This window comes from Aliiroseovarius sp. Z3, assembly GCF_029105185.1.
GTDB lineage: Bacteria > Pseudomonadota > Alphaproteobacteria > Rhodobacterales > Rhodobacteraceae > Aliiroseovarius.
Genome location: NZ_JAFMZK010000009.1, coordinates 114,144 through 170,715, shown reverse-complemented (window position 1 = coordinate 170,715; position 56,572 = coordinate 114,144). Strand labels below are relative to the sequence as shown.

The 56,572-nt window shown below is 60.4% G+C and carries 58 protein-coding genes (1 of these 58 running past the window's edge); 22 read left to right on the top strand and 36 right to left on the bottom strand.

Going from position 1 to position 56,572, the window contains the following annotated elements; translation table 11 throughout:
• Positions 1-2: 2 nt before the first annotated feature.
• Together J3R80_RS15470 and J3R80_RS15465 are read left to right on the top strand one after the other, a co-directional pair.
• Positions 3-446 carry a PaaI family thioesterase gene (locus J3R80_RS15470; RefSeq protein WP_275394693.1) on the top strand — a complete coding sequence of 148 codons (444 nt, stop codon included), beginning with the start codon at positions 3-5 and terminating at the stop codon, positions 444-446.
• Between the two features lie 59 nt (positions 447-505).
• Positions 506-1,300, top strand: a complete 795-nt coding sequence (locus J3R80_RS15465) for a crotonase/enoyl-CoA hydratase family protein (RefSeq protein ID WP_275394692.1) — start codon at positions 506-508, stop codon at positions 1,298-1,300.
• 15 nt (positions 1,301-1,315) lie between these two features.
• Here J3R80_RS15465 and J3R80_RS15460 read toward each other — a convergent pair whose 3' ends face one another.
• The 5 genes from J3R80_RS15460 to J3R80_RS15440 all read right to left on the bottom strand — a co-directional run bounded on the left by J3R80_RS15460 (position 1,316) and on the right by J3R80_RS15440 (position 6,921).
• Complete coding sequence (locus tag J3R80_RS15460; protein ID WP_275394691.1) at positions 1,316-2,368, bottom strand: Hint domain-containing protein; 1,053 nt, start codon at positions 2,366-2,368, stop codon at positions 1,316-1,318.
• Positions 2,369-2,611: 243 nt separating this feature from the next.
• The gene (gene folD / locus J3R80_RS15455) at positions 2,612-3,514 is read right to left on the bottom strand and encodes a bifunctional methylenetetrahydrofolate dehydrogenase/methenyltetrahydrofolate cyclohydrolase FolD (protein ID WP_275394690.1); all 903 of its coding nucleotides are present in this window, start codon (positions 3,512-3,514) and stop codon (positions 2,612-2,614) included.
• A gap of 11 nt (positions 3,515-3,525) precedes the next feature.
• Positions 3,526-4,407: a bifunctional 5,10-methylenetetrahydrofolate dehydrogenase/5,10-methenyltetrahydrofolate cyclohydrolase gene (locus J3R80_RS15450; RefSeq protein ID WP_275394689.1), complete on the bottom strand. Its 882-nt coding sequence runs from the start codon at positions 4,405-4,407 to the stop codon at positions 3,526-3,528.
• 85 nt (positions 4,408-4,492) lie between these two features.
• Positions 4,493-6,169: a formate--tetrahydrofolate ligase gene (locus J3R80_RS15445; protein WP_275394688.1), complete on the bottom strand. Its 1,677-nt coding sequence runs from the start codon at positions 6,167-6,169 to the stop codon at positions 4,493-4,495.
• A gap of 167 nt (positions 6,170-6,336) precedes the next feature.
• Positions 6,337-6,921 (bottom strand): MOSC domain-containing protein, encoded by a 585-nt coding sequence (locus J3R80_RS15440; protein ID WP_275394687.1) that lies wholly within the window; start codon positions 6,919-6,921, stop codon positions 6,337-6,339.
• 322 nt (positions 6,922-7,243) lie between these two features.
• Between J3R80_RS15440 and J3R80_RS15435 the strand changes: the two genes are divergently transcribed.
• Positions 7,244-8,419: a type III PLP-dependent enzyme gene (locus J3R80_RS15435; protein WP_275394686.1), complete on the top strand. Its 1,176-nt coding sequence runs from the start codon at positions 7,244-7,246 to the stop codon at positions 8,417-8,419.
• Between the two features lie 46 nt (positions 8,420-8,465).
• Here J3R80_RS15435 and J3R80_RS15430 read toward each other — a convergent pair whose 3' ends face one another.
• The 16 genes from J3R80_RS15430 to ruvC form a co-directional block, all read right to left on the bottom strand.
• On the bottom strand, positions 8,466-9,077 hold the full coding sequence (locus tag J3R80_RS15430) for a LysE family translocator (protein WP_275394685.1): 612 nt from the start codon (positions 9,075-9,077) through the stop codon (positions 8,466-8,468).
• Between the two features lie 135 nt (positions 9,078-9,212).
• Complete coding sequence (ftsH, locus tag J3R80_RS15425) at positions 9,213-11,129, bottom strand: ATP-dependent zinc metalloprotease FtsH (protein WP_275394684.1); 1,917 nt, start codon at positions 11,127-11,129, stop codon at positions 9,213-9,215.
• A gap of 88 nt (positions 11,130-11,217) precedes the next feature.
• Positions 11,218-12,471 carry a tRNA lysidine(34) synthetase TilS gene (gene tilS / locus J3R80_RS15420; RefSeq protein ID WP_275394683.1) on the bottom strand — a complete coding sequence of 418 codons (1,254 nt, stop codon included), beginning with the start codon at positions 12,469-12,471 and terminating at the stop codon, positions 11,218-11,220.
• On the bottom strand, positions 12,468-13,301 hold the full coding sequence (gene ybgF / locus J3R80_RS15415) for a tol-pal system protein YbgF (RefSeq protein ID WP_275394682.1): 834 nt from the start codon (positions 13,299-13,301) through the stop codon (positions 12,468-12,470). The genes tilS and ybgF overlap by 4 nt, the downstream gene beginning before the upstream one ends.
• Before the next feature lie 26 nt (positions 13,302-13,327).
• On the bottom strand, positions 13,328-13,834 hold the full coding sequence (gene pal / locus J3R80_RS15410) for a peptidoglycan-associated lipoprotein Pal (protein ID WP_275394681.1): 507 nt from the start codon (positions 13,832-13,834) through the stop codon (positions 13,328-13,330).
• A 151-nt stretch (positions 13,835-13,985) separates the two neighbouring features.
• Entirely contained in the window at positions 13,986-15,302 is a 1,317-nt protein-coding gene (tolB, locus tag J3R80_RS15405) for a Tol-Pal system beta propeller repeat protein TolB (protein WP_343075830.1), read from the bottom strand.
• Positions 15,303-15,346: 44 nt separating this feature from the next.
• On the bottom strand, positions 15,347-16,063 hold the full coding sequence (locus tag J3R80_RS15400; RefSeq protein ID WP_275394680.1) for a copper homeostasis protein CutC: 717 nt from the start codon (positions 16,061-16,063) through the stop codon (positions 15,347-15,349).
• On the bottom strand, positions 16,060-17,151 hold the full coding sequence (locus J3R80_RS15395) for a hypothetical protein (RefSeq protein ID WP_275394679.1): 1,092 nt from the start codon (positions 17,149-17,151) through the stop codon (positions 16,060-16,062). Before J3R80_RS15395 ends, J3R80_RS15400 begins: the two co-directional genes overlap by 4 nt.
• A gap of 9 nt (positions 17,152-17,160) precedes the next feature.
• Complete coding sequence (locus tag J3R80_RS15390) at positions 17,161-17,643, bottom strand: ExbD/TolR family protein (protein ID WP_275394678.1); 483 nt, start codon at positions 17,641-17,643, stop codon at positions 17,161-17,163.
• Between the two features lies 1 nt (position 17,644).
• Entirely contained in the window at positions 17,645-18,340 is a 696-nt protein-coding gene (gene tolQ, locus J3R80_RS15385; protein WP_275394677.1) for a protein TolQ, read from the bottom strand.
• 110 nt (positions 18,341-18,450) lie between these two features.
• Positions 18,451-18,834, bottom strand: a complete 384-nt coding sequence (gene ybgC, locus J3R80_RS15380) for a tol-pal system-associated acyl-CoA thioesterase (RefSeq protein WP_275394676.1) — start codon at positions 18,832-18,834, stop codon at positions 18,451-18,453.
• 30 nt (positions 18,835-18,864) lie between these two features.
• On the bottom strand, positions 18,865-19,401 hold the full coding sequence (thpR, locus tag J3R80_RS15375; RefSeq protein ID WP_275394675.1) for an RNA 2',3'-cyclic phosphodiesterase: 537 nt from the start codon (positions 19,399-19,401) through the stop codon (positions 18,865-18,867).
• On the bottom strand, positions 19,402-20,064 hold the full coding sequence (locus J3R80_RS15370) for a hypothetical protein (RefSeq protein ID WP_275394674.1): 663 nt from the start codon (positions 20,062-20,064) through the stop codon (positions 19,402-19,404).
• Between the two features lie 56 nt (positions 20,065-20,120).
• Positions 20,121-21,170 carry a Holliday junction branch migration DNA helicase RuvB gene (gene ruvB / locus J3R80_RS15365; RefSeq protein WP_275394716.1) on the bottom strand — a complete coding sequence of 350 codons (1,050 nt, stop codon included), beginning with the start codon at positions 21,168-21,170 and terminating at the stop codon, positions 20,121-20,123.
• Positions 21,171-21,217: 47 nt separating this feature from the next.
• Positions 21,218-21,895, bottom strand: coding sequence for a Holliday junction branch migration protein RuvA (gene ruvA, locus J3R80_RS15360; RefSeq protein WP_275394673.1), 678 nt, complete (start codon positions 21,893-21,895; stop codon positions 21,218-21,220).
• On the bottom strand, positions 21,892-22,398 hold the full coding sequence (gene ruvC, locus J3R80_RS15355) for a crossover junction endodeoxyribonuclease RuvC (RefSeq protein WP_275394672.1): 507 nt from the start codon (positions 22,396-22,398) through the stop codon (positions 21,892-21,894). The genes ruvA and ruvC overlap by 4 nt, the downstream gene beginning before the upstream one ends.
• Before the next feature lie 372 nt (positions 22,399-22,770).
• Between ruvC and J3R80_RS15350 the strand changes: the two genes are divergently transcribed.
• The gene (locus J3R80_RS15350; RefSeq protein ID WP_275394671.1) at positions 22,771-22,968 is read left to right on the top strand and encodes a DUF1127 domain-containing protein; all 198 of its coding nucleotides are present in this window, start codon (positions 22,771-22,773) and stop codon (positions 22,966-22,968) included.
• Positions 22,969-23,058: 90 nt separating this feature from the next.
• Here the strand turns inward: J3R80_RS15350 and J3R80_RS15345 are convergent, their stop codons facing one another.
• From J3R80_RS15345 to rpiA, 7 genes are all read right to left on the bottom strand, one after another.
• Positions 23,059-24,483, bottom strand: a complete 1,425-nt coding sequence (locus tag J3R80_RS15345; protein WP_275394715.1) for a Do family serine endopeptidase — start codon at positions 24,481-24,483, stop codon at positions 23,059-23,061.
• Positions 24,484-24,723: 240 nt separating this feature from the next.
• Complete coding sequence (locus tag J3R80_RS15340; protein WP_275394670.1) at positions 24,724-25,758, bottom strand: fatty acid desaturase; 1,035 nt, start codon at positions 25,756-25,758, stop codon at positions 24,724-24,726.
• A 114-nt stretch (positions 25,759-25,872) separates the two neighbouring features.
• Positions 25,873-26,058: a DUF2065 domain-containing protein gene (locus tag J3R80_RS15335; protein ID WP_275394714.1), complete on the bottom strand. Its 186-nt coding sequence runs from the start codon at positions 26,056-26,058 to the stop codon at positions 25,873-25,875.
• Positions 26,058-26,927, bottom strand: coding sequence for a protease modulator HflC (gene hflC, locus J3R80_RS15330; RefSeq protein ID WP_275394669.1), 870 nt, complete (start codon positions 26,925-26,927; stop codon positions 26,058-26,060). Before hflC ends, J3R80_RS15335 begins: the two co-directional genes overlap by 1 nt.
• Positions 26,927-28,069, bottom strand: a complete 1,143-nt coding sequence (gene hflK, locus J3R80_RS15325) for an FtsH protease activity modulator HflK (RefSeq protein WP_275394668.1) — start codon at positions 28,067-28,069, stop codon at positions 26,927-26,929. Before hflK ends, hflC begins: the two co-directional genes overlap by 1 nt.
• Before the next feature lie 141 nt (positions 28,070-28,210).
• A complete protein-coding gene (gene gor, locus J3R80_RS15320) occupies positions 28,211-29,578 on the bottom strand; it encodes a glutathione-disulfide reductase (RefSeq protein WP_275394667.1) in 1,368 nt (455 codons plus the stop codon).
• A 164-nt stretch (positions 29,579-29,742) separates the two neighbouring features.
• Positions 29,743-30,525 carry a ribose-5-phosphate isomerase RpiA gene (gene rpiA / locus J3R80_RS15315; RefSeq protein WP_275394666.1) on the bottom strand — a complete coding sequence of 261 codons (783 nt, stop codon included), beginning with the start codon at positions 30,523-30,525 and terminating at the stop codon, positions 29,743-29,745.
• A gap of 195 nt (positions 30,526-30,720) precedes the next feature.
• Between rpiA and J3R80_RS15310 the strand changes: the two genes are divergently transcribed.
• A complete protein-coding gene (locus J3R80_RS15310) occupies positions 30,721-31,074 on the top strand; it encodes a YbaN family protein (RefSeq protein ID WP_275394665.1) in 354 nt (117 codons plus the stop codon).
• An 80-nt stretch (positions 31,075-31,154) separates the two neighbouring features.
• Positions 31,155-32,534: an L-serine ammonia-lyase gene (locus J3R80_RS15305; RefSeq protein ID WP_275394664.1), complete on the top strand. Its 1,380-nt coding sequence runs from the start codon at positions 31,155-31,157 to the stop codon at positions 32,532-32,534.
• Here J3R80_RS15305 and J3R80_RS15300 read toward each other — a convergent pair.
• Complete coding sequence (locus J3R80_RS15300; protein WP_275394663.1) at positions 32,531-33,199, bottom strand: thiamine diphosphokinase; 669 nt, start codon at positions 33,197-33,199, stop codon at positions 32,531-32,533. The genes J3R80_RS15305 and J3R80_RS15300 overlap by 4 nt on opposite strands.
• Positions 33,200-33,428: 229 nt before the next feature.
• Here J3R80_RS15300 and J3R80_RS15295 point away from each other — a divergent pair, with 229 nt between their 5' ends.
• Complete coding sequence (locus J3R80_RS15295; RefSeq protein ID WP_275394662.1) at positions 33,429-35,348, top strand: hypothetical protein; 1,920 nt, start codon at positions 33,429-33,431, stop codon at positions 35,346-35,348.
• A gap of 79 nt (positions 35,349-35,427) precedes the next feature.
• Here the strand turns inward: J3R80_RS15295 and J3R80_RS15290 are convergent, their stop codons facing one another.
• Together J3R80_RS15290 and J3R80_RS15285 are read right to left on the bottom strand one after the other, a co-directional pair.
• A complete protein-coding gene (locus tag J3R80_RS15290) occupies positions 35,428-35,706 on the bottom strand; it encodes a DUF2842 domain-containing protein (protein ID WP_275394661.1) in 279 nt (92 codons plus the stop codon).
• 11 nt (positions 35,707-35,717) lie between these two features.
• Complete coding sequence (locus J3R80_RS15285) at positions 35,718-37,031, bottom strand: adenylosuccinate synthase (protein ID WP_275394660.1); 1,314 nt, start codon at positions 37,029-37,031, stop codon at positions 35,718-35,720.
• A gap of 198 nt (positions 37,032-37,229) precedes the next feature.
• Here J3R80_RS15285 and secG point away from each other — a divergent pair, with 198 nt between their 5' ends.
• From secG to J3R80_RS15230, 11 genes are all read left to right on the top strand, one after another.
• Entirely contained in the window at positions 37,230-37,607 is a 378-nt protein-coding gene (secG, locus tag J3R80_RS15280) for a preprotein translocase subunit SecG (RefSeq protein WP_275394659.1), read from the top strand.
• 198 nt (positions 37,608-37,805) lie between these two features.
• Positions 37,806-39,449 carry a CTP synthase gene (locus J3R80_RS15275; protein WP_275394658.1) on the top strand — a complete coding sequence of 548 codons (1,644 nt, stop codon included), beginning with the start codon at positions 37,806-37,808 and terminating at the stop codon, positions 39,447-39,449.
• Complete coding sequence (locus J3R80_RS15270) at positions 39,446-40,123, top strand: hypothetical protein (RefSeq protein ID WP_275394657.1); 678 nt, start codon at positions 39,446-39,448, stop codon at positions 40,121-40,123. The genes J3R80_RS15275 and J3R80_RS15270 overlap by 4 nt, the downstream gene beginning before the upstream one ends.
• Positions 40,124-40,230: 107 nt before the next feature.
• The gene (locus J3R80_RS15265) at positions 40,231-40,683 is read left to right on the top strand and encodes a TerB family tellurite resistance protein (RefSeq protein WP_275394656.1); all 453 of its coding nucleotides are present in this window, start codon (positions 40,231-40,233) and stop codon (positions 40,681-40,683) included.
• A gap of 235 nt (positions 40,684-40,918) precedes the next feature.
• Entirely contained in the window at positions 40,919-41,722 is an 804-nt protein-coding gene (locus J3R80_RS15260; RefSeq protein ID WP_275394655.1) for an amino acid ABC transporter ATP-binding protein, read from the top strand.
• Positions 41,723-41,763: 41 nt separating this feature from the next.
• Positions 41,764-42,483, top strand: a complete 720-nt coding sequence (locus J3R80_RS15255; RefSeq protein WP_275394654.1) for a transporter substrate-binding domain-containing protein — start codon at positions 41,764-41,766, stop codon at positions 42,481-42,483.
• 100 nt (positions 42,484-42,583) lie between these two features.
• The gene (locus J3R80_RS15250; RefSeq protein WP_275394653.1) at positions 42,584-43,468 is read left to right on the top strand and encodes an ABC transporter permease subunit; all 885 of its coding nucleotides are present in this window, start codon (positions 42,584-42,586) and stop codon (positions 43,466-43,468) included.
• Entirely contained in the window at positions 43,465-44,271 is an 807-nt protein-coding gene (locus J3R80_RS15245) for an ABC transporter permease subunit (RefSeq protein ID WP_275394652.1), read from the top strand. The genes J3R80_RS15250 and J3R80_RS15245 overlap by 4 nt, the downstream gene beginning before the upstream one ends.
• Before the next feature lie 107 nt (positions 44,272-44,378).
• Entirely contained in the window at positions 44,379-45,059 is a 681-nt protein-coding gene (locus tag J3R80_RS15240) for a type 1 glutamine amidotransferase (protein WP_275394651.1), read from the top strand.
• Complete coding sequence (locus J3R80_RS15235; RefSeq protein WP_275394650.1) at positions 45,059-46,438, top strand: glutamine synthetase family protein; 1,380 nt, start codon at positions 45,059-45,061, stop codon at positions 46,436-46,438. Before J3R80_RS15240 ends, J3R80_RS15235 begins: the two co-directional genes overlap by 1 nt.
• A 199-nt stretch (positions 46,439-46,637) precedes the next feature.
• Positions 46,638-47,858 (top strand): aminotransferase class I/II-fold pyridoxal phosphate-dependent enzyme, encoded by a 1,221-nt coding sequence (locus tag J3R80_RS15230; RefSeq protein WP_275394649.1) that lies wholly within the window; start codon positions 46,638-46,640, stop codon positions 47,856-47,858.
• On the opposite strand, the gene J3R80_RS15225 is transcribed toward J3R80_RS15230, so the two are convergent.
• Entirely contained in the window at positions 47,855-48,817 is a 963-nt protein-coding gene (locus tag J3R80_RS15225) for a LysR family transcriptional regulator (protein ID WP_275394648.1), read from the bottom strand. The genes J3R80_RS15230 and J3R80_RS15225 overlap by 4 nt on opposite strands.
• Before the next feature lie 60 nt (positions 48,818-48,877).
• Entirely contained in the window at positions 48,878-50,929 is a 2,052-nt protein-coding gene (locus tag J3R80_RS15220; protein WP_275394647.1) for a ComEC/Rec2 family competence protein, read from the bottom strand.
• 155 nt (positions 50,930-51,084) lie between these two features.
• On the opposite strand from J3R80_RS15220, the gene gltX reads away from it, so the two are divergent.
• The 4 genes from gltX to J3R80_RS15200 all read left to right on the top strand — a co-directional run bounded on the left by gltX (position 51,085) and on the right by J3R80_RS15200 (position 54,834).
• Entirely contained in the window at positions 51,085-52,488 is a 1,404-nt protein-coding gene (gltX, locus tag J3R80_RS15215; protein ID WP_275394646.1) for a glutamate--tRNA ligase, read from the top strand.
• A 67-nt stretch (positions 52,489-52,555) separates the two neighbouring features.
• Complete coding sequence (gene gltA / locus J3R80_RS15210; RefSeq protein WP_275394645.1) at positions 52,556-53,851, top strand: citrate synthase; 1,296 nt, start codon at positions 52,556-52,558, stop codon at positions 53,849-53,851.
• Between the two features lie 102 nt (positions 53,852-53,953).
• Positions 53,954-54,328: a GFA family protein gene (locus tag J3R80_RS15205; RefSeq protein ID WP_275394644.1), complete on the top strand. Its 375-nt coding sequence runs from the start codon at positions 53,954-53,956 to the stop codon at positions 54,326-54,328.
• Positions 54,313-54,834, top strand: a complete 522-nt coding sequence (locus tag J3R80_RS15200; protein ID WP_275394643.1) for a GNAT family N-acetyltransferase — start codon at positions 54,313-54,315, stop codon at positions 54,832-54,834. The genes J3R80_RS15205 and J3R80_RS15200 overlap by 16 nt, the downstream gene beginning before the upstream one ends.
• Positions 54,835-54,856: 22 nt before the next feature.
• Here J3R80_RS15200 and J3R80_RS15195 read toward each other — a convergent pair whose 3' ends face one another.
• The 3 genes from J3R80_RS15195 to J3R80_RS15185 form a co-directional block, all read right to left on the bottom strand.
• A complete protein-coding gene (locus J3R80_RS15195) occupies positions 54,857-55,633 on the bottom strand; it encodes an enoyl-CoA hydratase-related protein (RefSeq protein ID WP_275394642.1) in 777 nt (258 codons plus the stop codon).
• A 122-nt stretch (positions 55,634-55,755) separates the two neighbouring features.
• Positions 55,756-56,211 (bottom strand): cytochrome c-type biogenesis protein, encoded by a 456-nt coding sequence (locus J3R80_RS15190; protein ID WP_275394713.1) that lies wholly within the window; start codon positions 56,209-56,211, stop codon positions 55,756-55,758.
• Positions 56,212-56,216: 5 nt separating this feature from the next.
• On the bottom strand, positions 56,217-56,572 hold the end of the coding sequence (locus J3R80_RS15185) for a heme lyase CcmF/NrfE family subunit (protein ID WP_275394641.1). The gene runs 1,615 nt beyond the window's last position; 356 of the gene's 1,971 nt are visible here — the last part of the coding sequence; its start codon lies beyond the right edge, outside the window — the gene reads right to left on this strand; the stop codon is at positions 56,217-56,219.

The window sequence follows — 56,572 nt, the reverse complement described above, 5'->3', positions numbered from 1 at the left end:
ATATGCCCAACCTCCCACCCGACATCGCCGCCAAAGTCCGGAAAAGTTTCGCGTCGCAGAACCTGATGAGAATGATCGGGGCCGAGATGACGGGCCTGTCGCATGGGTCATGCGAGCTCAGCGCGCCGATCCCGGACACGATGCGCCAGCAACACGGGTTTGGTCATGCCGCGCTGACCTTTGGGCTGGGCGATACGGCTGCGGGCTATGCGGCCCTGTCGGTCATGCCTGACGATCACGAAGTCCTGACCTCGGAAATCAAGATCAACCTGCTGGCGCCTGCCGCGGGCGACCGGCTGGTGGCCGAAGGGCGCGTTCTAAGGGTTGGTCGTCGCTTGATCCCGGTCGAGGCGGATGTTTGGACAGAACAGGATGGCCAACGTATCCTGATCGCCAAGCTGTTGGGCACAATGGTACCGGTTCCGATCCGACCTGCCGCAACGTGACGGTTGGCCTTGGCGTCGCAACCCCGCACAGTCGCGCCAACCCGGAAAAGGAGAGCCTCATGTCAGACCGCGTTCGCATCACCGAAGAAAATCAGGTTGCCACCGTCACGTTGACGCGCGCCGACAAACGCAATGCGCTGGATCTTGAGATGATCCGCGCCATCGTGGACGCAGGCGAGACGCTGGCCGCGCGAAAGGATATCCGTGCCGTGGTGCTGGCCGGGGATGGCCCCGCATTCTCGGCCGGACTTGATCTGGCCGCGATGCCCGAGATTGCCCAGTTCGCCATGCAGGGCGGTGTTTTCCTTGAACGCACACATGGCAATTCTAACCTGTTCCAGGCCGCGTCGATGGTCTGGGTCGAAATGCCACAGCCTGTCATAGCCGCCGTGCATGGCTATGCCTTCGGCGGTGCCTTTCAGATCATGCTGGGTGCGGATATGCGAATTGCCGCGCCCGAAACACGCTTTTCGATCATGGAGGGGCGCTGGGGCATCATTCCCGACATGGGCGGTATGGTTCTGATGCGGCGCTTGGCGCGCGGCGATGTGATCCGCAAGCTGACCTATTCGGCCGAGCAGTTCGAGGCCGATGAGGCGCTGGACTGGGGCTTTGTGACGGAAATATCCGAAACCCCGCTGACCCGCGCGCAGGCGCTGGCCAATGAGATCGCCCAGAAATCCCCCGACGCGATCCGCGCCGCCAAGGCCCTGATCCGTGACACGGAGTTATTGGGGGTGAAAGACACGCTGATCGCCGAGAGCCGCGCACAAGAGGGGTTGATGGGCAAACCCAACCAGATGGAAGCCGTTGTCGCCGGGATTCAGAAGCGCACGCCAAACTTCACCGACTGACATCGGAGGATTGGATCACTGCATGGCCAGAAGCGGCTTCTGATTATGCACGTGGCGGCGCACCAGCGTCTTCATGTGCTTGCCCTTGGGCGGGCAGAACCGCGCCATCCGGGGAACATAATCCACTGCGGACAATTCGGGAAACAGCGTCATGATCTCGTCATAGGCCGCGTCACCCACGGCCTTCAGGGCCTCTTTGCCGGTGAACAGGCTTTCGGTGGGGGCACCTTCGGACAGCACGACCTCGTGACTGTCGAACAGCATGTGCAGATATGTCACCGGCGCCTCGACCGTATCGACAAAGATGCCGGGGATGTCGATCAACTTGTGGGCGGGGATCAACGCCTCGGCACTGCCAAACATCCGTTTCGCGATGGGCGAGCGGACAAGGACGCGGTGTTGCGGGGATACGCACAGATCGCGCAGCGGCAGGTTCGCCCCCAGCGCCCCGGCGGTGATGCGGATCGGCGTCAATTTGGGTTTCCTGACCAGTTCCCGCAGGGAAAGCGTCCGCTGGCCGACCCACCGGATTTCCTGCGGCCCGTTGTCCAGCGTCAGAACCTTGTCGCCGACGCACAAGGTCTCGATCCGGCGGGGACCGTCAGGTGTGTCGATCAGCGTGCCTTTCACGAAGCAGGGCACCACGGAACTGGCCGGGATTGACGGGCCGTTATCCGTGACCGCGACCACCGTCAGCCGTGTGTTCAGCGGCGGGATGTCGCCATTCAGAAATGCAATGAAATAGCCCTGTTCAGCACCCGGCCATTGCATCGAGCCATTTCCGTTGATGTCCCAATCCATCACCCCGACTTCATAGGTGTTCGTTCCGTCCGTGACCTGAATGGTATAGTCCCACATGAAGACCTCGTCGTTATAGGTCTGCGTGGGGTCATTCGGGCTTTCATTGACCACATTGTCACCCTGGATGGTCGTGCCATCGGCCCCGTCCGTTATGGTGATCTTGCTGTAGGACTGAATGCGAAACTGCGACCCGATCGTGGCATAGGTCGCCGTATTGTTCGACATCGTCGTATCGGTGCGAAACGCACCGTAAATGGAAATAGACATGCTCTACCTGCGGCGCTCTTTTTGACGCCCTGCTCTCGTGACTCGCTGGTCACGATTAACTGCTCAATCGCCCGCGACTTTTGGCGTCGCGTTAGCGATGAAAAGGTTAACAGAATATTAACAAGCGCGAATCACAAAATATTTGACCGCGATGGCTTTGTGCAGTTCTGCAACAGTCGGGTTCGCTCATGAAAAAGGGGCGGATCAGGATCCGCCCCTCGTCGCAACTGGCTCCGCCATATCTCAGGCGGTCAAACCCTCCGGCTCGACCAGCCCATTTGCGCGACAGCAGGCCGTCAACGTGTTGGCCAGCAAGCAGGCAATCGTCATGGGGCCAACGCCGCCCGGGACAGGCGTGATCGCGCCGGCGACCTTCGCCGCGCTTTCGAAATGCACGTCGCCAACGAGCCGGGTCTTTCCCTCGCCCTTCTCGGGCGCGTCAATGCGATTGATGCCCACGTCGATGACCGTCGCGCCGGGCTTGATCCAGTCACCCGGCACCATTTCGGGCCGCCCCACGGCGGCAACGACGATATCGGCGCGGCGCACAACATCGGGCAGATCCTTGGTGCGGCTATGTGCGATTGTCACCGTGCAGCTGTCACCAAGCAACAACTGCGCCATTGGCTTGCCCACAATGTTCGAGCGACCGACAACCACCGCATCCAATCCCGACAGCGACCCGTGATGATCGCGCAGCATCATCAGACAGCCCAGCGGCGTACAGGGCACCATGGATTTCTGCCCGGTCCCCAACAGGCCGACATTCGAGATATGAAACCCGTCCACGTCCTTTGCCGGGTCGATAGAGTTGATCACCAAATCTTCGTTCAGGTGGTTCGGCAACGGCAATTGCACAAGGATACCATGCACTTGCGGGTCTTTGTTCAGTTTGTCGATCAACGCCAGCAAATCCGATTCGGAGGTATCTGCATCCAGCTTGTGTTCAAAGCTGTTCATGCCGACTTCGACGGTCTGCTTGCCTTTTGATCGGACATAAACCTGGCTGGCCGGGTCTTCGCCCACCAGCACCACCGCCAGACCGGGGGTGATACCGTGTTCGTCCTTCAGGCGGGCCACATGCCCCGCGACCTTCTCGCGCACCGTTGCCGCGAAGGCTTTGCCATCAATGATCTGTGCTGTCACCGGGCTTCTCCTTACATATCCGTCCGGGCATAGGCATCCCGGTAATGGTTCATTTGCATCTCTGTGGCCTGCACGGCATTCGCCATCAGGGTCGCGACCGTCACTGGGCCGACACCACCGGGCACCGGGGTGATCCAGCCCGCCACCTGCGCGCAGCTTTCAAAGTCCACATCGCCGACGGTCTTTCCTTCAACCCGGTTTATCCCGATGTCAATGACAACACAGCCGGGTTTCAGCATTTCGCCGGTGACAAGACCGGGCTTACCGACTGCCACGAACACCGCATCTGCCGCACGCGAATGCATCGCAACCGAGCGTGTCATGTGGTGGCAGACTGTCACTGTCGCCCCCAACCCCATCAACAAGAAGGCGATGGGTTTGCCGACAATTTCGGAATGACCAATGACGGTAACGTTCAGCCCTTCAATATCCAGCGGAAGGGTTTTCAGGATTTCGACCGCCGCAACAGCTGTGCACGGCCCGAGCGCGAGATCGTTATAGACGATATTCCCGATCGAGGCCGGGTGCATCCCTTCGACATCCTTCAGGGGATGAACAAGTTTCTGCAAAGTCTTGACCGGAATGTGATCCGGCAATGGGCGCTGAATGATGATCCCGTTGACGCGCGGGTCGGCGTTCAGGCCCTGAATGATGCCGGTCAGCTGCTCAAGCGAGGTCTCATGGGGATAATCCCGCGCCTCGAACGCGACGCCCGCGCTTTCGGCGCTTTTCTGTTGGTTGCGCACGTAAAGCCGGGCGGCGGATGTATCGCCCACTGACAGCGAGACCAGCCGGGGTTGCCAACCTTGCCCGGATAATTCAGCTGCGCGGGCGGCGACCTCGCGTCTCATGTTTGCGGCGATAGACTTACCGTCGATCAATGTGGCGCTCATGGCACCCTCTCCTTCTTCACGGGATCTTGGGCGAGGTCTTTTGGGGGAAGGGCGGGAAATTCTTCCCGCCCTTGGGTTTCGGTGATCAGAACAGTCCTTCGATTTCACCCTCGGCGTTCAGCCCGATGGTCAAAGCGGCGGGTTGGCGCGGCAGGCCCGGCATGGTCATGATCTCGCCGCACACAACGACGATGAAACCGGCACCGGCAGACAGGCGCACCTCGCGCACTGGCACCGAATGGCCGGTGGGTGCGCCGCGCAGGTTGGGATCGGTCGAGAAACTGTATTGCGTCTTGGCCATGCAGACCGGCAGGTTGCCATATCCGGCCTCTTCCCAATCGCGCAGTTGGTTACGGATCTTCTTGTCGGCCAGCACCTCGTCTGCGCGATAGATGCGCTTGGCAATGGTTTCGATCTTTTCAAACAACGGCATCTCATCGGGATAGATCGGCGCGAAGGCGGCGACATCCGCATCGGCCACCTCGGCCACGCGCTTCGCCAGCGCTTCCGAGCCTTCCGACCCCAGCTCCCAGTGCCGCGACACGATGGCTTCCGATCCATGCTCGGCCACGTAATCCTTCACCGCCTGCACCTCGGCATCCGTATCGGTGACGAAGTGGTTGATCGCGACCACCACCGGCACCCCAAACGATTTCAGGTTCTCGATGTGACGGCCAAGGTTCGGACAGCCTGCCTTGACGGCGTCCACGTTCTCGGCGCCCAGATCGGCCTTGGCCACACCGCCGTTCATCTTCATCGCCCGCACCGTGGCAACCAACACCACGACGCTGGGGGCAATCCCGGCTTTGCGGCACTTGATGTTCATGAACTTCTCGGCGCCCAGATCGGCCCCGAAGCCTGCTTCCGTCACGACATAGTCGGTCAGCTTCAGCGCCGTTTTGGTCGCGATGACCGAGTTACAGCCATGCGCAATGTTGGCAAACGGGCCGCCATGCACGAAGGCCGGGTTGTTTTCCAGCGTCTGCACAAGGTTGGGCTGCATCGCGTCTTTCAGCAGCACGGTCATCGCGCCATCTGCCCCGATGTCACGGCAATAGATCGGTGTGCGTTCGCGGGTATAGGCCACGATAATGTCGCCCAGACGCTTTTGCAGGTCCTCCAGATTATCCGCCAGACACAGGATCGCCATGACCTCGGAGGCGACGGTGATGTCATACCCCGTTTGACGCGGGAAGCCGTTCGACACACCGCCGAGCGAACACACGATATCGCGCAATGCACGATCGTTCATGTCTACGACACGACGCCACGCCACCCGGCGTTCGTCGATGGCAAGCTCGTTGCCCCAATAGATGTGGTTGTCGATCATCGCCGACAAAAGCGAGTGTGCCGAAGTGATGGCGTGAAAATCGCCGGTGAAGTGAAGGTTCATATCCTCCATCGGCACGATCTGAGCGTAACCACCGCCAGCCGCGCCGCCCTTCATCCCGAAGTTCGGTCCAAGCGACGCTTCGCGGATGCAGACCATGGCCTTCTTGCCGATGCGGTTCAGACCATCGCCCAAGCCGACGGTGGTCGTGGTCTTGCCTTCCCCAGCCGGGGTCGGGTTGATTGCGGTTACAAGGATCAGCTTGCCATCGTCATTGGACTGGACCGAGTTGATGAAGTCCTGACTGACCTTTGCCTTGTCGTGGCCGAAGGGCAGCAGGTGTTCGGTCGGAATGCCCAGCTTGTCGCCGATTTCCTGGATCGGGCGTTTCTTTGCTTCGCGGGCAATTTCGATGTCGGATTTATAGCTCATGGCAGATCCTTCAGATTCGTGCACGTTGGTTCAGGTCAGATCGCAGCCCTGTTGACCCTGCGACCGTTTTCTTCCCGATACTTATCCGCCTCAATGCCACTTCATAGGGTGGAATCCGACATGTTGGCCGCGGAATTCGTCGGAAAGCCTTTCGGTCGGCATCGCACCTAAGCCCGGGCTTGCCATGCGCGTTGATCGGGGATGTGCAGGCGCAGCCGGTCGCCCAGTTGCAAGCGACCGGGATGTTCGACCCAAGCCGTGACCCCGCGTTTTCCCTTGGCGGCGGGTTTGAACCCGATGCCATGGCCGGGGCGTGCGCGTTCAACCTCGCGCGCGGCCAGCGTGCAAGGGCGATTTTCCATGTCCACCACCAGCGTCGCACCGTTGTCCGCCTGCAATCTTGACGATGGCGGCACATGGGTGAAGTCCGGCAGCCCCGCAACCACCATCGACGCCCCCAGCCAGGCCGGGTCGATCTGCCCAAGATCCAGCGCCCTGGCAATGTCGGCCAGTTCTTCGGCGGACAAAACGGATAGCTGGCGCACATTGCGGATTTCGGTGCCGCGCGGATACTGGCTTGTAACGCGCGAACAGGACGGGCGGGTCAGGCCGGACCGTGCCTCGCCCACTATGCCTTCATAGGTCAGGTCGATGCCATCACACGCGACCGAGGTCAGCGTGGCATCGCGATCATCGGTTTTGCCAAGCCACGTGATCTGGCCGTAATACTCGGTTGGAACAAGTGCGGGCATCGACACCTCCTTTTGCACAGCGGCAGAGTGGCGCAAAGCCCTTGCAAGCTCAACCCGCGTTTCCCGCCCTGCGAGGGGCGCTTAACCGATGATCACTGTGTCCGGAAGTGATCAGTCCTGCCTTGCGCCGAAAAAATTTCGGGACCGGCCGTTTTTGATCTTGCTTCGAATCCACTTTCGGGACAAATGCGCGACATAGACGCCAACGCACGCGCCTCTGGCCGGAAGCATCTACGCCCACGTGTTTACGTAGCGACGGTAACGTCTCCCTTGGAACTGAGCGGTCTTCGACGAGTATTCGTTATGGCCGGGTCTTTTGGAGATGACCATGATGCATTTCGTTGGCGCCGGTGCGCCTTCCCCTGTTGCTGTCCCGTCCCGTCTGGACGCTTTTGTCGCCAGCCGGCACTTCGACAAGCCCACCCTGGTCATGGACCTGGACCGCGTCGCGCAACAATACGACGCGCTGCAATCGGGCCTTGGCCACGCGCGCATCCACTATGCCGTGAAAGCCAACCCGGCACCCGAGATCATCGCGCGCCTTGTCCAGCTTGGAAGCCGGTTCGACGCCGCATCGAAAAACGAGATTGCATTGTGCCTTCAGCAAGGCGCACGACCGCAGGACATCTCTTACGGGAACACGATCAAACGGGCGTCGGACATCGCATGGGCCCACCAGCAAGGCATCACGCTGTTTGCCGCAGACGCCGAAGAAGAGCTTGAAAAGATCGCACAGAACGCCCCCGGTGCGTCGGTCTATATCCGCGTGATTGTTGAAGCGTCGCAAGCCGACTGGCCGCTGACGCGCAAGTTCGGCTGCGACCGCAACATGGCCATCGCGCTGCTGGGCCATGCAAAAACGCTTGGGCTGACCCCGGTCGGCTTTTCGTTCCATGTCGGGTCGCAAACACGTCTGGCGAAGATGTGGGTGCCCACCCTGAACGTGATGGCCGAGATCTGGCGCTCGGCCAAGGCGGCCGGTCATGACCTGTCGGTGCTGAACATCGGTGGCGGCTTCCCGGCCTTCTATGGCGACGCGATCGAGGCGCCTGAAACCTATGCCCGCCAGGTGATGGACCTTGTGACCGAACGCTTCGGCAACAAGGTGCAGGTGATGGCCGAACCGGGGCGCGGCATGGTCGCCGAGGCCGGTGTGATCGTGGCCGAAGTCATGCTGGTCAGCCGCAAATCCGAGCGGGACATGCACCGCTGGGTCTATCTGGATATCGGTCGTTTCTCGGGTCTTGCCGAGACCGAAGGCGAGGCCATCCGCTATCAGTTCGAAACCGCACGCGACGGCGACCCGATAGGGCCGTGCGTGATGGCCGGGCCAAGCTGTGACAGTGCGGATGTGCTTTATGAAAAGCGCCCGGTGCACCTGCCCATGACGCTGACGGCGGGCGACCGCGTGCTGATCCGCAACACCGGGGCCTATACCTCGACCTATTCCAGCGTGTGCTTCAACGGCTTCCCCCCGCTGGATGTGGTGGTGATCTGATCCCTGACACGCCGCGCCCCGATCATTGCATCGGGGCGGCTCTTTGTCATAGGGCTGCACGCCCGGCGACGAACATCCAGACGGCCACAAGCCCAAGGATCACGGCAAAGCCGCCGTTCAACAGGCGCGCATGGGCCGGACGTCTGAAGCGCGCCAACAGGCCGTCCCCGACCATCGTCCAAAGCAGAAATGCCAGCAGGTTGTTCAGTGTGAAAGCGCTGGCGATCCACAGAACCGCCGCAAGTTCAGGCAAAGGAAAGGCGGTCAGGAACTGGCTGAACATCAGTGCGATGATGACATAGGCTTTCGGATTCAGGATCAGCAACAGGACACCGTCAACGACGCCGATCACATCCGAGTCCGGCCCGCCACCCGTCAGACCGGCCCGCAGGAATGTCCAGGCCAGCCAGGCGACATAGGCCGCACCAACCCAGCGCAGGATGTCGAACAGGACCGGTGCGCTGGTCAGCAAAACCGAAAAGCCCAAACCAAGGCAAAAGGTCACGATCCAGGTGGCCACGTGATAGCCCGCATTCGCAGGCAAGGTGGCCCGCAGCCCAAAGCGCGCGCCCATCGCCGCAAAGACCATGTTGCCCGGCCCGGGGCTGTAGGCAAGCGGTGCCAGAAACAGCAGCAATGCGATTGTGGTTGGAAACATGATGATCCTCTTTTCCACCAAGGTGGCGGACCTACGGGGCCGGATCGACCCGTTTCCTGCGCATAGCTTGGCCGCATAAGAAAAGCCCCCGAAGATGCGTGTCTTCGGGGGCTTCTTTGTCGTCGATGGCGCGGGTCAGGCGGTGGGTTCCGGTTCCAGATCGCCCTCGCCCGCCGGTTTCGACCTTGGCTTGGTTTTCGGGATCGCCGTCACCGAAGCCGCGTTACCTTCGTCCGGCTTGTCGTCGTCTTCGCTTTTCGTGGGCGGCTCGCCCCGCATGACGCGCTGGATTTCCTCGCCGGTCAGGGTTTCGTATTCCAAAAGTCCCTGGGCCAGATTTTCCCATTCATCCTTTTTCTCGGTCAGGATTTTATGCGCGGTTTCATATCCTTGCTGGATGAAGCGCTTCACCTCTTCCTCGATCAGCTCTTTCGTATGCGCCGAGACCGAGAATCCGGCGGTGTTGCCAGAATAGCCTTCGGCCGCTTCGGCATAATCAATATTGCCAACCTTCTCGGACATGCCCCAGCGCATCACCATGGCGCGTGCTAGACCCGATGCTTGCTGAATGTCGCCCGCCGGACCGTTCGAGACGTTCTCTTCGCCATATTTGATGATTTCGGCCGCCTTGCCCGCCATGGTCATGGCCAGTTTTTCTTCGCATTCCGACTTGTGCCAGTTCAGACGATCAATCTCGGGCAGCGATACCACCATGCCCAGCGCACCGCCGCGCGGGATGATCGTGGCCTTATAGACCGGATCACATTGCGGCAGCGACAGACCGACGACGGCGTGGCCCGCTTCGTGATAGGCGGTCTTTTCCTTCTGGTCGTCGGTCAGAACCATTGATCGACGCTCGGCCCCCATCATCACCTTGTCTTTCGCATTCTCGAAATCTTCCATGGTGACAAAGCGACGACCCACGCGGGCAGCCATCAAGGCCGCTTCGTTCACAAGGTTCGCCAGATCAGCACCCGAAAAACCCGGTGTGCCGCGCGCGATGATGCGCATGTCAGCGTCAGGGCCAAGCGGCACCTTGCGGGCATGCACGCCCAAGATCTTTTCACGACCTTTGATGTCGGGGTTCGGCACGGTCACCTGACGGTCAAACCGACCCGGACGCAGCAGTGCCGGGTCCAAAACGTCACGACGGTTGGTCGCGGCCAGAATGATCACGCCTTCATTGGCTTCAAAGCCATCCATTTCGACCAGAAGCTGGTTCAGCGTCTGTTCGCGTTCGTCGTTGCCACCACCATAGCCCGCGCCACGCGACCGGCCCACGGCGTCGATCTCATCGATGAAGACGATACAGGGCGCGTTCTTCTTGGCCTGTTCGAACATGTCGCGGACACGGCTTGCGCCCACACCGACGAACATTTCAACAAAATCAGAGCCCGAGATGGTGAAGAACGGCACGCCAGCCTCACCGGCAATGGCACGCGCCAACAGCGTCTTACCCGTGCCCGGAGGGCCAACAAGCAGCGCCCCTTTGGGGATTTGCCCACCCAGACGGCTGAATTTCTGCGGGTTGCGCAGGAATTCCACGATCTCTTCCAGTTCTTCCTTGGCCTCATCAATGCCGGCCACGTCGTCAAAGGTCACACGGCCTTCGCGTTCGGTCAGCATCTTGGCCTTGGATTTCCCGAAACCCATGGCACCGCCGCCCCCGCGGCCTTGCATCCGGTTCATCATAAAGAACCAGAACCCGATCAACAGGATCACCGGCAGAAGCAATGTCATCAGGCTCATGAATCCCGATTGCTGTTGCGGCTCGGCCTTCAGCTCGACCCCTTTGTCAATCAGCATGTTCGACACTTCGGCGTCGCGCGGCACGATGGTTTGATACATCTTTCCATCTGCGGCCTGATAGATGACTTTTTCACCGTCGATGGTCGCGGCCTTGACCTCGTCCCCTTCGACAGAGGTCACAAACTCCGAATAGCTTACCTGCGATGCTGCCAGCCCTGCCTGCCCGTTCGAAAACAGGTTGAACAAAGCCAGGATCAACAGGAACAGAACGATCCAGAAGGCGAAATTTCTCGCGTTGCCCAAGGGTATCTCCTTTGAATGCCATGGCGACAGGGTGCAGCCCCACCGGTCCGCACGCTGCCACTCTAAAATAGGGATGAATGCAGTATGTTCAATGCGATAAAATGGTAGATCGGAATTCTTCCACGTCAGGGGTGCGGATAAGCAGAGAAATATCCCCGAAACCGGCCAATGGGGCGGCCACAAGCGTGTCGTCTGCCCACAGCGATGGCGTTGTCATCAGGGTGGTTCGCGACAGGCCGGTCGCCCGCCAGTCCTTGCAGCACAGAATGCCCTCTCCCAACGCCCTTACGCGAAGGTCTGACCCGTCAGATTGCCGGGGTGCATCCATGATCCAGCGATGGTCCCACTGTCTGCCGGGCCGTGATGTAAGCGCCTCGACCCCACGCAGCTCGCGCCCAATCACAAGCCTGTCACCGTCCCGCGAGACAAGACAGCCCTGCAAGGTCCGGGTCTGTCCTGCCATCACCTCGGTTTCCAACGCACGCAGGGCGTCATAGCGCGGGCGGTAGGGTGTAGACGAGACATAGTTGATCGCATGGGCCAGCAGGCGGTGGCGGGTTTCATCGGGCAGGCGCGTGAAGTCAGGCAAGGCAAACTGCACATCACCGCCTTTCACATCTGCCAATCGGCAGGCGGCGTCATGGGCCAGCCAGGCAAGCGCATCGCGGGCCTGCGACATGCGTCGGGCAGTATCGGTCAACCGGGTGCGTGTCAGCCCGATCTGCGGCAAATCCTGCAAGGCGCGGCGCGTTTTCACCCTGTCAAAGGTCGTGTCATCGTTTGACGGGTCGTCAATCCACACCTGCCCGCGTTTGGTCAGAACCTCTCGCAATGCCGCACGCGTGATCGGCAGCAGGGGCCGCATCCACCGCACATTCCGGTCGGACCAATCGTCACGCATGGCAGACAACCCATCGACCCCCGACCCACGCGCCAAACGCATCAGAAAGGTTTCCGCCTGATCATCGGCGGTATGACCCAAAAGCACCGCGTCAAGCTGCGCGCCCCGCGCCCATTCTGCCAACAGATCATATCGCGCCTGTCGGGCGGCATCCTGCACATTGCCTTCGGGTGTTGTGGTCCATTTCAAGGTGCGATGCGGCACGTTCAGCCCGGCGCAGGTGTCCCGCACGAACAGAGCCTCATCTTTTGCCTCTTCGCGCAGGCCGTGATCGACGGTTGCCGCATGAAGTTCGGCCCCCTGCGCGACGCACCACTCCTGCGCCAGTAAAAGCAGCGCCATGCTGTCGCCACCACCTGACACGGCCACGCCCAAACGCAAAACGGGCCCGCCAGTGCGGACCCGGTTCAGGGCATCGGAAATGCACGCCTCAGGCGTCATTGGCACCCAAGGCTTGCGCGTGCGGCTGTTGCATCTTCGACGGCTGGGGTGCCGGGGAAGCGTTCGCCCACCTCGGCCAGCGTTGCGCAGGCTTCCGAGATCTGTCCCAAGGCGCCCAACGCATTGCCCAGACGAAACAGAGCGTCAGGCGCGCGGTCGCTGTTGGGGGCGCCGGAAAAGGAGTTCAGATACGACCGCGCGGCGGACTTGATATCGCCCAGCCCGGTCAGAGCTTCGCCACGTTGAAAATGTGCCTCGGCGGTCAGGGGACCACCGGGATAGGTTTCGATGAATTTCGCATACAGGGTTGCAGCTTCGTCGAATTCGCCTGCCTCTAGTGCGGCACCGGCGGCGTCGAAATCCTGCTTTTCGCCCACAGCAAGCTCGGTCGCCAGCGGTTGGGCTGGCGCAGGTGCGGTGGCCGGGGCTGCCGGAACCTGTCCGCCGCCCAAGGTCGAGGTTTCGCCCAGCTTGGTGACATCGCCGCCTTCCAGCTCGACCAGACGGAACTCCAGATCCCCGATCCGGTTGGTGCCGTCCTTGACGATCGAGTCGATGCGGAACTGAAGCTGTTCGGTCTGGCCGGTCAGCCGCGACAATTCGCTTTCGATGGTCGCAACCCGTTCGGTCAGGCTGCCGGTGCCCGTGGCAATGTTGCCCGCGCCGGTGGTGGACAGCTCGGTCTTCAGCTTTTGGACTTCGACATACAGCATCGACAGCTCTTGCCGAATGTCAGCAAGCGATTGCGCCCGGTCCTGTGCAAAGACGGGCGACACCAGCGCGATTGCGACGGACAGGGCGACGGCAGAAAGCCGGGGGAAAGGCGACATCGGACGCTCCTTCAAACGATCAGGGTTCAGCTTGTGGCCGCGCCGGCGGCCAGAACGGTCACCGCACGACGGTTCTTGGCATAGCAAAGCTCGTCCGAGCAGATTTCAAGTGGGCGTTCCTTGCCATAGCTGACGGTTTGCAGGCGGTTCGGGGCCACGCCGCGTTCGATCAGGAAGTTCTGCACCGAAGACGCGCGCCGCGCGCCCAGCGCAAGGTTGTATTCCCGCGTGCCTTGCTCGTCCGCGTGACCTTCGATCACGGCGGTATAGGCCGTGTTTTCCATCAGCCATGCAGCCTGTTTGGTCAGCAGATCAATGCCTTCCGGGCTGAGCGAGGACTGGTCCACCGCAAACAGCACCCGGTCCCCGATGGTCTGTTGGAAATAGGCGGGTGAACGCGGGTCAGAGGGGCTGCCTGCGACGAAATCACCCGACGCGCCGTTTGCGCCATACTGATCGCCAAGACGGTTCTTCGAACAGGCCGAAAGCGCCAGCGCGCCCACAACCAGCGTAGCAATTGCAATACGTTTCATGATCGTTCCTGTGTCCATTTTCTCGCGTGCCCTTTCATGTCCGGGCAGGCAAATTGTTGCTCGTTGGCGCAATCCTAGCAGCAAAAAAGCCGTTTGGAAACGGATCGGCGCACACCCGCTGGCCCACGCCGACCCCTGCGCAATATTGCGCTTATTTCAGTAGCGGCGACCAGGCCGGGTCGGATGCCGCCCCTTCCGTCACCACGCGCCGCAGATTGCGGCCCGAAATGTCGACCGAATACAGCGACGGCGCGCCAGACGCCCCCTGGCTTTCGCGGGTGAACATGATCACCCGCCCGTTCGGCGCCCATGTGGGGCCTTCGTCCAGGAAGGACGCGGTTAGCAGCCGTTCCTCGGATCCGTCGGTGCGCATGACGCCGATATGGAACCGGCCCGCGTTTTGCTTGGTGAACGCAATCAGATCACCGCGCGGTGACCAGACCGGGGTGCCATAACGGCCCTGCCCGAAGCTGATCCGCGTCGCCTCGCCCCCGCCCGCAGGCATGACATAAAGCTGCGGCGTACCGGACCGGTCGCTTTCAAACACGATCTGGCTGCCATCGGGCGAAAAGCTGGGCGCGGTTTCAATCGACGGGGTCGAGGTCAGGCGACGTGGATTGCCGCCATTGATGTCCATCGCATAGATGTCCGTATTGCCGCCTGCCGACAGCGAATACACAACGGTCCGGCCATCGGGCGAAAAACGCGGGGCAAAGGTCATTGTGCCTTGTTGCTGTGACAGCACCTGACGCCCAACCGTGGCCACATCCAGCACATAGACCTGCGGGAATCCGGTTTCATAGCTGGTGTAGAGCACCTTGTCGCCGGTGGGCGAGAAGCGCGGCGCCAACACCAGCGCGGAACTGTCGGTCAAATACTGAACATTTGCCCCGTCATAATCCATGACCGCCAGCCGCTTGCGCTTGGCGTTCTTGGGGCCGGTTTCGGCCACGAACACCACGCGGCTGTCGAAATAGCCGCTTTCGCCCGTGATGCGGCTGTAGACGATATCGGCCACCTTGTGCGCCACGCGACGCCACGAGCTGATCGCACCCGAGAACTGAAGACCCTCGCCCAGCGGCTGGCCGGAAAACACGTCGAAAACCCGGAATTTCACGTTCAGGCTGTCGCCCGATGCCGACACAGCCCCGGTGATCAGGGCTTGCGCATTGATGGCCTTCCAATCTGCATAGGCAATCGGGCTGGCAAAGCTGGTGATGCCCGACACAAACGCCTCGGCCGGGATTTCCCGAAACAGGCCGGTGCCTGCAAGGTCGGCGGCAACCACCCGCGCGATCGAGCGCGCATACTCACCCGCCGCCCCGTTCTCGGCCTGAAAATCAGGCACAGCGAAGGGCAACGGTTCGATCACACCGTCGGTGATTTCGATCCGCAACGGCCCCTGGGCCGCCGCAGGATGCGCCTGCCCCAGAAGGCCCGATGTCAACGCGACCAGTGCAATCATCATCGCCCCGACCGATCGTTCGAGGATCAGCTTTTTGAGTATCGTGCTCATGCGACCAATTCCCTCTTCATTTGTTTCACCCGGTTCTTACACGTTTCTTTACGACCGCCTGCAGGGGAGAAATTGGAAAAACTCTCCTCTCCTGTCACGGTCACTGCGCAGGAGGCATGAACCTCGTGAACACCTGTCTGCGCTACGAAATCAGATATATTGTCTTCTGTCAGCCCGCTGCCCGGCATGATCGCGATACGACCGGCGGCTTGCCGCTTCATCGCCCGGATCATCCCGGCCCCCTCGACCGCCGTTGCCGCCCCGCCCGAGGTCAGCACACGCTCAAACCCCAGTGCGATGGCTTGCTCGACCGCGGCCAGCGGGTCCGGCACCACGTCGATCACCCGGTGAAGCGTCGCGCCCAGCCCTTCGGCAGCGGCCAGCAGGCGACCAAGCACGGCGGTATCCAGACTGCCATCGGGTTTCTGCGCCCCCAGCACCACACCCGCCAGATCAGCTTCTTTCACAGCCGCGATATCGTCCAGCATCACCTGCACTTCCGCATCGGAATAGGCAAACAAGCCAGAGCGGGGGCGGATCATTGCATAGCACGGCACGTCCAGCTGCGATGCAGCGACCATCAAGCCTGCACTTGGCGTCAGCCCCCCTTCCGAGAGCGCCGCGCATAGCTCGATCCGGTCTGCCCCACCAGCCTGCGCCGCGATGGCCCCGCCAACCGTGTCCACACATATTTCGAGCGTCCGAGGCGTCATTTGATCCTCATATTCTCTGGGTTGAAGGTCATTTCGATCTCGCGCCACTGGCCATATTTCTCGGCGGGCAGGTCAAAACCGTTGGCCCCGCAGCGAATGATGGCGCGCCGGGCGGCCTGGAAGGCGGTGTTGGCGGCTCCTTCGGACGGGCCATCCCATGACGCCAGGCGAATGCCCTCGGGTTTGCCGTCGCGACTCATCGACACCATCACGACAACGGTGGTCGACATCGCATCGGTCGAGCTTGACCCAAGGTTCCAACACCGGCTGACCGCAACCCGCAATCCGTCCTTTTCGCCGCGCGTCAGCGGCGGACCTTCCGGCACGTCCCGTGCGGGCGTATCGGTTTCGCCCCCCGCCACCTGATCGGCCACGGCAGCGGCCACGGCAGCAGCGTTGTTGGCGGGCGCCGGGGCTTCGGTCGGGGTCTCGACCGGTGTTTCCGGTTCGGCGGTTTCCACAGGCGCAGGCCGGCTTGGGCGTGTTTTTGGGCGCGACGAGGTCGCGGGGGCCAGCGATGGGTCTTCCACCGGCTCTTCGGCCTCGGTCACGATCTCGGTCGAGGCTTCGGGCGGCGCGGTTGGCGTCACCTCTTCCGGCAGCGGTTCCGGTGTTGGCTCGGGCGAGGGTTCGGGTGCTTCGACCACTTCTGGCGCTTCCTCGACCGGGGTTTCCGGTTCGGGCGCCGGGGTCGGGGCCACGCGCGGCGCTGGCGCGGGCGGCGCGGTTTCCGGCTCGACGACCGGCTCCGGCTCGGGCGTTGGTTCTGGTTCAGGGGCGGGTTCTGGCTCGGGGGTAGGTTCCGGTTCCGGGGCAGGCTCCGGTTCCGGGGCAGGCTCCGGTTCGGGCACAGGCGCGGGTTCCGGTTCCGGCTCGGGTGTCGGACGTGGCGCAGGCGGTGTATCTCCTTCAACCGCAGCTTCGCCCTTGGGCGCACTCAGCGCGGCAAACTCGTCTTCCGAGATGATCGACACATCGGACACCTGCACAAGCTCTTCGTTGCTGGACCAGGTAAAGGCCCCGCCGAAAAGCACCCACAGGATCAGGATCCCGTGAACAGATGCCGAGATGTAAAGACCTCTGCGCATATGCCTGCCCTAGTTGTCCGCGCCGGTCAAACTCGGCCCGCCACCTTCGGTCACAAACCCGATCGAGGTGAAACCGGCCGCATTCAGCGCGCCCATCACCTTGGCAATCGCATCCCATGCCACCTGACCGTCGGCGCGCAGGAACACCTTGTTATCCGAGCGTTCAGCCGCCACGGCGCGCAGTTTCGGGATCAGGTCGTCGCGCGCAATCTCGGTCGTTTGCAGGAATATCTGGCCTTCTTCGGTGATGGTGATCGCCAGCGGCTCTTCCTCGGGCGCGTCCAGCGATTTGGCGGCGGTCTTGGACAGCTCAACCGGCACGCCGACAACCATCAAAGGCGCGGCCACCATGAAGATGATCAGAAGCACCAGCATCACGTCGACGAAGGGCGTGATGTTGATCTCGGCCATCACGCGGCGGTGTTTGCCGCGACGCCGCCCACGACGGGCGCGGCGATCCGCCCCCCCGCCTTGTTGCACACCCGCGCCCATATCAGCTGTCCAGCTGGCGGCTGAGGATGGTGGCGAACTCGTCTGCGAAGGCTTCATAGCTCGCCAGGATGTTGTCGCTGTCCACGCTCAGCTTGTTGTAAAACACCGCCGCCGGTATCGCGGCCAAAAGGCCAAGCCCGGTTGCCAGAAGCGCCTCGGCAATGCCGGGGGCGACGACGGCCAGGTTGGTGTTCTGTTGCTGCGCAATTTCGACAAAGGCGTGCATGATGCCCCAGACCGTGCCGAACAGCCCCACGAAAGGTGCGGTCGAGGCGACGGTGGCCAGAAAACTCAGCCCCTTGTTCAGCTCTTCGCCCTCCTTGGCGATGGCCACGTCCATCGACCGGTCGATGCGCGATTGCGCATTGGCAATCAGCCCGCCATCGGCCCGGTGAGAGCGCCGCCATTCCAGCATGCCGGACGAAAATACCTTTTCGGCCGATCCGCCGGGGTTGGGACCGATCTGGTCAAACAGATCGTCCAATGGTTCGCCCGACCAGAATTTACGGTCGAAAGCCTCGGCGTCCGTGCGGGCACGGCGAAAGGCCAAGTGTTTCGTGATGATGATCGCCCACGACCAAATGGACGCTGCAATCAATAGCAGCATCACCAGCTTGACCGTGAAAGTCGCGCGAAGAAAAAGGGCGAGGAAGGAGAAATCGATCTCCGCCGCCGCCTGAAGCGTTTCCGTTTCCATATCTCTGCCTCTGTACCGCCACCTCTTTGGGCAGCTTATCTGCATGTTTCATAGCGGATTGCCACGGGGAATGCCATCAAAACCGCGTCATCGGCACGAAAGTCGTGGGGTCAGCGAACCAAACGGCGGATATTTGCCGGAAGCCGGGCGGGTTGGCCCGCGTCGGACACGCAAACAATGGTGACAAGGGCTTCAAACAAACGCTCTTCACCGCGTTTTACCACTTGTTCCATCACCAGTCGCGCACCTGTGACCTGCTGAACAGATGTTTCAACCTGCAACTCTTCGTCAAAATGCGCCGAGGACAGATAGTCGGCCTCGATGCGCCGAACGGCGAACACCAGCCCCTCGGCCCGCATTGCGTTCTGGTCAATCCCGATCTCGCGCACCCAGTCGGACCGCGCCCGTTCGATATAGCGCAGATAATTGGCGTAATAGACAATCCCGGCCATGTCGGTGTCTTCATAATAAACGCGGATAGGGAAATGGTGCATGGGGGCCTCGCTCTGCTGCTCGCCCCGACCCTAGCCGCGAAGGGGATAGTCTGCCAACCGCTCATAGCGCGCGCCGTCAGGACGCAGGTCAGACCGATAAAGCGACAGGGTGTCCAGCGTGACGGACGGATATCGGATCGCACCGTGGGTTTGCAACGCGCGGCCAAGGACTGACAAATCGTCCTGTGTGGGCGCGCGCGGCAATCGGGCCAGTGTCACGTGACCGCGAAACCGCCGATGAGGCAGCGTGATTCCAGCATGGCGCACGACTTGTTTGATTTGCTTGTGCAACCCGTCTGCCCCAATGGCGTTGATCGCCAACACCGAGGGCGCGGCCCCGCCCATCGTCTCCAAACCGGCCAAATCGACGGATACGGGCGGGGCGCGCAGCATCTCAAGCTCTGCGTTCAGATCCTCCAGCACGTCGAGGGGTTGATCATCCAGAAAGGCCAGCGTGAGGTGCATGTTTTCTTCCGGCAGCGCGCGCCCGACCCTGAGCCGTCCGGCAAAGCCAGCAAGCTGCATTGCCAGGTCTTCCGGCAAGGGAAGGGCCAGAAAGCAACGCATTCAGTGTGGCGTCTGATCTGGTGCCACACGCACCTGCATCCGCGCAAAAAGCCTGAGCGCGTGGGACGCATCATCTGCTGCCACCGGCAACATCGGATCATAAGCCGCCGAGATCAGCCCGGCGATTTCCGGGCGCAGGATGGTCTGACCCTCAGGCAGCAGCGCCAGCGGGCTTTTGGCCGAGAATGCCGTGTCGCTCCACAGTAACATCGCCTGAACAGCCTGCGTCAGGGCAATCGTTTCGGCGGGTTGATCAACCATCGCGCCTTGCATGCAGACGAAGGTAAAGCAGGCCTGAATGGCGTTCTGATCGTCAAAGCGGAAAGCACGGTAATTCGTGGCCCCTGCTGCTTTCAGGCGCGCGACCAGCGGCGCGAGATCGGGGATCATCTCGCCCAGTTTGGGCACGTCCAGAAGCTCGTCCCAGTCGCGGAAAAAGAACACCATCAGGTTGGCACCAAGCTCGGGATCGGTTTCGGCCATCTTGTGTCCGGCCAGTGTTACCACCGCTTCGATCGCGCCTTTCACGACCTCAAGTGTGGCATCGTCCACACCAAACACCACCGGCACGATGGGGCGACCCCATCGGGCGAAGGTGAAATCACCATTCGCGCGGGTGAAATGTGCGGTTACATCTTCCGGGGTCATAAGCGGGGCGGTCATCTGGCGTCTCCTGATCTGGGCCGTGATGTCCCGCAAAAGGACGCGCGTTTCAAGGGTCAACCGTCGAAAAGCTGCCCTTGCCCGTCGCCACGGGACGGCGGTGCAGGCGCGGTCAGGCCCAGATGGCGCCATGCGATCTGGCCCAGCATCCGTCCGCGCGGAGTGCGCTGAATCAAGCCTTGTTGCAACAAGAACGGCTCGATCACCTCTTCCAGCGCGTCACGGCTTTCGGACAGGGCCGCCGACAGGGTTTCGATCCCAACGGGACCGCCCCCATAATGTTCCGCCATCAGACCCAGATAGCGCCGGTCGGCCCCATCCAGCCCCAGATGATCGACGCCAAGCCGCGTCAGGGCGTTATCGGCCAGATCACGCGTGATGCGCCCGTCACCCTCGACCACGGCGAAATCAACCACCCGGCGCAACAATCGCCCGGCAATCCGGGGGGTGCCACGGGCGCGGCGCGCAATCTCGCGCGCGCCATCCTCGTCCGCCGGGGCACCCAGCTTGACCGCGTTGCGGGTGACAATTTCGTGCAGCTCATCGACCGAGTAGAATTGCAGCCGCACCGGAATGCCGAAGCGGTCGCGCAAGGGCGTGGTCAACAACCCCAGACGCGTTGTGGCACCGACCAGCGTAAAAGGCTGCAACTCGATCCGCACGGTCCGCGCGGCCGGCCCTTCGCCGATCACAAGGTCCAGCTCGAAATCTTCCAGCGCGGGATAGAGCACTTCCTCGACCACTGGATTGAGCCTGTGAATCTCGTCGATGAACAACACGTCATTGGCTTCCAGATTGGTCAGGATCGCCGCAAGATCACCCGCCTTGGCCAGAACAGGGCCAGAAGTCATGCGGAAATTCACGCCCAGTTCGCGCGCCATGATCTGTGCCAGCGTGGTCTTGCCCAGTCCCGGCGGGCCGTGGAACAGCACGTGGTCCATCGCCTCGCCGCGTTTGCGCGCGCTTTCGATGAAAATGCGCAGGTTCGCCCGCGCTTCGGCCTGACCGATGAAATCGCCCAGCGTTTGCGGGCGCAGGGCGCGGTCTGCCTCGACCGCGTCTTCGGGTCGCGGAGTGGCACGCAGCGTCGGGTCCGGCGTGTTCAGGGGGGTATTCAGGGGGTCAGAGGCGGTCATGAGTTCTTTCTAGCCCCCTACCCTTTCGGCGCAAGAAGTTTCAACGCGGCGCGGATCAGGCCGGACGTGTCCAGCCCCGCGTCATCGCCAAGCGCCTGCGCGACGGCAGATGCGGCTTCACCGGGCGCATAGCCCAGATTGGTCAGGGCTGACAGCGCTTCGGATTGCGCCGCGGCATTGCCAGTTGGCACCGGTGCGGCGGCGGGCGCGGCTGGTGCTGTCGGTTCAATAACGACGTCATCCGGCACGGAGTCCACCGACGCTGCTTTGGTTTGCCCCGACAGCGCCATCACCGAAGCCGCCTTGTCTTTCAACTCGTTGACCACGCGCTGCGCCGTTTTGGGGCCAAGCCCCTTTGCGGCCTTCACCGCGTTCCAGTCACCCAGCGCAATGGCGCGGCTGACCCCATCCGGGCCAAGCGTGCTTAGGATCGACATCGAGGCTTTCGCGCCGATGCCCTGAACGCTGGTCAACAACCGATGCCATTCTTTTTCGACAAGAGTTGTGAAGCCAAAGAGTTGCAGATTATCCTCGCGCACCAGAAGCTCGGTGTACAGTGCAACGGCCTCACCCGGGCCGGGCAAGCTGGCCATCGTGCGATCCGAGACATAAACCAGATAGCCCACCCCGCGCACGTCGATCAGAACGTGATCTTCAGCGCGATAATCAAGACGCCCCGCGATTTTCCCGATCATGCCGATGCCTTTCTAAGCGCCGCATCCAACCGCCCTGCATTCTGGGCGTGAAAGGCATGGCAGATTGCGATCGCCAGCGCGTCTGCGGCGTCAGCCCCTGTGATCTTCACGCCCGGCAGTTGCATCTTGACCATATGCTCCACCTGCACCTTGTCGGCATGTCCGACCCCGACAACGGCTTTCTTGACCGCATTGGGCGCGTATTCCCCGATGGGCAACCCGGCTTTCGCGGGCGCCAGCAAGGCGATCCCCCGCGCCTGCCCCAGCTTCAGGGTGGCAACGGCGTCCTTGTTGACGAAGGTCTGTTCCACGGCGGCGGTTTCGGGGGCGTGCGCGGCCAGAACCTCGGACAATTGGTCATATAGCGACAACAATCGCGCTGCCAGATCACCGGTGCGCGAATGACATATCCCATTGGCCACATGCGACATCCGCGTGCCATCCGTGTCAATCACGCCCCAGCCAAGGTTTCGAAGCCCCGGATCAATGCCAATTACGCGCATGCCTTATCCTGCCCTGTCTGCTCTGACTGGTCGCTCGCTCGTTCGTGCGGCGCTCTTGTTGCGCACTGAACTAGCACGAAACGAGAACACGCACCAGACGCAATTGCGTCCTCGGTGATTCCTTCCGTTGACAAGCACCGCGCGGAAACTGAGGCTTTCGCGCCACATATCACGCCTTTGGACAGAATGTCGCGGGTCGCCAAACGTCAGTCTCAGCCTGTTTTCGACATCGAGCATCACGATTGCGACCAGTTGCAGTAAACGCATATGAGTCATGCAATTTGTGATCTTGCCGACCCGAAAAATCGGACCTAGATGCAGCTCAACACACACACGTTAATTGCCGTCATCAAACCGAGAAGGATCAGAAAAATGGCTGCTTTCGAAACGACATACATCCCTGTTAACGGTGCGTCCTTCGGCGGCCGTTTGTCCGCTGTGGTCCGCAACATCGTTGCTTCCGTCTCTGCATGGAATGACGTGCGCATGACCCGGAACGCACTGGCAAAACTGACCGACCGCGAGCTTGACGATATCGGGCTGTGCCGCGGCGACATTTCCAAGCTGTAACAACGCCACCACCAAAAAGCCCGCGCCTGTTCGGCGCGGGCTTCACGCCCCGCCCGGCCAGCGCCGTGCGGGGTTTTCTTTTTGGGCTGTTTACTCCAGCGACAATGCGACGAACCGAGGGTTGTCATCACGCCGCACCAAAAGCAGCACCGACTTGCGGCCACCATCCTTGGCGGCGTCCAGCCGTGCTTCCAGCGCAGCGATCGAATTGACGGCTTCTTGCCCCGCTTCGGCCACGACGTCACCTGCACGGATCCCTTTTTCAAAGGCCTCGCTGTCCTCATCAATATCAAGAACGACCAGCCCTTCAGCTGCTGGTGGCAATCCAAGGTCTTCACGGCGTGTATCGTCCAATTCACCCAGGGACATTCCCAACACCTTGCCTTCCGCAGGTGCCTCGGGCGCGTCATCGCTGGGGGCATCCCCCGGCGTGGCGTTGGCATCTTCACGGCGTCCAAGCGTGATTTTCAGCGTCTCGGTCTGACCTTCCCGCAGGATGACCACGCGCACGGCCTTGCCAACTGGCGCATTGCCAACAATGCGCACAAGCTCGCGGGTGTCCGTCACGTCGGTGCCATCGAAGGACAGGATGATGTCATTGGGCAGAATGCCCGCATCCTTGGCAGGGCCGTCCGGCACATCCGTGATCAACGCGCCATTGGTGCTTTCAAGTCCCAGCGCCTCGGCGATATCATCCGTGATGTCCTGAATGCGCACGCCCAGCCAGCCACGGCGGGTTTCACCGAACTCTTTCAGCTGGTCTACGACACGCTTCACGACCGCCGACGACATCGCGAACCCGATCCCGATCGAGCCGCCATTGGGGCTGAGGATCGCGGTGTTCACGCCGACCACTTCGCCATCCATATTGAACAGCGGTCCACCCGAGTTGCCCCGGTTGATCGCCGCGTCGGTCTGGATGTAGTCGTCATAGGCACCCGACAGTTCGCGGTTGCGCTGCGACACGATCCCGGCAGAAACCGAGAAGCCCTGCCCCAGCGGGTTGCCAACTGCCATCACCCAGTCCCCAACGCGCATGATGTCGCTGTCGCCAAAAGTGACGAAGGGCAGCGGCTTGTCGCTTTCGACCTTCAGGACCGCAATATCGGTATTGGGGTCGGTGCCGATCACCTTGGCGGGCAGCTCACCGCCGCCGTTGAAGAACTCGATCAGAATCTCGTCGGCGCCTTCGATGACGTGGTTGTTGGTCACGATGAACCCGTCTTCAGAGATCACGAAGCCCGAGCCCAGAGCCTGGCTGCGGCGCTGGCGCGGCGCGTTGTCATTGCCGTTCGGCCCGCCGGGCTGGTTGCGATCCAGGAAGTCGCGGAAGAAATCTTCGAACGGGCTGCCTTCGGGGATCATCGGTTGATTGCCGGTTCGTTGCGCAACAATGGTTGATGTGGTGATGTTCACCACCGCCGGGCTAACTTGTTCGGCCAGATCAGCAAAGCTGTCGGGCGCGCCACGCGCTTCGGCGCGCATGCCCGTTGCAAGGATCACAGCCAAGGCCATGATCAGCCCGACAAAAGCGCGCACGCCCCGCAATTGAATTTGGTCGGGGGAAATTGCCTGCACTTTCACACCTCTCTCCTTTCAAGAAACAGTTTCGGGCCTCGGCCCGTTGATGAATAGTCTCTAGATAGGCAGTCTAAAGCGCAACGCAAAGTTCCTGAATTAAGTTCACCGCCATGTGAACGCCTGTAATGCCGCGTGACAAGCGAAAGAGCGCCCAAATGGCGCCCCACGCCGAACCTAGCCGTAAATCGCGCGTGCCTGAGCAAAGGAAAGCAGTTGCTTGCTGTTCGTGTCCCACAGATGCAGCCGCGCGCAAGACAGGCTTTCCGCGATGGTCATCCGGTTGGCTTGCGCCAGTTCCGCGTGATCGCGCAAGACTTCGGTCAGGCGATAGAAGGGAATACGGCTGTAAAGGTGATGCACGTGGTGAATGCCGATATTGGCGCTGAACCATTGAAGCACCGGCGGCATGATGTAATGCGAGCTTCCCTCGAGGGCGGCGTCATGCAATTGCCAGTCTTCCTCGGTGCTCCAATGCGTGTCTTCGAATTGATGCTGCACATAGAACAGCCACATGCCAGCCGTGGCCGCCAGAATGGTGGTGGGCAAAAAGATCAGCAGAAGGGCCGAGAAACCGCCGAAATACCAGATCGCGACCAGCGCTGCGAGGATGGCCAGATTGGTGCCCATCGCGCTGATCCAGTATCGCGCACTGTTCATCAGACCGAACGGCAGGCGGTTTTGCAGAAGAAACAGATAGCCCGGCCCAAACCCGAACAGAATGATCGGGTTGCGATACAGCCGATACCTCAGGCGTTCGAACCGCGACAGCGCGTTGTATTCGTCCACCGTCAGGGTCACGATATCCCCGATCCCACGCTTGCCCAGATTGCCGGCCGAGCTGTGGTGGATCGAATGCGTGCGCCGCCAGACGGCATAGGGCGTCAAGGTCAGCACGCCGATCACCCGCCCCACCCAATCGCTGAGCGCGCGTTGTTTGAAAAACGCGCCGTGACCGCAATCATGTTGAATGGTGAACAGGCGCAGCAGGAACAGCGCGTTGAAGACCGAGATCGCAAACGTCAGCCAAAGACTGATCGACATTGACCACCATGCCAGCCCCCACAAAAGAACGAACGGAACGATGCTGACCGTAAGTTCAAACGCACTGCGCCACTGGTTCGGCTCGCGGTATGCGGCCAGGGTTTTCACCCAGTCCCTCGCGGATTTTGCGTCATCGGATGATTGCGGGAAGTCTGGGGTGTGTTTCATGGGCCTGCTTTTTATAGAACTGAGGCAGCGATAAACGACCTGCTCCCCATGGCAAGCAAATTATGTGAAATGGACGAAGTGACACGCATAACGCGAAGGGTAGCCAGGACCAGATCAGCCCCGCGACAGCCAGACCAACAGAACGCCAATCGCCAGCGCGACAAGCCCGATTAGCCTGCGCTGATCACGCGACATCGCGGCCATCATCGCCACCAGATCGTCCAAACGCGAAGGGGCCAGTGCGAACACCAGCCCCTCGATCACGAGCACAAGCCCGATCCCGAACACTATAGTCGAGATCACCGGCCCGTATCCGATTTCAGATAGTCAAAAAACTCGCTGTCCGGCGTCAGCACCATGGACGAGTTGCCCCCCACCAGCGAGTTTTCATAGGCTTCCAGAGACCGCAGGAAGGCATAGAATTCCGCGTCCCGACCCAGCGCATCGGCAAGAATCCCGTTGCGGCGGGCATCGGCTTCACCACGAATGATCTGCGCCTGTTTGCGCGCCTCGGACACCGTTTCCACCACGGTCCGGTCGGCGGTGGCTCGCAGACGCTGTGCGGCCTCGTTACCGCGGGCGATCTGGTCGGCGGCCAGACGCTGACGTTCGGCCCGCATCCGCTCAAACGTCGCTTCAAGGTTCTGCTTGGGCAGATCGGCACGTTTGATGCGCACGTCGATGATCTCGACCCCCAGTGACGCCGCCTGCGTGCGGGCCTGATCGCGGATCTGGTTCATCAACAGAACCCGGTCAGCAGACAGAACCGCATCGGAATTCACCTTACCCAGAACCTCGCGCAGTTCCGCGTTCAGGATCCGCTCAAGACGCGGCTGAGCCCCGGCAATCGCACTTGCGCCGACGGCTCGGCGGAACTGTCGGGCATCGGCGATCCGCCACCGGGCGAACGCGTCCACCTCAAGCCGGCGACTGTCGGCCGGGGTGACTTCAAGCTTGCTGGTTTCCAAGGGCAGGATCCGCCCGTCATATTTGACGATCTCGTGGAACACCGGGATTTTGAAATACAGACCCGGGTCGGTGATCTCGGCCTGAACTTCACCAAACAAAAGTCGCAAAGCGGTTTCGCGTTCGTCCACGATATAGACCGCCTGCAAGGCGCCGAACACCAACGCGACGAGCGCGACAAGGATGATTTGAGTGCGTTTCATCAGTTCGCCCCCCCGTCCGTTTGCGCCGGTTTGCGCGTCAATTCATTCAGCGGCAGATAGGGGACGATCCCGCTGTCACCACTGACACCTTCGTCAAGGATCACCTTGTCGACACTGCGCATCACCTTCTCGATCGTTTCAAGATAGAGCCGCTTGCGCGTGATGTCGGGGGCCTTGGCGAACTCGTCATAGACGGCGATGAAGCGCGCGGCCTCACCTTCGGCCTCATTCACCACGCGGGCGCGATAGCCTTCAGCTTCCTCAAGAAGCTGTGCCGCTTCACCCCGGGCCGCTGCGACCACGCGGTTGGCATAGGCATCCGCTTGTTTTTGCAGCGTATCGCGGGTCTGCTCGGCGGCCTGCACCTCGCGGAAACTGTCGATCACGTCCTCGGGCGGGTCGGCCCGGTCGAAGTTCACCCGAACGATGTTGACGCCCGACTGATAGGCGTCCAGCGTCGTCTGGATCAACTGCTCAAGATCCTGCTGGATGATCCCACGATCCGAGGTCAGGATCGGCGCCAGGCGCGACCGCGCGACAATCTCGCGCATCGCCGATTCAGACACGGCCCGAATGGTATTTTCCGGGTCGGCCAGGTTAAAGACGAATTTCTCAAGATCCGAGATGTTCCAGACCACCTGATAGTCGATATCGACGATATTCTCGTCCCCGGTCAGCATCAGCCCCTCGTTGGGTCCATCGCCGATATTGATGATGTTCTCGCGCGTCACGGGATAGATTTCCCTGGTGACGACCGGCCAGGGCGCAAAGTTCAAACCTTCCTGCCCCACGCCATAGCGTTCGCCGAACAGCAGCTCGACGGATTGTTCCGACGTGTCCACGCGATAGAAGCTGGCAAAGATCCAGACCGCAACCGCCACCAACGCAACCAGCAGGATCGACCCGCGCCCGAAACTCGGCCCGCCGGTGCCACCGCCATTTCCGCCGCTGCGGCCTTTGTCGCCCCGACCACCCATCAGGACACGCAACTGCTCCTGACCTTTTTTCATCAGCTCATCAATCTCGGGCATTTGCGGTTGATTTTTTCCGCCACGGTTGCCGCCACCGTTCGAGGGGGGACGCCCACCAGAGCCGCCACGGTTTCCACCGCCGCCCCAGGGACCGCCATTATCGCTGGCCATGTGGTCCTATTCCTTCCAGGTTAATGGTTTCGTCGTCATACCTGACCCTTTGCGGGCCGGATTTCAAGGCAAAGGGCGCGCGATGCGCCCTGTTTTGAGTTGAATTTCCGGTGCATTCGCGTTTCGGCCCCCAATGGGGACTTAGTCACTGCGCGTGGGTGACTTCATCAGCACGACTTCTTCCGACATGGTTGGATGAACCGCCACGGTTCGGTCGAAATCGGCCTTGGTCACACCCATCTTCACCGCGATGGCAGCCAGTTGGATCATCTCGCCTGCCCCGTCGCCCACAATGTGACAGCCCAGAACCTTCTGTGTTTTCTGACTGACGACCAGCTTGAACAGCACCCGTTCATTCACCCCGATGAAACTTTTCTGCATCGGTCGAAATGCTGCGCTGTAGACGTCGATTTTCTCTTGCGCGCGGGCGTCTTCTTCGGACAGACCAACTGTGCCGTATTCCGGCTGGGTGAACACGGCCGATGCGACGTTTTCATGATCTGGCTTCGTTGGGTTGCCGTTGAACACCGTTTCGACAAACGCAATCCCTTCGCGGATCGCGACCGGAGTTAACGCGATCCGGTTCGTCACGTCGCCCACTGCATAGATCGACGGCACGGTTGACTGGCTATAGTCATCCACCACCACTTCGCCGCCACGGCCCAGCTTGACGCCGACTTCTTCCAATCCCAGCCCATCGGTGTTGGGCACCCGTCCAGTTGCAAACAGCACCTGGTCGAATATCTCTTCGCGCCCGTCTGTGCCCTTGACCCAAATGCCATCCTCGCGCTGCTCCATGCGTTCGACTTCAAGCCCGACATGCAAATCGACGCCACGCTCGTGGATATGCTCGGCCAGAAAACCCCGCACCTCGTCGTCAAAGCCGCGCAGGATTTGCGCGCCGCGATACCATTGGGCAACATGCGCGCCCAGCCCATTGAAGATACAGGCGAATTCACAGGCGATATAGCCGCCGCCAACGATCAGTATCCGCTTGGGAAAAACTTCCAGATTGAAGACTTCATTCGACGTGATGCCCAATTCCTGCGCGCCGGGCGTGTCTGGCAGGAAAGGCCGCCCGCCGGTTGCCACAAGGATATGCTTGGCCGAGAAGGTCTCGCCCGTCGACAGCTCGACCGTGTGAGCATCCTTGATGGTCGCCCGTGCGTGATAGATGTCGGCACCCGAGTTGCCCAGGTTCTTGGTATAGATCCCCTCCAACCGTTCAAGTTCGGCATGAAGCGCCGGTCGGAACGTGCCCGCCCAGTCGAAATCACCCCGCGCGTTGCCCTGCCAGCCATAGGCGCGGGCCGCGTCGGCAGCCGGACCAAACTGCGAGGCAAAGACCATCAGCTTTTTCGGCACACAACCCCGGATGACACAGGTGCCACCCATGCGAAATTCCTCTGCCAGCGCAACCTTGGCGCCACCTTCGGCCGCAACACGGCCAGCACGCACGCCGCCTGATCCGCCACCGATCACAAAGAGGTCGTAGTCAAATCCGCTCATATCCATTTGCCTTTCCCATCCCACATTACGGCCACGGCCAGATTGGCCCTGCGTACTTGTGCATACATCACGTTGCGGCAGAAGCTATGGGCTACGCCGCCAGACTTCCAGAGCCGGAAATGTCACATGGTTCACGTTTGCGCGTGCCGGGGCACGCAGGGGCGTCAGATATCCGCGAAGATATTCGCGCTGTCGGCAAACTCGATCCGCTCTTCCTCGTGGGTGCCTTCGTTGATGTCGATCACTTCCACCCGGCCATCGCCATGGCCGATGACAACCGCATCGCAGATATCGATGAACAACCCGTTTTCGACCACCCCCGGCACCTGATTCAGCACCATGGACAGTTTGCGGGGGTCCTGAATGCGCTTCAGATGCAGGTCGATAACATGATTTCCCTCGTCCGTGACAAACGGCACGCCGCCCTTTTCACGCAGGATAGCCTTGCTGTCCAATACATCCATCGCCGCCAGCAGCTCTTCCACCAACCCCTTGGTGGCTTGCAGGCCGAAGGGAATGACCTCGATCGGAAGAGGGAACGCCCCCAGCACATCAACGCCCTTGGTCGGGTCGGCGATGACCACCATCCGATCAGACGCCGTGGCGACAATTTTTTCCTGCAGATGCGCACCGCCGCCACCCTTGATCAGACACAGGTCCGGGTCGTATTCGTCGGTGCCATCAATGGTCAAATCCAGCCACTTCGCGGCATCCAGTGTCGTGACCTCGATCCCCACCTGCCGCGCCAGCTCGGCGGTTCGGGTGCTGGTTGGAACTCCGGTAATCTTCAAGCCTTCGCTGCGCACCCGCTCGCCCAGGCAGCGCACCATCCATGCGGCGGTAGACCCTGTGCCAAGCCCGACACGCATACCGTCTTCGACATACTGAACCGCCCGCTTGGCAGCGACGAATTTGGCGGTATCAATGGGTGACAGTTCTCCGGACATGGCAGCGATTCCCCTTGTGGCGCATGTTTCGAGTTGCCAGCGTTATAAAACGCATGGTCCAGACTGGCGAGGGGGGAACGCCGCTCAGCGCCGATTTTCGCCACATGATCCACCATCGCGTCGCCGGGTGGACATTCGCCCCGGCATCACCCAATGCTGGCGCAACGGATTTCCGGCAAGGGCTGCACTCGTCGTATGAGCAGATATGTCTATATTGTGTTGGGTTGGAGCGCGGTGGCACTGGGGCTGATCGGGGTCATCCTGCCGGTTTTGCCCACGACGCCCTTTCTGCTGGTCGCCGCCTTCGCCTTTGGCAAGGGCAGCCCGAAAGCACGGGCGTGGCTGATCGACCACGCCCATTTTGGCCCCGCGATCAAAGATTGGGAGGAGCGCGGCGCGATCTCCCGGCGGGCAAAAACACTCGCGACCTTCATGATGGCGCTGGTATTCATCCTGTCACTGATCCTTGGCGCACCCCCTTTGGTCTTGCTGGCACAGGCAATCCTGATGGGTTCGGGGGCAGCATTCGTGTTGACCCGACCGGACTGACGCAAAATGTGTCGTTTTTACACGGACACGGTGCTGTGAAATGATCAATCTGATCCAAGTCTAAATCGCGCGAGGTCACAATGTTCCTGTCTGTCTTTGACATGTTCAAAATCGGGGTCGGCCCCAGTTCATCCCACACCATGGGCCCGATGGTGGCCGGCGGGCGTTTTCTGGACCACCTGCGCGCCCAGCCTTTCAAGGTGCACGGGTTGCGCGCCTCGCTACACGGGTCGCTGGCCTTTACCGGTGTCGGCCACGCCACCGACCGGGCCACCATTCTTGGGCTGGCCGGTTTTCTGCCCGACAGCTATGACCACGCCCGCGCCGAAGCCACCCTGGCCGAGATCAACCGCACAGGCACGGTCAGCCCCGAAGGGCTGGGCACCCTTGCCTTTGTCCCCAAGACCGACCTGATCTTTGATTACGAAACGCCCCTGCCCGGCCACGCCAACGGGATGCAACTTATGGCGACTGACGCTCAGGGCGACGTGGTGGTGCGCGAGACCTATTATTCCATCGGTGGCGGCTTTGTCGTGACCGAAGCTGAACAGGCGCGCGAGGCTGTGATGGACGCGCGCGACGCCAAGCGGCACCCCTATCCGTTCGAGACCGCAGCCCAGATGCTGGAAATGGCGCGCGAGTCCGGCAAAACCATCGCCGAGATGAAACGCGCGAACGAGTTGGAACATATGGGACCGAACGCGCTGGCCGAGGGGCTGGACCGGATATGGGCGGTGATGAACGACTGCATCGACCGCGGGTTGTCCGAAGATGGCATTCTGCCCGGTGGACTTCTGGTGCGCCGCCGCGCCAAGGCGATCCACGACAGTCTTATGGCGGAACAGGGCATGAACCTGTCGGCCCCGCACATCATCAACGACTGGATGAGCGTCTATGCCATGGCCGTAAACGAAGAAAACGCCGCTGGCGGTCAGGTTGTCACCAGCCCGACCAATGGCGCGGCGGGGGTGCTGCCTGCGGTGGTTCGTTACTGGCTGAACCACGTGCCCGGCGCAGTGCCGTCCCGCGTGCACGAGTTTCTTCTGACCGCATCGGCAATCGGCGGGATCGTGAAACACAACGCGTCGATTTCGGGCGCCGAAGCGGGCTGTCAGGCCGAGGTGGGATCGGCCAGCGCCATGGCCGCCGCCGGGTTGTGCGCCGTTATGGGCGGCACACCGATGCAGATCGAAAACGCCGCCGAGATCGCGTTGGAACATCACTTGGGCCTGACCTGCGACCCGGTGCGCGGGCTGGTGCAGGTGCCCTGCATTGAGCGCAACGGACTGGGTGCGATCAAGGCGATCTCTGCCGCTTCACTGGCGTTGCGAGGCGATGGAACGCATCTTGTGCCGCTGGACGCCTGCATCAAGACGATGTTCGAAACCGGGCAGGACATGTCGGAAAAGTATAAAGAGACGTCCTTGGGCGGTTTGGCCGTGAACGTCCCCAACTGCTAGGTCTCAGGCGGGGTCAGAACCGCGATGGCATCGGTCAGATGGGCGCGCGGCAGGATGATCAGAAGCCCCGCGCCATCCGCCGCGACGGTGACCTTCGGCGCGTTGGTTTCGTTGGACGTGCCGATCATGCCCCAGGGCGACATCTCAAGATCCTCGACCGGCCAGACCAGCCCGGTCGCCCGCACCTTGACCCGCGCCATGGGGAACAGCGAAAACCGCGTGCCGACGGGCAGCGACATCTGAAGCGGGCGGTTCAGGTGAAAACAGATATCCACCTCGCCCACTAGGATGACCCGTTTTTCCGGCAACCGCACCAACGTATTATAACACGCCAGTTCGTGATCCAGCCGCTTACCCATGAATCCGACGCCCAGAACAACCGGCGCGTCGATCAGATCAAGCGTTTTGTGAAAATCGGTGCGATTCTGATCGGGGGTTTCAACAAACCGATCTGCCCCGATCACCTTGCGGGCCCGATCTGACACGGAATCCATGTCACCTGCCACGATCACCGGAACATGCCCCATATCCAGCGCCTGATCCGCGCCGCCATCGGCCGCCACAAGCTCTGGCGCAAGGCTTAGACAATGCGTCAGTGTCGCGGGTTCAACGGCTCCTCCGCCCAGCAAAGTCACATTGTGGGAAAATTGACGAAAATATCTCATTATGGACACAATTGTCTCCCAATCTGATTTTATGAACGGTTTAGTCCGGAAAAAATGCCGTGTTTTTCACGGCTTTGTTTAAGTTCCCGGAACGATGTAGGATGGTGTATACCTGCGCAGTTTCGGAGGAGAAAGTGAGTTATCAATGGTGAGCAACAGCAAAATCCTCACTGTATCCTATGGCACTTTTTCGTGCACGCTTGAGGGATTCGACGAGCCATTTGGCACCATGAAGTCCATTGCGGAGTATTTTCGTGATCTGGCAGCGGATGACCGCTATTTCGGGGCAGAACCGCCCACGCCGGACGCCGAAGTGCTGCACCGCATCGCCGAACGTGAAATTCAGCAGCGTGTTCAGGCCCGTGTGGAAGATGACGGTGTGGTTCTGCGCCAGGAAGGCTCGGCCCTGCCAGCCGTAACCAAGACCGGTGCAACGCTGGTGGCCGGACAGGCACTTCTGGATGGCAGCGCGGAAGATCAGCCTGCTGCCCCGGAAGAAGATGTTGCCGAGGTTGACGCAACTGAACCGAAAGCTGAACAACCTGATGAAACCGCCCCGGCTGAAGAGGCGGCATCTGAAGAAATTCAGACATCGGCCGAACAGGACGCAGACCAACCGGTCGCCGAAGACGGCAGCGATGACACCGATAACTTCGAACATATGGCGGAAGAAGCCGCCACCCACGCCCCTGTCGAGCTGGACGACGACAGCGCCGGGGCAAAGCTGGAGCGTATCCGCGCGGTTGCTGACGTTAGCAATCTGGATGATTATTCCGACGACCCGGATGCCGAGCCGTTCTATGACACCGAGCAAGACGCCGCGACAGAGGACAACACCGCCGAAACCGCTGCTGTGACGGAAGCGGCTGAAGCGGTGGACACATCCGAAGAAGCGTCCGCCGATGACGGCCCGACTGATGGTCCGTTGGTTCTGTCCGCCGAGGCCAGTGTTCCTGCTGACACGGATGAGGATGTCGATGCCATTCTGTCCCAGATGAACGCTCAAAGCGATCAGGCGGATGACGACGCTGCCAAGTCGAACGCAAGTTATGATGATGAAGACGGTTCTGATCTGGATATCGAAGTCGGCGTCAGCAACCTTCTGGAAAACTCCTTCGACGACGAGCCCGAGCCGCTGCGCCCGGTCAACCGTGTCGTGCGCGTCAAACGGATGCGGCGTGAAGATGGGGTCGAAGAACTGACCGTCACCCCGAAAGAGGTGGAAGACGCGACCGTTCTGGATTCGGACGATGCAGAACAGGGCCAAGGCGATCAAGATGACAGCGAACAGGACGATCATTCGACCCTGAAACTGCTGAACATGATCGACCACGAGGTCAAAACCGAAGCGCGCCGCGAACGTCGCGAACAGGTGTTTGACAACGGCGCTGCCGATCAAAGCGATGAGACGCTGAACCGTATTCTTGCCGAAACAAATGACAAGATGGACAGCCAGGAGGCCTCGCGCCGCCGTAACTCGATCGAGCACCTGAAAGCCGCCGTGCAGGCAAAACGTGCGGATGAAGACGCGGGTGCAGTCGATATCGACGAGCACGAAGAAGATCCGTATCGCGAAGACCTTGCCCGCGCTGTGCGCCCGAAACGCCCGGAAAACACCGAGGCAAAAGGTGGCTCACTGCGCATGGCCCCGCTGGTTCTGGTGTCAGAACAGCGCGTGGATGGCGTTCAGAATGCCGATGACGACGTGGACACCAACACCAAAGGCAACAAAGCCGTGCGCATCGTGCGTCCGCGCCGCGTCGGCCGCAAACCCGGCAGCAAAGCCGAAACCGTCGCTGGACAGTCTGCTGTCGACAGCGGTGGCATAACGATCGGTGCCGTCTCGGCCGATCCTTCGCAGGATGGCTTTGCGTCTTACGTAAACGGGGCCGATGCGTCGGACATGACGGGCTTGATGGAAGCCGCAGCCAACTATGCCAGCAAGGTGCAGGGACTGCCGCAATTCAGCCGCCCGCATGTGATGCGGTTGGTTGTCGGGCTGAACGTCAATGGCGGCATCTCGCGCGAAGAGGCCCTGCGTGCCTTCGGTCGCCTGTTGCGCGAAGGTCGTATTCGCAAGATTGCACCGGGCCGCTTTGCCCTGGCAGAAGGCCAGGACACCGATGAAAGCGGGCGTCAGTCAGCCTGAACCGCTCAAATTTAAGACAAAAAGCACGGCCCATTCGGGTCGTGCTTTTTTGTATTTACCATACGTAGATATTGCGATGTTAGTTTTTGGGACCACGCTTCTGCTGTGGCGTATCCAGCGGGTCGCGCGGATAGCTGTCTGGGTCAGCGTCCGGGTCAGGCTTGCCCACACCCAGAAACACCCTGCGCAGCGGGATCATCCACAGAAAACCCAGCACGACATAAACCAGCAATTCCAGCAGGATCGGCGGGCGGTCGAACAGGCTGACCACCTTTACTGCCACCAGGATATAAAGCGGCAGACCGACCAGAAGAACCAGCAAAGACAGACGCTTACGTGCTTTATAGCTCAGTGCCATTGCGCCCCCAATCAATCCGCAAACGGGTCGGTAACAAGGATCGTGTCGTCACGCTCGGGGCTGGTGGACAGAAGGGCAACGGGGCAGTCAATCAGCTCTTCCACGCGTTTCACATATTTGATCGCGTTGGCGGGCAGGTCGTTCCAGCTGCGTGCGCCTTCCGTGGTTTCCGACCAGCCGGGCATTTCCTCATAGATCGGCGTGCAGCGGGCCTGTTCGTTTTCGGCGGTCGGCAGGTAATCCATCCGCTTGCCGTCCAACTCGTATCCGACACAGATTTTCAGGGTTTCGAACCCGTCCAGCACGTCGAGCTTGGTCAGCGAGATGCCAGACACACCCGATGTGGCACAGGTCTGGCGCACAAGGGCCGCATCAAACCAGCCACAACGGCGTTGCCGCCCGGTCGTGGTGCCAAACTCATGTCCGCGTGTGCCCAGACGTTCCCCATCAGCATCCGGGGTTCCGTCGGCGTTCAAAAGTTCGGTCGGGAAAGGGCCCTCGCCCACCCGCGTGGTGTAGGCCTTCACGATGCCCAGCACATAGTCGATCGAGCCGGGGCCGATCCCCACACCCGTGGCCGCCTGCCCCGCAATCACGTTCGAGGACGTGACGAACGGATAGGTGCCAAAGTCGATGTCCAGAAGCGCGCCTTGCGCCCCTTCGAACAGAATACGTTTGCCGGCCTTGCGTTTCTCGTTCAGCACTTTCCAGACAGGGGCTGCGAAGCGCAGGATTTTCGGGGCGACCTCTTTCAGTTGCGCGATCAGGGCGTCACGATCAATCGGGTCGATCCCCAAGCCCTTGCGCAGCGGGTCATGGTGTTGAAGCGCGCGATCCACGCGGGTTTCAAGGGTGACCTCGTCCGCCAGATCGGCGACACGGATCGCCCGGCGCCCCACCTTGTCTTCGTAGCACGGGCCGATGCCGCGCCCGGTGGTCCCGATCTTGGTGCCCTTGGATGCCGCCTCTTCCCGCGCGCGATCCAGTTCGCCGTGAAACGGCAGGATTAGCGGCGTGTTCTCGGCGATCATCAGCGTCTCGGGCGAAATCTCGACCCCTTGCCCGGTGATCGTTTCGATCTCGTTCAGCAGATGCCAAGGGTCCAGAACAACCCCGTTGCCGATCACCGACAGCTTGCCACCGCGCACAACGCCCGAGGGCAATGCGTGCAGTTTATAGACCTTGCCTTCCACGACCAGCGTGTGGCCCGCGTTATGGCCGCCCTGAAAGCGCGCGATCACATCGGCACGTTCGCTGAGCCAGTCAACGATCTTGCCCTTTCCTTCATCGCCCCACTGGGCACCTACGACGACTACATTGGCCATGATCTTTTTCCTGTCTCAAAGAAAACCCGTTAGGGTCATAGCCGCACATGCCCTTGTGTGAAACCCGTAATCCGCATGGGATCCGAGAAACGCGGAAACGAAATGCATATTGAAGCCCGGCGCTTCTTGCACCCCTTCGGCTTTTCCCCTACATAGCGCCGCAGATCGAACGAACCCCCAACCACGGAAGCGTCCCTTATGGAAAACGTCATCCTCGTCATTCACCTGATCCTGGCCCTTGGCCTGATTGGGATCGTGCTTTTGCAGCGCTCGGAAGGCGGCGGATTGGGCATCGGTGGTGGCGGCGGCGGTGGCGTAATGTCTTCACGCGGGGTGGCCACGGCTCTGGGCAAGCTGACCTGGGTTTTCGCGATCGCTTTTCTCTGCACCTCGATCACTTTGACCGTGATTGCGGCAAAGAACTCGGCTGACAGCTCGGTGGTTGACGCGCTGGGGATTGAAGCCCCCGCCGCTGACGGTGCCGCAGACCCTGATGCACCCGCTGCGCCGGATGTCACAGACCTGCTGCCGCCGACCAGCGCGGACGACAGCCTGACCCCGCCGCGCGCGGACTGATACCCACAACACCTTGAGGCAGGGCGGATTTCCCGCCCCATCATCTTGCGATCTGGTTGCGCGGGGAACCGGAATCGATTATATCTTTAATCCCGTGGACAGCGGATTCGCCGGGGCCTTTTCTATGGCCGCGCGCAGGGTTCGAAAGCCAATATTCACAGGCGCAAATGCGCCGGTTTCACGGGGGCAGCCTGACGCATGGCACGTTACATTTTCATCACCGGCGGTGTGGTTTCTTCTTTGGGTAAGGGTCTGACAGCCGCTGCCTTGGGCGCACTTCTACAGGCGCGCGGCTATTCCGTTCGGATGCGCAAACTTGACCCCTATCTGAACGTCGACCCCGGCACGATGAGCCCGTTTGAACATGGCGAGGTGTTCGTGACCGATGACGGCGCCGAAACCGATCTGGACCTTGGCCACTATGAACGCTTCACCGGGGTGGCCGCGCGCAACACCGACTCGGTCAGTTCCGGGCGCATCTACACAACCGTTCTGGAAAAAGAACGGCGCGGCGACTATCTGGGAAAAACCATTCAGGTGATCCCCCACGTCACCAACGAAATCAAGGACTTCATCGAAATCGGCGATGACGAGGTCGATTTCATGCTGTGCGAAATCGGCGGCACGGTCGGTGATATCGAGGCCCTGCCCTTTTTCGAGGCCATCCGCCAGTTCAGTCAGGAACGTCCGCGCGGTCAGTGCATCTTCATGCACCTCACCCTGTTGCCCTATCTGGCCGCCTCGGGCGAGTTGAAGACGAAACCCACCCAGCACTCGGTCAAGGAATTGCGCTCAATCGGGATCGCCCCGGATGTCCTGGTCTGCCGCGCCGAACATGAAATCCCGGAAAAGGAACGCGCCAAGATCGCGCTGTTCTGCAACGTGCGCCCCGATGCGGTGATCCCGGCCTATGACCTGAAGTCGATTTACGAAGCACCGATGGCTTTCCACAATGTCGGTCTGGATCAGGCGGTGCTGGACGCATTCCAGATTGCCCCAGCCCCGAAACCCGACCTGCGCCGTTGGGAAGATGTCGAAGACCGTATTCACAATGCCGAAGGCGAAGTGCGTGTGGCCGTTGTGGGCAAATACATCCAGCTTGAAGACGCCTATAAGTCGATCAAAGAAGCCTTGATGCACGGCGGTATGGCCAATCGAGTGCGGGTGAAGCTGGAATGGGTGGATGCGGAACTGTTCGATCAGGAAGACCCGGCCCCATATCTGGAAGGCTTCCACGCAATCCTTGTCCCCGGCGGGTTTGGCGAACGCGGCACGGAAGGTAAGATCAAGGCCGCGCAGTTTGCCCGTGAACGCAAGATCCCCTATCTGGGGATTTGTTTGGGGATGCAGATGGCGGTTGTTGAAGCGGCGCGCAATGTGGCCGGCATCAAGGACGCCGGGTCCGAGGAGTTTGACCATGAGGCGGGCGAAACCCGTTTCACGCCCGTTGTTTATCACCTGAAGGAATGGGTGCAGGGCAATTACAAGGTCAAGCGCAAGGTCTCGGACGACAAAGGCGGCACGATGCGGCTGGGCGCCTATACCGCCACGCTGGCCGAAGGATCGAAGGTTGCCGAAGTTTACGGCACAACCACCATAGAAGAACGCCATCGCCACCGTTACGAAGTCGACACCAAATACCGCGACAAGCTGGAAACCTGTGGACTGCAATTCTCGGGCATGTCCCCCGATGGGCGCCTGCCGGAAATTGTCGAGTGGAAAGATCATCCGTGGTTCGTTGGCGTGCAGTTCCACCCGGAACTGAAATCCAAGCCGTTCAACCCGGCCCCCTTGTTCGCCGATTTCGTGCGTGCTGCGAAAGACATTGAGCGGCTGGTGTGATCAAGGTCTGGGCCATAGTACTGGCCTTGAGCGCAACACCGTTGTGGGGCGGTGAGATCATATCAGTCGATTATGCGGAATTGGCCGGGCGTTTGCCCGGCCTTGTCGATTTTGAGGGCTTCGCAACGATGCCAGAGCCGGGACAATCATTGCCCGGCCCGCTGCGCTTTCACGGCATGACACTGGGGGCAATGCTTGCTGGCCAAACCCGGCATACGGTCGAGGGTTTCGAGACGCTGACAGGTCATCCCTCGCAACCGCTTGCCGCACAAACGGGCGACAAAACCGCAACCATCGCTGTGGCATTTCACGCCGGGTTCGGATCCAACGCAGCCTTTCCGATTGGCCCCAATGGGTTTGAACACCGATCAGGGCGCGGGGAAGGTGCGCTCGCTTTCGTGTTTGGGCACGCGACGCCGGCATTCGCAATCCGGCTCCACGCGGACTATCCCGACCCGCTGGGCACCCGTCCGAAGCCGGGGCCTGTGACATTTTCTTTTTTCGACAAAACCGGTGATGTGATCGGACGACACACAATCCATCCCGACCATGGTGTGAACGAGGTTGGCGTGCTTATCGCTCCGGCAGCGCAAGCGGTCACGTTGACCCATCGCGATCCGGGGGGAATTGCAGTTGACGACATCCGGTTTGCCCTGCCCGGGCTGGTCAACTGATGTGAACGCTCGTGCTTGGTACAGACACGCGAACGACCTGACGGCGATGTGATCTGAAACAGGATTGGCAGGCTGGTAATTCCTGAGAAGTTCCATAAGTTGATGACATGATCCGATCCCTTCTCAGAAAACTCAGCCAACCAGACCCCAACCCGTTGGGCGAAGATGATGCACGTCTGGCCATCGCGGCCCTTCTGGTGCGGCTGGCGCGTTCGGACCACGCTTATGGCGCATCCGAAGTTGCTGAAATCACCCGCATTCTATCCCATCGCTACGGCTTGACACCGGACAGCGCCGCAGAACTGCGCCAGAAGGCCGAGCAATTGGAGGCCGAAGCCCCCGACACGGTGCGGTTCACCAACGCCGTGAAGGATGGGGTGCCGTTGGACGACCGGATCGCGGTGATCGAAGCGGCTTGGTCCGTGGTGCTGGCAGATGGCGTGCGCACGGCGGAAGAGGATGCGTTGATGCGGATGATCCCACGGTTTCTTGGCATCACCGATCTGCAAAGCAACACCGCACGTCAGCGCGCCTTGCAGGCGATCAACGGCGGCGGCTAACCATCCTTGATGGCGACGCATCCGCGCGTCAGCGGTGCCTATCAACACATGCTCTGCCGGGACGACCAGTTCAACCGCAGCGCGCACAACGCGGGCGCCCTTATGCGATTTGCCCTGCCGGACCGCCGATCCGCCCGGATTTACGCAACTTCCCCGCCTTTTCGCCGTTGCATTTCAGATAAATATGCGCCCTACTCCGGTGTCACACCACTTGTTTCACAACCAGGTTTCTTGCGTGCCACTAGACAAAGCGACCCCAGACCCCACCACAGCCGCGCCTGTGATCGAAATCCGTGACCTTCACAAAAGCTACGGTGCGCTTGAAGTCCTGAAAGGCGTCGATCTGGTGGCCGAACGCGGGCATGTTGTGTCGCTGATCGGCTCGTCCGGATCGGGCAAATCGACGCTGTTGCGCTGCGCCAACCTTTTGGAAGACAGCCAGCAAGGCGACATTCTGTTTGAAGGCGAACCGATTGCCTGGCGCGGTCACGCACTGCACCGGCACCCGGCCGACCGTGCACAGGTCACGCGTATCCGCACCAACCTGTCGATGGTGTTTCAGCAGTTCAACCTGTGGTCTCACATGACGATCCTGCAAAACGTGATGGAAGCGCCCGTCACCGTGCTGGGACGCGACAAGGCCGAGGTCGAGGACAAAGCCCGCGCCTATCTGGCGAAGGTCGGGATCGGCGACAAATGCGATGTCTGGCCTGCGCAACTGTCCGGGGGACAGCAACAACGCGCCGCCATCGCGCGTGCGCTGTGCATGGAACCAAAGGCGCTGCTGTTCGACGAGCCCACCTCGGCGCTGGATCCGGAGCTGGAGCAGGAGGTCGTGAAAGTCATCAAGGACCTTGCCGCCGAAGGCCGCACGATGGTGATCGTCACACATGACATGCGACTGGCCGCAGATGTGTCTGACCATGTTATCTTTCTGCATCAGGGTCTGATCGAAGAAGAAGGCCCGCCCGAAACGCTATTTGGATCGCCAAAAAGCGAACGCCTTAAGCAGTTTCTATCGGCCACCCAACCGGGCTGATCTGAAAATCCAAGAAAACCAAAACCAAAGGGAGTTTACTAATGAAAAAGCTGATCCTTTCGACCGCGGCACTTGCGGTCACGGCCGGCTTCGCACTGGCCCAGAGCGGCGACACCGTGCGCCTGGGCACCGAAGGCGCCTATGCCCCGTGGAACTTCGTGAATGACGCGGGCGAGATCGACGGCTTCGAACGCGAGCTGGGCGACGAGCTGTGCAAGCGTGCCGAACTGACCTGTGAATGGGTGAAGAACGAATGGGACACCATCATTCCGAACCTTGTCTCGGGCAACTATGACGCCATCATCGCGGGCATGTCGATCACTGACGAGCGTGACGAAGTCATTGACTTCACTCAGCCTTATACCCCGCCAGATCCCTCGGCTTATCTGGCAATGTCGGCTGACGTGGATCCGGCCGCTGGTATTGTTGCCGCTCAGGCCACCACCATTCAGGCCGCATTTGTTGCTGAACAAGGCTGGACCGTGGTCGAGTTTCCGACCCCCGAAGAAACCATTGCGGCCGTGAAAAGCGGCGAAGCGGATGCGGTTCTGGCCGACAAGAGCTTCCTTGACACGATGGTCGGCTCGGACGGGCTGGTGATGCTTGAGCGGATGGAAGCCATCGGCGGCGGTGTCGGCATGGGCCTTCGTGAAAGCGATGGCGAGCTGCGCGACACGTTCGACGCGGCGATCCAGTCGATGAAGGATGACGGTTCGCTGAACGAGTTGATTGCCAAGTGGGAAGTCGCTTCGCAATTCTAATCTGAACCTTGGCCCACGCGTATCTGTCGCGTGGGCCATTTCCTTGCCCGAATGACGCGCCCCCAACGGCGCGCCGGGACACCCCTGATCGGCAATCGCGATGTTTTCCTACTGCACCGACCCGTCAACGCTTGAAGGCCTGACCTGGCTCAGTTGCTACCTGACCACGGGCAAGCACATGGGGTTCTATTTCTCGTTCGTGACGGTGATTGTGTTGCTCTTGATCACCGCACCGGTGGCGCTGCTGTTCGGCTTTGCAGGTGCCTCGGCCGCGCGGTCGCGGTTCCTACCGCTCAGCCTTCTGGGCAAGACCTATACGGCGATTGTGCGCGGTGTGCCCGACATCGCTTTTTTCATGTTTTTCGTCATCGCGCTGGATCAGGCGTTCGAATATCTGCGCCATAAGGTGAAATGCCCGGACTGGTCTGAACCGATCCGGCAAGGCAACGACTTTGTGGTCTGTACGCAGGCCAAGCTGCCGTTGTCCACCAGCCCGCAATGGATCCACGAAACCTATGGGTTTGCGCTGGCGGTTCTGACCTTCTCGATCGTGTTCGGTGCTTTCGCGGCCAATGTACTCTATGGCGCCATGCGGGCCGTGCCACGCGCCCAGCTTGAAACCGCCGAGGCCTATGGCATGACCACGCGCCAGACATTCTGGCGTATCCTTGTGCCGCAAATGTGGATCTATGCCCTGCCCGGCTTGTCGAACCTGTGGATGATCCTTGTGAAAGCGACGCCGCTTTTGTTCCTGTTGGGGGTCGAAGACATCGTCTATTGGGCGCGCGAACTGGGGGCCACCAAGACCGCCCGGTTCTCGGACTATCCGCATGGCAACTGGCATGCGATCTATTTCTTCGGGCTTCTGGTCTTTTACCTGATGCTGACATCGGTCAGCGAACGCATCTTCAAACGCATCACGCAGCGCCTGTCACATGGACAGGCCACCGCCGCCGGTGAAGCGCAACGAAAGGCCGCACAATGAGCTGCCTGCAAACCATACAGGACTATGCCCTTCGCTCGGTCGGTATCGGGGAACGGCTGCTGCCGCGCGAAGACTTCACGTTATGCGAACAGGTGACGCTGATCGGATCTGGCATGATCTGGAACATCTATTTCGGCCTGATCGCCATCGCGTTTGGCTTCTTTGCCGCCACAGGTCTGGCGCTGGCCAAGAACAGCGCCAATCCGTGGCTGCGCAAACCGGCCGAATTTGTCATCTATGTCTTTCGCGGCTCTCCCCTGTTTATCCAGATGTTCTTTGCCTATGCGGTTTTTGTGGTGCTGAAGCAGAGCTTGCCGTTCTTCGCGCCTTTCACCTCGGCGTGGTTGGGGGCGACACTGGTGTTGTTTCTGAACACCACGGCCTACACTGCCGAGATTTTCTATGGCGCGCTGCAATCCATCCCCAAGGGCGATCTTGAGGCAGCGGATGCTTATGGCATCACCGGGCGGACACGATTCACCCGGATCGTCTGGCCATCAATGCTCAGGCTGGCATGGCCTGCCTATACAAATGAAGCGATCTTCTTGTTTCACGCAACCGCGCTGGTCTTTTTCTCGGGTTTTCCCGTCTGGGGACAACGCGGAGACGCGCTTTATTATGCCAGCTATTTTGCCGACAAGACGTTCAATCCCTTCGTCCCCTACCCCATTCTGGCCGGGTTCTTCATCATCCTGACGCTGGTGGTGATCACGATATTTGGTCAGGTTGGAAAGCGGTTGAACCGGCATCTGCCACAAGTGGTCGTCCGTCGCCCCGGCTTCATGCGCACGTTGATGCGTTAACGGCACCCCTGCGGCGGGCAGCTCATACGCTGTCCAAAATCCCCCCTTGCCCCGGCTCGGACGCTCGGTTAGTGTCCGGTTCATAATTTGATCAAATTCGGTGATTCATGCGGATCGGCATCCTTCAAACCGGCCATTCCCCTGATGAAGTGCGTGACGATCTGGGCGATTACGGCCAGATGTTCACCCGACTTCTGGACGGGCATGGCTATGACTTCACAACCTACAGCGTGGTTGACAACCAGTTCCCCGATGGTCCTGATGCGGCAGATGGCTGGCTGATCACGGGGTCCAAACACGGGGCTTATGAAGATCACGACTGGATCGAACCGCTTGAGACGTTGATTCGCGACATTCGCGATGCAGACCTGCCGCTGGTCGGTGTTTGCTTTGGCCATCAGATCATCGCGCAGGCGCTTGGCGGCAAGGTCGAGAAGTTTGATGGCGGCTGGGCCGTAGGGCGTCAGGTCTATGACATTGACGGCGAACAGGTCGCCTTGAATGCGTGGCATCAGGATCAGGTGACCGAGCTGCCCGAAGGGGCGCGTGTCTTTGCCTCGAACGATTTTTGCCAGAATGCCGGGTTGATGATTGGCGACAAGATCATGACAATCCAGCCCCACCCGGAATTTACCGCCAAGATGATCGACGCTTTGATCAAATACCGCGGTCGCGGCAACATATCCGAGGACATACTGTCCCACGCCCAAGACGGGCTGACACAGACCATAGACGCCGACAAATTCGCAGACCAGATGGCACAGATCCTGAATAAAGGGGACAAGTGATGGACAGTTCGAAGACAGATCCCAACACGTGGATGCAAGACCTGCCCGAAGCCGCACAGCAATATCTTGATGGCAAGCGGCTGGACGAGGTTGAGTGTATCATCTCGGACCTGCCCGGCATTGCACGCGGAAAGGCCGTGCCCGCTGGCAAGTTCGCGCGGCAGGATTACTTCCACCTGCCCGACAGTGTGTTTTATCAGACCATCACCGGGGATTGGGGCGAAGCCGCGGGCGATGAAGGGTTCATCGAGCGTGACATGACACTGGTGCCCGACATGTCCACCGCCACCGCCGCGCCCTGGACAGGCGACTGGACGCTTCAGGTCATCCATGATGCGTTTGATCGCAAGAAGAACCCGATCCCCTTCAGCCCGCGCAATGTGCTGCGGCGGGTGGTTGATTTGTATCACGCCAAGGGATGGGAGCCGATCGTCGCGCCCGAGATGGAGTTCTATCTGGTCGCGCGCAACATTGACCCGGCTGAGAAGATCAAGCCGATGATGGGCCGCTCGGGCCGCCCTGCTGCTGCACGTCAGGCCTATTCGATGACGGCGGTCGATGAATTTGGCCCTGTCATTGACGACATCTATGATTTCGCCGAAGCGCAAGGGTTTGAGATCGACGGCATCACCCAGGAAGGCGGTGCGGGACAGTTGGAGATCAACCTGATCCACGGCGACCCGATCAAGCTGGCGGACGAAGTTTTCTATTTCAAACGCCTGATCCGCGAGGCAGCATTGCGTCACGATTGCTTTGCCACCTTCATGGCGAAGCCGATCGCCGAAGAACCGGGTTCGGCCATGCATATCCACCACTCGGTTCTGGATCGCAAAACCGGCGAAAACATCTTTGCCGGACCGCAGGGCGGCGACACGGACGCGTTTTTCCACTTTATCGCCGGGATGCAGAACCACCTGCCCAGCGCGGTGGCGGTGCTGGCGCCATATGTGAACAGCTATCGCCGTTATGTGAAAGACAATGCCGCCCCCATCAATCTGGAATGGGGCCGTGACAACCGCACAACGGGCATCCGCGTGCCGTTGTCCTCGCCCAAGGCCCGGCGGGTGGAAAATCGTATCGCAGGCATGGATTGCAACCCCTATCTCGGGATCGCTGCCAGCCTCGCTGCGGGTTATCTTGGCCTTGTGGAAGAAAAGCGGCCGACCGCGCAATATCGCGGTGACGCCTATGAAGGGGATGAAGATATTCCCCGCGATCTGGGCTTCGCGCTTGAACTTTTTGACAAGGCAACAAGCCTGCATGAGGTTCTGGGGCCGGAATTTGCGCGCGTTTATTCGATCGTGAAACAGACCGAATACAACGAGTTCCTTCAGGTTATCAGCCCATGGGAACGCGAACATCTTCTGTTGAACGTCTAAGACAAGGCAGGGCGCGTCGGGAAACGACGCGCCCTGACGGTTTCGCAGTCGGGCAATCATCGGCGGGTGCGTGTTCAGACCACCCGGACCGGCACATTTCTCTGGTTTTTCGGGGGCAACTCATCTACGGATTATCCGAAGAAGAGTTTCGGCAAATCGAAATCGACCCGATTCTCGTCCACACGAGCAGGAGCCGACTTTGACCCTTGCCCCCAACGTCTATGACGCCGAACCCATCCCCGAAGCCGCCCGCGCCGAGATTGACCGGCTTTTGCAATCCGGCGACCTGTTTCGATACACCGCACCCGAAGATGCCCCTGTCAGCCTGCTAGAGGCCGAATTTGCCGAGATGATGGGCGCAAAATATGCGCTGGCCGTGGCCAGCTGCTCAGCCGCGCTGTTTCTGTCGCTGAAGGCGCTGAACCTGCCACGCGATGCCAAGGTTCTGATCCCGGCCTTCACCTTTGCCGCCGTGCCAAGCTCGGTCGTGCATGCCGATTGCCAACCGGTGCTGGTTGAGGTCAAAGACAATTACCGCATCGACATGGATGATTTCGCGGCCAAGCTGACCGGTGACGTCAAGGCGGTGATCATCAGTCACATGCGCGGGCATACGTCCGACATGGACGCCATCATGGCGCTGTGCGATGCGGCGGGCGTTCCGGTGATCGAAGACGCCGCCCATTCGCTGGGCACATTGTGGCACGGGTGCAAGATCGGAACCATCGGCAAGATCGGCTGTTTCTCGTTCCAGTCCTACAAGATGCTGAACGCAGGCGAAGGCGGGATCCTGATCACAGATGATGCCGATCTGATTGCCCGCGCCGTCATCATGTCGGGCGCGTATGAGCACAATTGGAAAAAGCACAAAGCCCCGCACGGCGACAATACATCAAGCCTAGAGGACGCATTTGCACGCTGGCAGAACCAATTGCCGCTGTATAACACGCGCCTGTCGAACCTGTCGGCGGCGGTTATCCGGCCCCAGTTGGGCGAGTTGCAGCGCCGGGTGACAGATGGGCTGAAGAACCACGATTACGTCGCCGAGAAGCTGAACCAAAGCCCGTGGATCGACGTACCGCCACCTCTTTCCCCGGAAACCCGCGCGCCGGATTCCATCCAGTTCAACCTTGTTGGCATGAGCGACGACGACACCCGCGCCTTTCAGGACGCCGCGAAGCAGCGCGGTGTCTCGGTCCAGGTGTTCGGGATGAGCACGGACAACGCGCGCGCCTTCTGGAACTGGCATTTCATCGGCGATCAGGGCGAGTTGCCACAGACCCGCGACATGTTGATGCGCGCCTGTGACACGCGCCTTCCCGTGCGGCTGAAACGGCCCGATCTGGATTTCATTGCGGATGCGTTGGTTGCGGCGGCAGCGGATGTAAAAGCACCGTCTGCCAAGACGAACGCCGCCTAAAGCACGACCAGCTTGTCGCGCAACCAAGGATAAGCCTGCGCGGCAGGTTCAACGATCATGTCGGTCAGGATGGTCCGGGCACGGCTTGCCATGTCATGTGGCAACTTTCCCAACACACCCTCGCGCGCCGTCAGATTGATCCGGCGGGTCATGGGTGCGAAGGGCAGTTCGATCAACTCTGTCTGTGCCCGAAACCGTTGGGCATGGAAAAACCCCAACGGTGTTATGATCGTCCAGCCCGCACCCGCCGCGACCATCGCCATGATGGCGTGATAGCTGTCCAACTCGAACCGGTTGTGCAGGTGGATGTTCTGCCGGGCCAGATGATCCGAGATCACCCGCCCCATGTGGTGACGCGCCGTGTACTGCACCAGCGGCAGATCCTGCAGAGTCTGGGTCGGGTTCGCCGTGTCGATCACGCCCTTCGGCACGGCGGCGACGAAGGGTTCCTCCATCAAGGCGTGCACTTCCATCCAGTCCGCCGATGCGCCCGTATCAGCGGCGATGATCACATCCAGCGCGCGCGCATCCAACTGGTCATGCAGCCGGTGCGAAGCGCCGGTTTCCAAAAGAAATCGGGTGGATCGCAGTTCAATCGCAAGTTCCGACAGCAGTCGCGGCGTCACATCGGCGTCGAAATCCTCGATCATGCCAAGGCGCAGGCGCGACAATTGTGACATGGCCCCCAGCGCCAGTTCAGCGCGCGCCTGTTCGGCCTCGTTCAGGATCGCCTGCGCACGTTTCAAAAACAGCGCCCCGGCAGGTGTCAGGTTCATCGGACGGGCGGATCGGTCCAGAAGCGTGGTGCCCAGCGCGGTTTCCAGATTGGTCAATTGCTGGCTGACCGAGGACGGGCTGGCCCCCAACCTGCGTGCCGCCACAGAAATCGAGCGTTCGTCAGCCGCAGCCACGAAGACTTCGACCCCCCAAAGGGTGATACGCCCGGCTGTTTCAACCATTCCCAACTCCTTTGCGGGAAAGCTAGGGATTTTGGGCGTGGCGGGCAACAGGCTTGCGCATCAACGCGTCCACAACCGGTCGCCGGATCGTGCGCGGGCTGTTTCGATGCGAATTTCCTTGGCATCGGGCCACAGCGCGACCGCGCCCATTTCGGTCAGGGTTGCACGGTCCAGCACAACGCAACCCGGCGGGGCGGGTTTGGTCATTTTGCCGGACAGCACCACCAGATCGGCATCAGCACATACCTCAGCCACCCGATCCCCGGCGCCCCGCCCCGTCAGGTGGACCAAGGTCACCCCTGAAACCTCGACACGCATCTGTCCTTTGGTTCCCGTAAAGCCGGCGCGGGCGAAAGCCGTCTTCTGATCCGCAGGATCGCCGTCATTCTCAAGCCACGACAGCGCGGCGAAACTCTCGCCACGCGGTTTGGATAAAGCACGGCCCTGATCAGTCATCACCCCGACCAAGCCACCGGTCGCACTGATCAGGACAGGTGGGCGCACGGTTTGGGACCACAACACCCCCGCGAAGGCAAATGGCACCAGCGCCATCCACCGCGCGCGGGTCTTCAGCAGCGTGGCCAAGATGCCCCCCAATGCGACGAGCGGCAGCACCGCTTCGGGCGGTGCAGGCACCTGACCCGTCGCCCCATCCAGCGACGAAACGAAGCGCGCCACCCCGATGATCCAGTCGATTGCCGGTCCCATCAGTTTCAGGGGCAGCCACCCCAGACCGATCGGAGACAGAAGCGCCGCCAGCACCGCCAGCGGCATGATCAACGCCCCCATGACCGGCACGGACAGAAGGTTGGCCAGCAAGCCAAAATGGCTGATCTGGTTGAAATGCGCGGCCCCAAATGGCGCGGTGGCCAGCCCCGCCACGAAGGACGAAATCACCACGGCAAGCACGGGGCGTGACCACTTTGGAGCACGCCACGCCCGTTCATCCTGTGTTCGATCCCGAAGCCAGCCAAACACCGCAACCAGCGCCGTTGTTGCCGCAAAGGACATCTGGAAGCCCGGCTCGACCAGCGCCTCGGGGTGCAGGGTCATGACGATGATCGCGGCCATGGCGACAGCGCGCAGCGACAAGGCACGGCGGTCGAACAGGATCGCCACGAACATGGTCGCAACCATGATGAAGGCCCGTTCGGTCGCGATATTGCCGCCAGACAGCGCCAGATAAAAACCGCCCGACAGGATTGCCACGCAGGCTGCGAGTTTCTTGATGGGAAACCGCAGGGCGATACGCTGCCAAAGGCTAAGCAGCATCCGGGTGGCCTGAAATATGAACCCGGTCAGCAGGCCCATATGCAAGCCAGAGATCGCCAGTAGGTGGGCAAGATTCGAGGCCCGCAGCGCCTCAATTGTCGATCGGTCCATGGTGGATCGGTCTCCGGTGGTGATCGCAGCGGCGAACGCCCCGGTTTCGTCCGGCAACACGCCCCGCACCCAACCCGAGATTGCCTGACGCAAGCGCGCCACCGCCAGTGCGACGCCAGGTTCGGGCGGTTTCAGCAACAAGGCTGGTACGCGGGTGTATCCGACGGCCCCGATACCACGAAACCACGCCATACGCTGGAAATCGAAACCACCGGGTTCAACGGGGCCATTGGGGCCGGACAGATGGGCCGTTAACGCAATGCGCTGACCGATGGCCGGGGACAGAAACCGCTGGTCCCCATGCAAAGACACCCGCACGGTGGTCGCACGGTTTCGCGGCCCCACATCATCCAGCCGCACCTGATCCAGCGTCAGGCGCACCGCATCAGATTGCGACCGATCAATGTTCACGATCCGACCTTCCACCGGGCCATAATAGCGAAAGCCCATCACCGGCTCGGCCACCAGATGCGCCCGTGCTCCTGCCAGACAGACACCCAGGGCCACCAATCCAATGGCGATGGCCAGCGGCCCGATCCCCCAGGGCCAAAGGCGCGCAGTCACGGCACAGATCACGATCAACAGGACCAGCCCCGCATAGACCGGCACGGTCGGTTCGCTCAGAAGCCCGAAGTATATTCCAATCCCTGCTCCCAGAAACAACGGTGCCCAGTGCAGCAGATGTCCCCGCTCTTCCTCGATCCGGGTCAGGAACTTGTGGACCAGCACCCTTGTTCACGGCCTCCCTTTTGCGTAAAGCCTGTCGGGACAGGCCTGCGCCGAGCGGTGTCATACCCCCTCGCCCACAGGCCGACGGTCTTTCGCGCACCACGCGTGTTGAGACCTGAGTAACGCCCGCATGGTTTCCAAAAGGTTAACGTCACATGTCCACCGACCAGATCGTCACCCGTTTCGCCCCTTCGCCCACCGGTTATCTGCATATTGGCGGCGCCCGCACAGCCTTGTTCAACTGGCTCTATGCCCGTGGGCGCGGCGGAAAATTCCTGCTGAGGATCGAGGACACCGACCGTGCCCGGTCGACCCCCGAGGCAACCGAAGCGATCCTGAAGGGCATGGCGTGGCTGGGACTGGACCATGACGGCGAGGTTATCAGCCAGTTCGACCGTGCCGACCGTCACGCCGAGGTGGCGCACGAGATGTTGGCGAATGGTCATGCTTACAAATGTTTTGCAACACAGGACGAGATTCAGGCGTTCCGCGACGCCGCCCGTGCCGAGGGTAGATCGACGCTTTATCAATCGCCGTGGCGTGATGCGGACCCGTCGACACACCCCAATGCCCCCTTCGTCATCCGCCTGAAAGCCCCGCGCGACGGGGCGACCGTGATCCGCGATCAGGTGCAGGGCGATGTCACAATCCGAAACGATCAACTGGACGACATGATTTGTTTACGTTCCGATGGCACACCCACCTATATGCTTGCTGTTGTCGTAGACGATCACGATATGGGTGTGACCCATGCCATCCGGGGCGATGATCACCTGAACAACGCGGCCCGCCAACAGTTGGTCTATCAAGCGATGGGTTGGGACGTGCCGGTTTGGGCACATATTCCGCTGATCCATGGACCTGACGGCAAGAAACTGTCGAAACGTCACGGCGCATTGGGTGTCGAAGAATATCAGGCGATGGGATACCCGGCCCGCGCGATGCGCAACTATCTGGCCCGTCTGGGGTGGAGCCACGGGGACGATGAATACTTCACCGACGCACAGGCGCTGGAGTGGTTCGACCTGTCGGGAATCGGCAAAAGTCCGGCGCGGTTTGACTTCAAAAAGCTGGACAATCTATCGGGGCAGCACCTTGCCGCGATGGACGACGCCGACGTGATGATCGAGCTTGAGGCATTTCTGGCCGCAACCGGGCAAAGCCCTTTGCAACCGCAGCAACGTCAACTTTTGGCGGATGCGCTTTATGCGCTGAAGGCGGGGGCGAAGACATTCCCACAACTCATTGAAAAGGCAAATTTTGCAATCACTTCACGCCCTATTCAACAAGACGAAAAAGCGGCGAAATCCCTGGATGAAGTATCCCGTGGTATACTGAAAGAATTGACGCCGCAGCTGCAAAATGCTAGCTGGAACCGCGACACGCTGGAAGGGATCCTGAACGGGCTTGCCGAAGCTCACGGGACCAAATTTGGCAAACTGGCTGCACCCTTGCGCGCAGCACTTGCCGGTCGCGCCGTGACCCCCAGCGTTTTCGATATGATGCTTGTTCTTGGACGCGAGGAATCCATCGCGCGCCTTGAGGACGCAAGCGCATAGGATAAGCAAACGTGACCGATCCGTCCGGGGTTGGCGCGACAGGATACGAACACGAAGGGATACTAAGATGGCCAAACCAACCGGAACTGCAAAGCTCACCTTTGGTGATCAAGAACTGGAGCTGCCGATATTTTCGCCCACGGCAGGGCCCGACGTGATCGACATCAGAAAACTGTATGCCCAAGGCGATGTTTTCACGTACGACCCGGGCTTCACATCGACGGCCAGCTGCGATTCGACCATCACCTTTATCGACGGCGACAAGGGCGAGCTGTTGTATCGCGGCTATCCCATTGATCAACTGGCCGAGAAATCACACTACCTCGAGGTGTGCTATCTGCTGTTGTACGGTGAATTGCCGAACGCAACCGAGCTGGAAGATTTCGAAAGCCGTGTGACCAATCACACGATGGTGCACGAGCAGATGACAAAATTCTTCTCGGGTTTCCGCCGTGACGCACACCCGATGGCGATCATCACCGGTGTTGTCGGTGCGATGTCGGCCTTCTATCACGATTCGACCGATGTGAATGACCCGTGGCAGCGTGAAGTCGCCGCGATCCGCATGATTGCCAAGCTGCCGACCATTTGCGCCATGGCGTTCAAATATTCGGTTGGTCAACCCTTCGTGTATCCCAAGAACGATCTGGACTACGCATCGAACTTCCTGCGCATGTGCTTTGCTGTCCCGGCTGAGGAATACGAGGTGAACCCGATCCTGTCCAAAGCGATGGACCGCATCTTCACGCTTCATGCTGACCACGAACAGAACGCATCGACCTCGACGGTGCGCCTGGCGGGGTCATCCGGTGCCAACCCGTTCGCCTGTATCGCCGCTGGCATCGCCTGCCTGTGGGGACCGGCCCATGGTGGCGCCAACCAGGCCTGCCTTGAAATGCTGCGCGAGATTGGCACCGTGGACCGTATCCCCGAATACGTCGCCCGCGCCAAGGACAAGAAAGACCCGTTCCGCCTGATGGGCTTTGGACACCGCGTTTACAAGAACTTCGACCCGCGCGCGAAAGTCATGAAAGAAAGCGCCGACGAGGTGCTGGGTCTGTTGGGGATCGAGAACAACGAGACGCTGAAAGTTGCCAAGGAGCTGGAGCGCATCGCGCTGGAAGATCCGTATTTCGTCGAAAAGAAACTGTACCCGAACGTGGACTTTTATTCGGGTATTATTCTTGAGGCGATGGGCTTCCCCACCTCGATGTTCACCCCGATCTTCGCGCTGTCGCGCACTGTCGGCTGGATTTCGCAGTGGAAAGAAATGCTGGGCGATCCGGGCCAAAAAATCGGCCGTCCGCGCCAGTTGTATCTGGGCGAAACAATGCGCGATTATGTGGATGTCGCAAAACGCTAAGACCGAAACACCAGAGAAAAGCCGCCGAAACCCGGCGGCTTTTTTTGTTTTGCTGGCACGACAAACGGCACGCGCTAGTCTGAACACCCAAGGGGGGTTGGCATGTCTCAGTATATCACTGGAAAATGTCTGTGCGGTGCATGTCAATTTGACTATACCGGCGATGTTCGCTTCAGCATCCAATGCTATTGCCGGGATTGCCAACACGTCACCGGTGCGGGACATGCCCCGCAAATGATGGTCGATCGCGATAAACTGTTGACCAAAGGCCCCACGAAAACCTATCGCCAAAGGGCGGATTCCGGGTCCATGTTGGAGTTCATATTCTGCCGGGATTGCGGATCGCCGCTGCTCAAGGCCACGTCGCGTATGCCGGATGCCATTGCCATCTATGCAGGCGCGTTAGATGATCCCGCCCTGTTTGAACGCGGCGAAGATGTCTTTGAAAGTGGGCGACAACCTTGGGACCGGAACTGACCACAAAGCGCCTGACCCTGCGTGGGCCGCGCCCTTCTGATCTTGATGATTTGTTTGCGATCTATGGGGATCCACGTGCGATGACCTATTGGTCCACTCCGCCCCATCCGGACAAATCGGTAACACAGGCCCGTCTTGACAGGTGGCTTTCTGGCTTCCCCACCGCGCCCTATTATTTTGCGATCGTCCAGCAGGGGCGGGTTGTCGGCAATTGTGGAGCGCATACCGGCAACGAGGTTGGCTTTATCCTGCACCCGGATGTCTGGGGAAAAGGCATCGCGAAAGAGGCGATGCTGGCCACCATCGACCACCTTTGGCAGACAACGGATTATCCCGACCTGACCGCCGATCTTGATCCGAGAAACAAGGCGTCTAAAGGCCTGCTGTTGTCGTTGGGTTTTCATGAAACCGGCACAGCCGAGAACACATATTGTGTGGATGGCGTGTGGACGGACAGCGTTTATATGGCACTGCCACGTCCTACAGATGCGAAAGCGGGGGCGTGATCACCCGTTCCTACCCTTTTGCTCAACGCCCTTCGTAATTCGGGCTGCGCTTTTCCAGAAACGCCAACACGCCTTCTTTGAAATCGCGCGAGTTGCCGCATTCACCCTGCAATTTCGCCTCAAGCGCCAGTTGCTGATCCAGCGTATTGCTCATTGAAGCGCGCAAGGCCTTCTTGATATTGCGATAGGACAGCGTTGGTCCTTTTGCCAATTGCTCTCCACGCTTGCGCCAAGTGGCGGCAAAATCATCATCTGCCACGCATTCCCAGATCAAACCCTGCTCGGCGGCCTCGCGGGCGGGCATCTTTTCAGCAAACAGGGCCGCGCCCATCGCCTTGGCAAAGCCCATCTGGCGCGGCATCCAATAGGTGCCTCCGGCATCAGGGATAAGACCGATACGAGAGAACGCCTGCATGAAAAACGCGCTTTCCGCTGCAATGACCACATCCGCAGCCAAAGCAATATTCGCCCCAGCCCCGGCAGCTGCCCCGTTCACCGCCGAGATGGTCGGGACCGGACAGTTATAAATCGCGTCCAACAGTGGTTCGTATTCATCGCGCAAGGTCCGTTCCAGATCGACATGGGCAGCGTTCGCCCGATCGCCCAGATCTTGACCCGAGCAAAACGCCCGCCCTGCCCCGGTGATAACCAAAGCGCGCGCGTTCTGACCTGCGTCTTTGACCGCATGAGTGATTTCCGCCCGCATCTGCGTGTTCAGCGCATTCATCACATCGGCGCGGTTCAGGGTCAGCACTGCCAACCCGTCGGTGGTCTCCAGCGTGATCGTTTCGTAGTTCATTCGGTCCTCCCGCAAATTTCGGGTAGAATACCCGACCAAGCAGTCAGGTAAAGACGAACGCTCCGTCACTCGCGAAAAACATTCGCCCCGGACCGCGGATTGGCCTGCCGGGCAAAAAGGTCTCAGCCGTCTTTCAGGAGTTCTTTCAGGCGCGCTTCCTCGTCCGAAGACAAGGCCACCGCGCCGTCGCGGGCTTGAGAGCGGCGGCGCAGATAGACAACGCCAGAAATCAGTGCGACCAGAAACAAGGCCGGACCCGCGGCCCAAAGCAGGATATTTGCACCGGACGTGTTTGGCTTCATCAAAACGTATTCGCCATAGCGTTCGACGATGAAGTCCACCACCTCATCATTGCTGTCACCATCGACAAGACGTTCGCGCACCAGAAGGCGCAGGTCACGCGCAATCGCGGCATTGCTCTCGTCAATATTCTCGCCCCGGCAGACCACGCATCTGAGGTCGGCCGAGATATCCCGGGCACGTTGTTCCAATACCGGATCGCTAAGCACTTCGTCAGGATTGACCGCCAGCGCCGGGGTAGAAACCACAACCAGCGCCAGAAGTGCGGGGAAAATCATACCTCTCATTCGGCTGGCACCCCTTGCATTCGTGACTTGGCCGCGCCTGCGGCAACTCGGAATCGGCGGTCTGTCAGGCTCAACACCCCGCCCAGCGCCATCAAGATACAGCCTGCCCATATCCAGTTGGTAAACGGTTTGATGAAGGTTCGAACAGCCCAAGCCCCATCATCCTGCGGATCGCCGATCACCAGATAGATGTCCCGCCAGAAGCCGTTTGAAATCGCCGCCTCGGTCGTAGGCATGGCTTGCACCGGATAGACGCGTTTTTCAGGATGCAGAACAGCGATCGCGTCATCGTGTTGCGAGACAATAATGGTTGCCTTTGTCGAAACATAGTTCGGCCCCTGATCACGCTCCA

Excerpts from the sequence above, each read along its gene's own strand:
- J3R80_RS15470 (WP_275394693.1), top strand. The coding sequence starts at position 3 with ATGCCCAACCTCCCACCCGACATCGCCGCCAAAGTCCGGAAAAGTTTC.
- J3R80_RS15465 (WP_275394692.1), top strand. The coding sequence starts at position 506 with ATGTCAGACCGCGTTCGCATCACCGAAGAAAATCAGGTTGCCACCGTC.
- J3R80_RS15460 (WP_275394691.1), bottom strand. The coding sequence starts at position 2,368 with ATGTCTATTTCCATTTACGGTGCGTTTCGCACCGATACGACGATGTCG.
- J3R80_RS15450 (WP_275394689.1), bottom strand. The coding sequence starts at position 4,407 with ATGAGCGCCACATTGATCGACGGTAAGTCTATCGCCGCAAACATGAGA.
- J3R80_RS15445 (WP_275394688.1), bottom strand. The coding sequence starts at position 6,169 with ATGAGCTATAAATCCGACATCGAAATTGCCCGCGAAGCAAAGAAACGC.
- J3R80_RS15440 (WP_275394687.1), bottom strand. The coding sequence starts at position 6,921 with ATGCCCGCACTTGTTCCAACCGAGTATTACGGCCAGATCACGTGGCTT.
- J3R80_RS15435 (WP_275394686.1), top strand. The coding sequence starts at position 7,244 with ATGACCATGATGCATTTCGTTGGCGCCGGTGCGCCTTCCCCTGTTGCT.
- J3R80_RS15430 (WP_275394685.1), bottom strand. The coding sequence starts at position 9,077 with ATGTTTCCAACCACAATCGCATTGCTGCTGTTTCTGGCACCGCTTGCC.
- tilS (WP_275394683.1), bottom strand. The coding sequence starts at position 12,471 with ATGACGCCTGAGGCGTGCATTTCCGATGCCCTGAACCGGGTCCGCACT.
- ybgF (WP_275394682.1), bottom strand. The coding sequence starts at position 13,301 with ATGTCGCCTTTCCCCCGGCTTTCTGCCGTCGCCCTGTCCGTCGCAATC.
- pal (WP_275394681.1), bottom strand. The coding sequence starts at position 13,834 with ATGAAACGTATTGCAATTGCTACGCTGGTTGTGGGCGCGCTGGCGCTT.
- tolB (WP_343075830.1), bottom strand. The coding sequence starts at position 15,302 with ATGATGATTGCACTGGTCGCGTTGACATCGGGCCTTCTGGGGCAGGCG.
- J3R80_RS15400 (WP_275394680.1), bottom strand. The coding sequence starts at position 16,063 with ATGACGCCTCGGACGCTCGAAATATGTGTGGACACGGTTGGCGGGGCC.
- J3R80_RS15395 (WP_275394679.1), bottom strand. The coding sequence starts at position 17,151 with ATGCGCAGAGGTCTTTACATCTCGGCATCTGTTCACGGGATCCTGATC.
- J3R80_RS15390 (WP_275394678.1), bottom strand. The coding sequence starts at position 17,643 with ATGGGCGCGGGTGTGCAACAAGGCGGGGGGGCGGATCGCCGCGCCCGT.
- tolQ (WP_275394677.1), bottom strand. The coding sequence starts at position 18,340 with ATGGAAACGGAAACGCTTCAGGCGGCGGCGGAGATCGATTTCTCCTTC.
- ybgC (WP_275394676.1), bottom strand. The coding sequence starts at position 18,834 with ATGCACCATTTCCCTATCCGCGTTTATTATGAAGACACCGACATGGCC.
- thpR (WP_275394675.1), bottom strand. The coding sequence starts at position 19,401 with ATGCGTTGCTTTCTGGCCCTTCCCTTGCCGGAAGACCTGGCAATGCAG.
- J3R80_RS15370 (WP_275394674.1), bottom strand. The coding sequence starts at position 20,064 with ATGACCGCCCCGCTTATGACCCCGGAAGATGTAACCGCACATTTCACC.
- ruvA (WP_275394673.1), bottom strand. The coding sequence starts at position 21,895 with ATGATCGGGAAAATCGCGGGGCGTCTTGATTATCGCGCTGAAGATCAC.
- ruvC (WP_275394672.1), bottom strand. The coding sequence starts at position 22,398 with ATGCGCGTAATTGGCATTGATCCGGGGCTTCGAAACCTTGGCTGGGGC.
- J3R80_RS15350 (WP_275394671.1), top strand. The coding sequence starts at position 22,771 with ATGGCTGCTTTCGAAACGACATACATCCCTGTTAACGGTGCGTCCTTC.
- J3R80_RS15345 (WP_275394715.1), bottom strand. The coding sequence starts at position 24,483 with ATGGCCTTGGCTGTGATCCTTGCAACGGGCATGCGCGCCGAAGCGCGT.
- J3R80_RS15340 (WP_275394670.1), bottom strand. The coding sequence starts at position 25,758 with ATGAAACACACCCCAGACTTCCCGCAATCATCCGATGACGCAAAATCC.
- hflC (WP_275394669.1), bottom strand. The coding sequence starts at position 26,927 with ATGAAACGCACTCAAATCATCCTTGTCGCGCTCGTCGCGTTGGTGTTC.
- hflK (WP_275394668.1), bottom strand. The coding sequence starts at position 28,069 with ATGGCCAGCGATAATGGCGGTCCCTGGGGCGGCGGTGGAAACCGTGGC.
- gor (WP_275394667.1), bottom strand. The coding sequence starts at position 29,578 with ATGAGCGGATTTGACTACGACCTCTTTGTGATCGGTGGCGGATCAGGC.
- rpiA (WP_275394666.1), bottom strand. The coding sequence starts at position 30,525 with ATGTCCGGAGAACTGTCACCCATTGATACCGCCAAATTCGTCGCTGCC.
- J3R80_RS15310 (WP_275394665.1), top strand. The coding sequence starts at position 30,721 with ATGAGCAGATATGTCTATATTGTGTTGGGTTGGAGCGCGGTGGCACTG.
- J3R80_RS15305 (WP_275394664.1), top strand. The coding sequence starts at position 31,155 with ATGTTCCTGTCTGTCTTTGACATGTTCAAAATCGGGGTCGGCCCCAGT.
- J3R80_RS15300 (WP_275394663.1), bottom strand. The coding sequence starts at position 33,199 with ATGAGATATTTTCGTCAATTTTCCCACAATGTGACTTTGCTGGGCGGA.
- J3R80_RS15295 (WP_275394662.1), top strand. The coding sequence starts at position 33,429 with ATGAAGTCCATTGCGGAGTATTTTCGTGATCTGGCAGCGGATGACCGC.
- J3R80_RS15290 (WP_275394661.1), bottom strand. The coding sequence starts at position 35,706 with ATGGCACTGAGCTATAAAGCACGTAAGCGTCTGTCTTTGCTGGTTCTT.
- J3R80_RS15285 (WP_275394660.1), bottom strand. The coding sequence starts at position 37,031 with ATGGCCAATGTAGTCGTCGTAGGTGCCCAGTGGGGCGATGAAGGAAAG.
- secG (WP_275394659.1), top strand. The coding sequence starts at position 37,230 with ATGGAAAACGTCATCCTCGTCATTCACCTGATCCTGGCCCTTGGCCTG.
- J3R80_RS15275 (WP_275394658.1), top strand. The coding sequence starts at position 37,806 with ATGGCACGTTACATTTTCATCACCGGCGGTGTGGTTTCTTCTTTGGGT.
- J3R80_RS15265 (WP_275394656.1), top strand. The coding sequence starts at position 40,231 with ATGATCCGATCCCTTCTCAGAAAACTCAGCCAACCAGACCCCAACCCG.
- J3R80_RS15255 (WP_275394654.1), top strand. The coding sequence starts at position 41,764 with ATGAAAAAGCTGATCCTTTCGACCGCGGCACTTGCGGTCACGGCCGGC.
- J3R80_RS15250 (WP_275394653.1), top strand. The coding sequence starts at position 42,584 with ATGTTTTCCTACTGCACCGACCCGTCAACGCTTGAAGGCCTGACCTGG.
- J3R80_RS15245 (WP_275394652.1), top strand. The coding sequence starts at position 43,465 with ATGAGCTGCCTGCAAACCATACAGGACTATGCCCTTCGCTCGGTCGGT.
- J3R80_RS15240 (WP_275394651.1), top strand. The coding sequence starts at position 44,379 with ATGCGGATCGGCATCCTTCAAACCGGCCATTCCCCTGATGAAGTGCGT.
- J3R80_RS15235 (WP_275394650.1), top strand. The coding sequence starts at position 45,059 with ATGGACAGTTCGAAGACAGATCCCAACACGTGGATGCAAGACCTGCCC.
- J3R80_RS15225 (WP_275394648.1), bottom strand. The coding sequence starts at position 48,817 with ATGGTTGAAACAGCCGGGCGTATCACCCTTTGGGGGGTCGAAGTCTTC.
- gltX (WP_275394646.1), top strand. The coding sequence starts at position 51,085 with ATGTCCACCGACCAGATCGTCACCCGTTTCGCCCCTTCGCCCACCGGT.
- gltA (WP_275394645.1), top strand. The coding sequence starts at position 52,556 with ATGGCCAAACCAACCGGAACTGCAAAGCTCACCTTTGGTGATCAAGAA.
- J3R80_RS15205 (WP_275394644.1), top strand. The coding sequence starts at position 53,954 with ATGTCTCAGTATATCACTGGAAAATGTCTGTGCGGTGCATGTCAATTT.
- J3R80_RS15195 (WP_275394642.1), bottom strand. The coding sequence starts at position 55,633 with ATGAACTACGAAACGATCACGCTGGAGACCACCGACGGGTTGGCAGTG.
- J3R80_RS15190 (WP_275394713.1), bottom strand. The coding sequence starts at position 56,211 with ATGATTTTCCCCGCACTTCTGGCGCTGGTTGTGGTTTCTACCCCGGCG.